Source organism: Rugosimonospora africana (genome assembly GCF_016862975.1).
Taxonomy (GTDB): Bacteria; Actinomycetota; Actinomycetes; order Mycobacteriales; family Micromonosporaceae; genus Rugosimonospora; species Rugosimonospora africana.
Window position 1 is genome coordinate 1 of sequence record NZ_BONZ01000064.1, and the last position, 57,671, is coordinate 57,671.

The following is a 57,671-nucleotide window of genomic DNA, read 5'->3' on the forward strand; positions in this document are numbered from 1 at the left end:
GGGGCGCCGCGGTCAAGCGGCCGGGGAACTTCGCAGGCAGGGCTCGCAGGACTCCTGGATACCGGTGTTGTATCCAGGAGTCCGAGAACGCAGCCGGTCGGCGGCTGGACCCGCCGCAGGCCGGCGAACGATCGGCGGGACAGGGCCGCACCGGGGCGGCCCGAAGATCGGACAGTCGGGCAGGTACCGTCCTTCGCGACGAAAAGCCGGCGCCGACCCCGAACCCCGGCCCGAGCCTCCCGTGGGCCCGGCGGAGACGGGCCCGGCCCGGCTGTGACCAGGACGAGCGAGGGGGCACTTCCGACAATTCCGGATTGATGGCAAGAGTCCGTATTGCGGCGCCAGCCGCACCGACACCTTTCCGAACTCGGAAAATGGCCTCTGACCAGCAGTATTCCGCGCGATAAGGGAGACTGGCCCCGCTCTTCGTAGCTTGTTCGTGAGGTGACACCAACGTACGCTCAGGAATAATCCTGACGATTGCCTGGAGACACAGCGTTACACCTCGGTACCACTCGGTTGACATTTCAGAGCGGCTACAACGCGGATGGTCCTGGTACCGGCCGCGTTTCGGGAAGGACGTAAATGATCTTCATGGAGCTCGGCCAGGTGGTGTTGGACCGAACGACACACGCCGCGGACGTGCTCGCCGTTGTGACGGGCAAGCTCGCACCAACCCCGGGGCCGACCGAAATCAACACCAACGGAGTCGTCTCGTTCTTCGCCAGCAAGATTGCACCGATCCTGCTGGCGGCGCTCGGCATCGTTTTCATCGGTCGGGCCAGCCGGGGAGAGGTGTCCAAGGTACTGACCAGCTCGGCGATCGCGATCATCGGCCTCGCGTTCATCGCGGGCGCGGTGTCGCTCTTCTTCGTCGGGGACTACCTGATCAACCTGGCGTTCAAGTAGGCCACACATGCGCTTGCGCACGGACGACGACATCTATCGGGCCCGTCTGGTCTACCTGGGCCCGCCCGGATACACGTTGCCGTTCCAGCTGCCGTACGCCCAGTACGGGCTGTTCGTGCTCCTGGTTCCCCTGTTCATGTTCGTGCACTATCTGTTCACGCTGCACTTCGACCTGTTTCCGGCCTGGGAGATCGCGCTGGCCATGGTGGCCACGTCGTACATTTTCCGGCATGTGGATCCGGATCGACCGGCGCGAATGGTTATCCGTACCGCGCTGACCGACTGGCGCAGCACTCGTGAGCCGTCCGTGGAAAAGCGCGAGGCCCGGCTCGTCGCGTCCCGGGTACGCATCAGCGAATCCATCATTGGTAGGGACGCGCCATGACCAGCGAAGAGCGGCCGGTTGACCGCGACACCTCGTCCCTCGGCGCCGCCGGTGGCCGCGTGACCCACATCCCGCATGCCCGCCAACCTGAGGACGGCTCGCTTCCGCCCCGGGTCGACGTCGAGGACGAGGCTCCGGACGTACAGATGGTGCGTGGCTCGGTGGCGGTATTCCAGTCGCCCCGGGCCGTCCGGCAACCGTCCCAGCCGCCGGCCCCGGCCGACTCGACCGGCGTCCCGGCTGCCAGCAATGGCAACCGGCCACCGGCCCGGCCGGACATCGAGTCACCGTTCCTCGAACTCTTCGGGGCGAACGCGCGACGGGCCCTCGGGACCACGGTGGACGGCACGGTCGTACCGCCGCAACCGCACCCGGAACCGCAGCCGCACTTTGAGTCACAGCCGCACGTGGAGCCGCAGCCGTACGTGGAACCGCAACCGGCCCCGGTGCGGCCGGACGACCGGACGGCCGACGGCACGGCGGGGCCTGTCTCGGGATACCCCGAGGACCGGCCGCGCCGGCCGACCGTACCCCGGGAGGCCAACGGCCACCCTGCCAATACCCGCCCGGATGCCCGGCAGGCGTTCGGTACGCCACCGGCCGTCCGGCAGCCCGTCGTCACCGAGCCCGCCGTCCGGCAGCCGGCCAGCACAGAGCCGGCCGTACGGCAGCCGAGCACCAACGAACCCGCCGTCCGCCGGCAGCCCACCAAGCAACCCGCCAGGCGCTCCGCCGGCAAGCAGCCCGCCACCCGCAAGCCGGCTCGCCCGGAGAAGCCGGTACGGCGGCCGGCCCAGCCCAAGCAGAAGGACCGCAGCCCGGCTCAGGAACTGGCCATCAGCGAGGTCGCCGGGCACCTGACGTTCACTCCGAACAGCGTCACCGCCTGGTACTCGCTGCCCGAGGTCCGCTGGGCGTTCCGGCCGGACGCCGAGCGCGAGGCGCTGCTCTCGGCGATCGCCGAACAGTTCGCCGGCCTGGCCGGGTTCCGGCTCCACCTGCGCCGGACAACCCGGCCGTTCCCGGCGGACGAGTGGGCACGGACCGTCGACCTGAACACCCCGCAGCCGCTGCCGTCCATCCCCGGCGCACCCTCCTGGTCCGACCATCTCGTGGCCGCGCAGCACCACCTGCTCGCGGTCAACCACGCCGAGGGCCAGACCTTCCTCGGTGTCACGTTCACCAGGCGTTCGCTCGGCGACACGTTCACCGAACGGATCCGCCGGGTGTTCGGCCGTGGTGTGGGCGACGCCGAGCGGCGCCGGATGGCCCGCACGGTCGAGCAGTTCGACGAGGTGCTGGGCGCCTTCGGCATGCGCGGGCGGCGGGTCACCTCCACCGAGTTGGAGTGGTTGCTGTTCCGCTCGGTCGCGCTGTGCATGTCCCCGCCGACCGCGCTCTCGCCGGTGTCCTCCGGCGAATGGCACCAGGGCGACCTGCTCGCCATGACCGAGCAGATCGAGCGGTACCGGACCCCGTACGGCTCGACGGTGAAGCTGGTGAACCGGCTGACCGGCGAGGAGCGGCACGTCGCCGTACTGGCGGTCGGCCGGATGGAGCCGCTGGAGATTCCCGAGCGCCACGAGCCGTGGCTGCACTTCCATGAGCGGCTGCCCTGGCCGATGGAGATTTCGTCCAGAGTGGACGTTCTCGGGCCCAACGACTCGTTCCGCAACCTCGAGCACCGGCTGCGAATGATCCGCTCACAACAGGCGGACTACGCCGAGCACGGCATGGACGCACCGCCCGAACTGGAGCGGCTCGCCCAGCGAGCGCTGCACATCGGCGACGACATGACGACCGGGCTGCCGACCGACGCCTCGCGGGTGCACGGCTGGCACCGGATCGCGGTGTCCGGCCGCACCCGCGACGAGTGCCTGGAGCGGGCACGCCGGCTCATCCAGATGTACGCCCGGGAGCTTCGGGTCGCGCTGCAGCACCCCAAGCAGCAGGAGTGGCTGGCCCGCGAGTTCATTCCCGGCGAGCCGATCGCGAACACCGGGTACCTGCGCCGGATGCCGGTCAAGCTGCTGGCGGCGGCGCTTCCCCAGGCGGCGTCCACTGTGGGCGACCGCCGGGGCGATCTGATCGGCCGTACCGCCGGCACGTCGCGCCGACCGGTCTTCCTGGACCTGCACTTCCCGATGGAGATCCGGGAGCGCTCCGGGCTCGCGGTGTTCGTCGCCGAGCCCGGCGGTGGCAAGTCCACGCTCATGGGTGCGCTCGGCTACCTGGCCGCCCGGCGTGGGGTACGGGTCACGCTGCTCGACCCGTCCGGCCCGCTGGCCAGGCTGGCGGCGATGCCGGAACTGGCGCCGTACTCGCGGGTACTCAACCTGACCGGTTCGGAACAGGGCACCCTCGCCCCGTACGCGCTGATCCCGACGCCGGAACGGGCGCACTTCACCGACGATCCGGCCGGGGAGCGCGAGTACGAGATCGCGGTCTCCAACGCCCGGGCCGAGCGCCGCATGCTGGTACAGGACATCTGCTCGATGCTGGTACCGCCGCAGGTCGCCCGGGAGGCAGCCACCGCGACCCTGCTGCGGCACGCGGTCCGCGAGGTACCGGCCGAGGAATCGTCCACGTTGGACGACGTCGTCGCGTGCCTGGCCGCACTGGGCAATCCCGAGGCCGGCGAACTCGCTCACCTGTTGATGGACACCGCGGAGATGCCGCTGGCGTTGCTGTTCTTTGGTTCACCGCCGCCGTCGCTGCTCGGCGCGGACGCCGCGCTCACCATCATCACGATGGCCGGGCTGCGGTTGCCGGACCTGAAGATCGAGCGGGAGTACTGGTCGGCCGAGGAGGCACTCGCGCTGCCGATGCTGCACACCGCACATCGACTCGCGGTACGGCGCTGCTACGGCGGCTCGATGTCCAGCCGGAAGCTGGTGGGTCTGGACGAGGCGCACTTCATGGAGGGCTGGCGGTCGGGCCGGTCGTTCCTGGTGCGGCTGGCGAGAGACTCCCGGAAGTGGAACATCGCGGGCCTGGTCGCGTCCCAGAACCCCAAGGACATCCTGGGGCTGGACGTGCAGAACCTGGTGTCCACGGTCTTCGTCGGGCGGATCGCGGAGGACCCGGAGGTGGCCGCGGAGGCGCTGCGCCTGTTGCGGGTACCGACCGACGTCGGGTACGAACAGACGCTGGCGACTCTGTCCACTGTGGATACTTCATCGTCGTCGCGGCTCGGGTTCCGTGAGTTCGTGATGCGCGACGTGGATGGGCGGGTGCAGAAGGTGCGGGTGGACGTGTCCTACGTACCGGATCTACTGACGTACCTGGACACGACGCCGGCAGCGGCACCGGTCACTCATGCGGACGTTCCCTCTCCTGACTTCCTTACCGAGTCGGAGGCGTGATGCCCACCCCTCGTACCGGGTCGCCCGTGGCCCGGTCGTACGGCCATCGACTGGTGGCCGCGGTCGCTGCGGTGTTCTTCGCGGCGACCGGAGTGCTGTTCTGGCCGTCCGCACCGGCCTCGGCGGCGCCACCCTCGCTCGGGGATCAGTGTTCGGTTCAGGACTGGCAGAACCCGACGCAGTGGGACACCTGCGTGGGGAAGCTGACGGACCTGACGGCGGACGAGGCGCAGTGCGTGGAGGCGCCGACGCCGGAGGCGCCGGACTCGGGCATGGCTGGCTGGTTCGCCACTCGCCCGAACTCCGCGCCGAGCGACGCCGACGGGATGTTCACCAACTACGGCTACGCGGGCTACGACTACTCGACGTACGACAGCGGCTGCGTCAACATCGTTCGAAATCCGGACAGCGAGTTCGAGAACACCGTCGCCAACGGCGAGTTCATGTTCGCTACCGGGGTTATCGGTGCCTCCGACGCGCTGCGCGACAAGGCGTGGGATCCGCAGAGCCTCTGGGGCTGGGCCGACACCCTCGTGACCAAGGCCACCAAGGCCGTCTACACCAGCGTCTTCACGGTGTTTGGCGGGATCACCCTCGCCGTGGTTGGCCTCTACCTGCTGTGGCGGTCCCGCCAGTCGGACATGAACAACGCGATGACGACGGCGGGCTGGGCCATTCTCGTCATGGTCGCGGTGACCGCGATCGCGCGGTGGCCGGTGAGCTCCGCTCACCTGGCGGATCAGAGCCTGGTCTCCGGCCTCTCGACCGTGCATTCTGCCGTGGGGCCACCGACCCACGACACCCCCTCGTCGATATGCGGGGCGTTGCCGGACACCGAGCAGTGCAAGGACCACCGGCCGCCGTCTCAGCGGGCGAGCGATGTAGCTGTGACGAACCTGCTCTACCGCAACTGGCTGCGCGGGGAACTTGGCTCGGCCGACAGCACGACCGCCAAGAAGTACGGCTTCATCCTGTACGACTCCAAGTCGCTGACCTGGGGCGAGGCTCAGAGCATCAAGAATGACCCGTCCGGCAAGATCCGCCAGCAGATCATCAGCGAAAAACAGGTGCGTTGGGAGAAGGTCGCCAGGCAGATCAAGACTGAAGACCCCGACGCGTACCAGTACCTGCAGGGCAACAAGGGGATGGATCGGGTCGGTGCCGGCTTCATCGCGATCCTCTCGGCAGTCTTCTTCGCGATGTTCGACATCGTCGCGTCGGTCCTCGTGCTGCTCGGTTTCCTCATCTTCCGGTGGGCGGTGATCGCCGCGCCCGTCCTCGGCACGGTCGGCATGCTCCGCCCAGCCAGCACCGGGATACGTCGACTCGCCAATGCCGTGGTGGCCGCGATCTTCAACATCATCATCTTCGGAACCGGCGCCGCGATCTATCTGTTCGCGGTCGACTTGATCATGGGTACCGCCACGCTGCCCGCCTGGCTCCAGGTCGTCCTGGTCTGGCTCTGCGGCATCGTGGGCTGGCTGCTCCTACGCCCGTACCGGCGGATCACCCAACTCGGCGGTGGCCGGGACGCGACGGGGCAGGTCGCCGCGGCGGGCAGCTGGCACCGCACCTTCTTCCGCGATCTTCGCCAGGCCGCGACCCTCGGGATCGCGGCTCCGGCGGTCGAGTCGGCGGTGGAGCGGCGGCGCCGGGACGTCACGGTGGCGACTACGCTCCGGCCGGAGGCCCGGCACGAGGATCCGGTGGAGGCGCGCGGCTCGGGCGGGCGTCCCGACGACCGTCGCTCGCCCGGCAAGGCAGTGCCCAGCCGGTCGCCCCAGTGGAAGGCTCCGGACCGGAACGAGGGCGAGCCGGCATACGCCGTCTACCGGCCGGACAGCGCCGGCCCGCGGACGGCCGACCCCGTACAGCGACCCGAGTCCGCGCCGATCCGGGGGTGAGTCATCGTGCGCCACATCCTGCGGCTTCTCGGCTCCCGGTACGGGGTGGCGTTCTCGCTCGTTGTCCTCATCGCGCTCATCGTCGGTGTCGCCAAGGTGGTCGGAGACGCCCCGCCCACCGTCGGCTCGGGCCGGGTAGGAATCGCCACTCCCACCGCGACAACCTCTGAGCAGGACGATGACGGCATCGGCTCACCGCCGTCGCCGCCGCTCCCGTCCACCAGCCCCGGCGCGGCCGACCCGCAGACCGTCGCGCTGAGCTTCACCCAGGCATGGCTGCACCACACCGGGGTGACCTCGCAGCAGTGGACCGACGGGATCGCACCGTACTCGACCCCGGTACTCAAGGCCGAACTCGACGGCGCCGATCCGGGGACGGTGCAGGCCAGCGCGGTGAAGGGCGACCCGTCCGTCGTCAACCGCTCGGAGTCGTTCGTACAGATCGTCGTCCCACTCGACTCCGGCACCCTGACTCTGGGGCTGTCCGCGACGAACGGCCGCTGGCTGGTGGACGCCGTCGACTGGGCACGACCATGAGGCTGCGGCGGCGTTTCATCGTCCTCATCGCGGTAACCGTGGTCGGCGCGATCGTCTGTTGTGGTGGCAGTGCGGCGGCCTTCTTCCTCGGTGGCTTCGGTGTCATGCAATCGGACACAGCATCGGCCGCGCTCGCCTGCGGTTCGAACACCGCGCTGGATCCGGGTGGCAACCTGCCGTCCATCGAATCGCTCAGCGACGCGCAGATCCACAACGCCGCGGTAATCATCAGCGTCGGCCAGCAGATGAACGTGCCACCGCGAGGCTGGATCATCGCGATCGCGACCGCGTTGCAGGAGTCGGCGCTGAAGAACCTGCCCAATCTGGGCGCCCGCAACGACCACGACTCGCTCGGCCTGTTCCAGCAGCGGCCGAGCACGGGGTGGGGGACCCCGGAACAGATCATGGATCCGGCGTACGCGTCGAAGAAGTTCTACGCCAAGTTGATCGAGATCCCAAACTGGCAACAATTGCCGCTGACCGTGGCCGCGCAGAAGGTGCAGCGCAGTGCCTATCCGGACGCGTACGCCAAACACGAGCCGCTTGCCACTGCGGTGGTCAACAAGCTCGCGAACGACGCCGGGCGAGCGGTCGGCAACCTGACCAGCAGGCGCTGTACCCAGCCGGGCGAAATCGCCGCATCCGGCTGGACGGTACCGGTCAAGGGACACATCACCTCCGGGTTCCGGACACCCAGTCGGCCGACCCACAACGGCGTCGACATCGCCGCCATTCCGGGAACCGACATCCACGCCGCGGCCGACGGCGTCGTCACCGTGGTCCGTTGCCAGGCAACGCTGGCCGACGGCAGCTACTACGGCTGCGCCAAGGACGGCGGGTTGTTCGTGAAGGGCTGCGGCTGGTACGTGGAGATCCTGCACGCCGGGAACATCATCACCCGGTACTGCCATCAGCAGCACAAGCCTTTCGTGGCGGTCGGTCAGCGGGTCAGCGCGGGCGACGTCATCGGCCAGGTGGGCGACACCGGCAACTCCACCGGTCCGCACTGCCACTTCGAAGTTCACATCAACGGCGACAACAGCGCGGCGGGCGCGATCGACCCGGTACCGTTCATGAACGAGCAGGGCGCGCCGCTGGGAGACTAGGCATGACGGACGACTGGATTCCGAAGCAGCCCAGGACCCTCACGCCGGTCCCTGCCGCGGGGCGCACCGACCTGCGCGGCAAGCGGGTCCTGGTCGGTCAGCCGGGCCTGGGCTGGCGTGGCGACCTGCGGGCAGACGCGGCCGTGATCCAGGGCAGTCGCACCTACATACCGGTGCTGACAGAGCAGGAGTGGTACCGCGCCGAGGTGGAACAGGTGGAGACGTTCGCGCCGCTGGTACCGGTCGATCGGGTGTGGGTGGAGGTCCTCGGCGAGAGCGAGCCGGAGGACAGTGCCCGCTGGAAGGACCTGTTCAACCGGCTGGTGTCACTCGACGCGCCGCCTCGGCGGCAGCCGATCTCGGCACGGGTGATGACGTCGGTGACCGGTCGGCGGGTGGTACGCGTCAGCCCGACCGGCGAGCAGCGCGATCTCCGGGCGGTCACCGAGCCGTACCAGAACGCGACCAGCGACATCTGCGTGCGGGTGAGCACGGAGCTGGACTGGTACCGCTGGGGCTGGACGGGCCAGACGCCCAGATCCATGGAGGTGCCGGTCTACCTGCTCTGGATCGAGTAGCCGTCAGCTGACCTGATGGGCACCGCAGGCACGCCACCCGTCCTGCCGCTTCGCGGTGAAGTCCCAGTTCTCGACTCGCCGCAACTGCTCACCGTTCGCGCTGGCCAAGAGCACGATCACGACGGCAACGTGCGCGGTGTCGCCGCTGCGCGACACCTCCCGCACGGTGTCCAGGTTGACGTAGACCGTGAAGTTGTTGGCTTTCGACCGTGCGTCGAGGTCATCCCGGAACTTCTTGACCTCGACGAGGCCACTCTGGTCCGCGCAGGCGAACTTCGCCGCACGTACGTCGTCATGCCGGCCAAGGTAGGCCGACCCATACTGACGAACCGCCAATACCGGGGTGGTGCGGTCCGGGGCAGTCGCCTTGTCGTACCAGACGTACGCCACCAGTGAACCGCTCGCGCACAACGCCGCCAGTACCCCCGCCAGCACCGCGAAGATGAGCCGCCAGTTCCTCTTGCGCCGCGGCTTGCGCCCCCCAGACGGCGACAACGGACCCATCGGAGGGAGAGGGCCCGGCGGGGACGAGCCCGGCGGCACGCCCGGAACCGGCCATCCCGGCGCCGGCTGATCGGGCATCGGCGCCCCGTCCGGACGTGGCGCCTCGACCGGCCGCTGGACCGGTACCACGTGACCGGTCTCTACCGGATTGTCCCGCGGCGGTGGCGAATCCACTCGTCGAGCGTAGCGGATCGTCCGGTTTGCCGGCGCGTTCGTCGGCCCACTTCACTGGCGCCCGTACCCTCGCGGATTTGTCAGGTCGAGCGTATCGACGGGACACGCCGCGGGTACCCGGGCCCTGCACAGCCAAGCTGGGATACCTTCATGCCCGAGGAGGTGAGCACGGTGGCGAGGCTGCGGACAAGCATCGAACGCGCCGCCGCCCTGCACCGTCAGGCCACGGCCGCCGCCGATGCCGCCGAGCGCGACCTCGACCGGCAGTGCCCCGAGAAAGTCGACGCCGACGCGGCGCAGCGCGGCATCGTCGCGGATCTCGCATCCGCGGCCGCCCGACTCGTCCCGGGCTGGCTCGGCGCTCCACTCGACGTGGCACCACCGGCCGTACCCGGTGCCGGCGCGCAGCGGCCGACCCATGTGCGGATTGGCGTCGCCCGGCCGCTCGACGACGCCGAGTTCCCGGTGATCGTGCCGACCGGCGGTCACCTCGCGATCGACGCCGAACCCGCCGACGATCGGGCGATCGGCCTGCTTCGCAGCGTCCTGCTGCGGCTGGTGGCCGCCCATCCGGCCGGGACTGTGCGGGTGCGTGCGATCGACCGGTCAGGTACCGCGCTCGTCGCGTTTCAGGCGCTCATTCCGGCCGGTCTGATGCGCGAACCGGCGATCAACGACGTCGGGCTTCGGGCCGTGCTGAGCGAGGCGGAGCAGTGGGTACGGCAGCCAAGCCGCCGGTACGCGCTGCTCCTGGTCATCGCGTCCCTGCCCGGTTCGGTCGACGATTCCGACCTGGCCCGGATCGCCGCCCTGGCGGAGCAGGCTCCCGGTACCGGTCTGCAGCTGATCGTCGCCGGATGGCCGGCCGGGGCGCCGCCGCTGCCGTACCGCACCCTGGTCTCGCTGCGCCGCCGGTACCCGCTAGTCACCGATCCGCCCGGGGGCAGCTTCGGGGCCAGCGGCTCACTCGACGTGCCGGTCGTACCCGACCCCGACCCGCCAGCGGCGATCGTGCGCTCGGTGTGCGAGCGGATCGCGGCGCACACCGAGTCGGGCGGCCCGGCGCTGACCGAGCTGCTGCCCGATCAGCTCTGGCAGGAAAGTTCCGCCGACGGACTCGCGGTGATCATCGGACGGGCCGGCGGCAACCCGCTCACCCTTCGACTGTCTGACCTCACTCCACATTGGATGGTCGGTGGCCGGGAAAAGTCCGGGAAGACAACGTTCATCGTCAACGTCCTCTACGGACTGTCCACTCGGTACGGCCCCGACCAGCTCACCCTGTACCTGCTTGATTTCTCCGGCGGTGCCGGGTTCGAGGAGTTCGTGCCGACCGGCGGTGAGCCGAGTTGGCTGCCGCATGCGCGGGCGGTCTGCGTCGAGGCCGACCGGGACTACGGCAGGGCGGTGTTGCGTGAACTCGAGACCGAGCTGGCCGACCGGGCCGGCCGCTGCGAGGACGCCGGGGTCGACCGGTTCGCGGACCTGCGCAAGGGGACCGAGCTGCCCCGGATCGTCTGCGTGATCGACGAGTTCCCGGCGCTCCTGCGAGGCAACGACGCGCTCGCCCGGGAGTGTTTCGCGCTGGTGGAGTCGCTGGTGCGCAGGGGGCGCAGCTACGGGATCCATCTGGTCCTGGCCAGTGAGAGCGCCCGGACCGTGGAGTCGCTGTACGCGAAGCGGGACGCCGGCGCCGGCCAGTTCCCGGTGCGGATCGCCCTGCCCGGCGGCTCGGATGCCCTCGACCCGCTCAATCAGGCGGCGGACCAGCTCGGGCTCGGTGAGGCGATCGTCAACACGGCCGGTGGACTCGGCGGGCCGGCCGGCGCGTCGCGGGCGCACGAGCGGCGGGTGGAGTTCCCCGACCCGTACGCGGAGCCCGAGATACCGGCGACCGTGCGCTACAAACTCTGGGAGAAGCGGCCCGACGACCGATCGCCCTGGGTGTTCCGCGCCGGAACCCGCGCGCAGCTGCCGGCCGTACTGCCCGTGACCACGGTCAGAAGCGTGTACCTCGGCCGGCGGATAGACGTCCCGCTGTCCCTGGCGGACTTTCCGCTCGAGGACACGCCGGGCCGGCACCTCGCGGTCCTGGGGCCGAGCGAACTCGGCGCCGACCTGCTCGACGCCGCCGCCCGCTCGCTCGCCGCGCAGCACCGGCCGGGCACCGCGCACTTCGTCATCGCCCCGTTCGTCGCCGCCGTCGAGCCGCTGACCAGCCGACTCACGGCCGACCTCACCGAGGCTGGGCACCAGGTGACTGTCAGCACCTCCCCGCAGTGCCCGGAGCGGGACGGGTACCTGTTCGGATTCGGGCTGGACAGTGCGCCCGGACAGGCCGTGCCGGACCTACCCGACGTCCTGCGGAACGGGCCGAAACGCGGGATTCACGTGTTCGGCTGGTGGCGCGGGCTGCGCCGGTTCGCCGAGGACACCGGCGGGCAGGCAGCCCCCGCGGACGTCGCCGGGCTGGCACTGCTCAACGTGCCGGCCGCGGACGCCGCGGTGCTGCTCGGTGACCCCAACCTCGGCTGGCAGCCCCGGCCGAACCGGGCCTTGCTGCACGACCGGGACACCGGCCGAACCGAGGTCATCATCCCGTTCGCGCAACCGGGGCGGCCGGCATGAGCGACTGGGACGACTACCTGGCCGCGACGCAGCGGTTGGATGCGGTACGCAGAGGGGCCGCGTCAGCGACGGATGCGGGAACCGCGACGGCACAAGCGGCCCGAGAGGACCTGGCGACGGTACGGCAACGTCTCGACCAGCAGCGGGTCCTTCTGCTGGCCCTTGCCGGGACGTCCGGCCTCGCGCTGTCCGCCGATGTCCTGAGCGATCCCGAGGCGGCGCCCGGATCGGGATCCGTGACGGCGGCCGGGCCCGGAGTCAGGGCCGGCTCCGCAGCCGACGGTGGGGTCGGAGCCGTGACGGCGGCCGGCGCGGACACGGTGCCCGACGCGGCGACCACCGGTACCGATGCCGGAGCCGCCGCGAGCGTGCGGGCGCTGCGCGCCGCGAACGCCGACCTCGACGCGGCCGACGCGATCCTGTCCGGGCTCGATCGCCCGGGTCTTGCCGGAAACCGACCCCCGGTACGGCGCAACGCCCTGGTCTACGGCTCCTTCGCGGTGGTGGTACTGGCCGTCCAGCTCACCCTCTTCGGAACCCTCGAAGACACGGTCGTGTCGATGGTCGCGACCGCCGCCGGGGCGGTCCTGCCGCTCGTCGGGTTCGGGCTCTCCTGGCTGCTCATCGGACTGCTCTTCGCCGGCCCTCGGTGGCGGCCCGGTCGGCTTGCCGGCAAGCCCCGGGTGCTGCTCGGCGCCTCTCGGGTGATCCGCCACGTTCCGGTCCGGGCCCTGCGGGAACCCGGCCGGGTTCTGCGCGCCCGGGCCCTGGGCGGTCCTCGCGCCGGGGCCGATCACCAGACCCCAGCCGATCGCCAGGCCCCAGGCGCCGGCACCGACGTTCCCGGCCTCGAACCCGGCGTCTCCAACCTTGCTAACGGCGCCGGCGCCGGCGACCCGGGCGCCGGTGATCCAGGCGCCGTCCGTCCTGGCGTCGCCGATCCCGCGTCGGTCGGTGCCGTCCGTGACCGAGCCGATCCCGGGCCGGTCGCGGGCGCCGTCCCGGACCGGGTCGATCTCGGGCCGGTCGTGGGCGGATCCGCCTCGGGTCGGGTCGACCGAACCCCGCTGCTGGGCGCCGCGATCAGCCTCGCGCCGGTCATCGTGCTCTGCGCCGGGCTCGGCACGGCCGCCCTGCTGCGCTGAGCCGCCCCGGTCTTGCTGAGCCGTCTCGGTATCGCTGCCGTCCCGGTATCGCTGAGCCCTCCCCGGTATCGCTAAGCCGTCCCGGCATTCAGGACGGCGCCGTCCGCTTTGCCGGAAATTATCCACAGCTCTCGATGAGGCGTTGCCGAGCCCGTCCGCACCCGCGTCTCATGGACGCATCCGTCGAACCGAGGGGGCGACCGTGGAGTTCAGCGTCAACAGCACCGCACTGACCGGTCTGGTGGAGATGTTGGACCGTCGTTGGCAGGACTACGAGTCCGGGCGGAGCTACCTCAAGGGCAATGCCCACTTCTCCGTCTTCAACGTCGGGGTTCTCAATGCGATCCACGGCACCCATCAGCGGATCGTGGACGAGATCGACGCGTTCCTGGCGGCGGCGGCCGAGGGTTTCGCCGGTCCCTGCTCGACCGCCGTCGTCGAGGCCAACTCGCTCTACGTGCACAGCGACCGGGCCGCGGCGGCCCGCACCGATGCCGCCATGCCGGCACCGAGCGTCGACCAGCAGTGCCCGACCGCTCCGTTCGGCGCGTCCGGGTCGACGGCCGGCGCGCGGGCCGACTCGACCCTCGGGCCCCAGGTCTTCGCCGACCCGGTGTGCCCCAGCGCGCGGTATCGGCAGCCGCCGGATCACCGGGCCGACCACCCCTACCGGTTCAGTTTCTTCGACACGTTCAGCCCGACGAGCTGGGGTCGGGAGGCGATCTGGAAGGTCACCGGGCTCGCCGCCAAGTTCGGCGTGCTGGATCGTCCCTACGACGTGCTCGCGGAGGCGGTCGAGCCACTGTGCGGCGACTGGGCCGGGTTCCTGACCTGCGCGGACGTATACGACAACATCGCCGGCGCGATCGACGACACCGTCCGTTGCGTCACCACGGGCGGGCACACGATCGATCGGGTATGGACCGGCAACGCCGCGGAGACCTGCGCCCAGAGCTTGGGCAGGTTCACCGTCGAGTTGAACGCCGCGATCGGTCCCCTGCACCAGACCGCCACCACCTACCGCCAGGTCGCCGAGGGCGTATACCTGCAGGCTGAGGCGGTGGCATCGATCCTGACCCTGGTGCTGGACAACATGATCGAGAAGGCGCTCGAGCCGGTGACCGGCGGTGCCATCGAGCCGTTCGAGGTGGTCACGGAGGTCTCAGACCTCGTGCGGGTGGCGGAGAAGATCCGCGAGGTCGTCAGGCTCGTCAGCAAGGCACGGGAGATGGCCACCGCGACGATGGACTCGGCCGACAGCGGGCTCAGCGGGTTCGGGCTGCTGACCAATCGCCACCCGGTGCCTGCTCTCGTGCCCTCGGTGCCGACCCTGCCGTTCCGAAGCTCTGCCCGAGCCGAGTGAGTGCGCGGCATGTGAATGCGCGAAATGCGGCGACGATCGTCGGAGGCGTCCGCTGCGCAGACAGTCCGGGCCGCTACCGGATGATGAGGCTCATCGCCTCGGCGCGAGACTTCGCGTCGTCCTGGAAGAGCCCGCGCACGGCCGAGGTGACCGTTCGAGAGCCGACCTTGTGGATGCCGCGCATCGCCATGCACATGTGCTCACATTCGAGGACCACGATCACGCCGCGCGGCTCCAACCGCTCGCTCAGCAGGTCGGCGATCTGGACCGTGAGCCGTTCCTGCACCTGAGGCCGGCGGGCGAACACGTCGACCAGCCGGCCCAGCTTGGACAGACCGGTGATCCTCCCGTCCACCCCGGGGATGTATCCGATGTGGGCGACGCCGTGGAAGGGCAGCAGATGATGCTCGCACAGGCTGAACACCTCGATGTCCCTGACCAGCACCAGCTCTTCGTGATCCGCCTCGAACGAGGTCGCGAGCACCTGGCCGGGGTCCACCCGGAGTCCGGCGAAAAGTTCGGCGTAGGCGTGCGCCACCCTGGTCGGAGTACGTACGAGGCCGTCGCGATCGGGGTCCTCGCCGATGGCGATCAGGATCTCCCGCACGGCGGCCTCGATGCGCTTGAGGTCGACGGCCTGTTCCAGCGGCCGGCCACCCAGCCGCCCGCTGATCAGGCGGGCGGCCAGGTAGTCCAGTTCGTCGCTGGGGTCGTCCGGTTCGGTTGCCGAATCGACGTCCGGGCCGGTCAGTGGTTGCCGTCCGCGCCCGAGCCGCCGACCCGCGCCTCCGCACCGTCGGCCTCCGCCTGCGCCTTGAGCCGGTCCTTCTCCGACGGCGTGAGCACCGGCGGCAGGTCGGAGGGCTGGCGCTTGCCGAAGCCGTTGTACGGCGCCATCGGCGGCCGCTTGACGACTCGGGCAGCGATCCGGGCCATGTCCGCCTGGGAGATTGTCTCCTTCTCGATCAGCTCCAGCACGAGGTTGTCGAGCACGTCGCGGTACTCGACCAGGATCTCCCACGCCTCGTCGTGAGCCAGCTCGATCAGCGTCCGCACCTCGCCGTCGATCTCGGCGGCGATCGCGTCGGAGTAGTCGCGCTGGTGGCCCATCGTCCGGCCCAGGAACGGCTCGTTGTCGTTCTGGCCGTACTTGACCGCGCCAAGCTTGGAACTCATGCCGTACTCGGTGATCATCGCGCGGGCGATCGCGGTCGCCTTCTCGATGTCGTTGCCGGCACCCGTGGTCGGCTCGTGGAAGACCAGTTCCTCGGCCGCCCGGCCACCCAGCGCGTACGCGAGGGTGTCGACCATCTCGGCGCGGGTCTGGGTGTACTTGTCCTCGGTCGGCAGCACCAGGGTGTGCCCGAGCGAGCGGCCACGCGGAAGGATGGTCACCTTGTGTACCGGCGCCGAGTGGGGCAGCGCCCAGGCGACCAGGGCATGGCCACCCTCGTGGTACGCGGTGATCTTCTTTTCGTTGTCGCTCATCGCGCGGGTACGTCGCTCGGGGCCGGCGATGACCCGGTCAATCGACTCCTCGAGGAAGTCGTTGCTGATCGCCCGTTTGTCGTTGCGTGCGGTCAGCAGCGCCGCCTCATTGATCACGTTGGCCAGGTCGGCACCGGTGAAGCCCGGCGTGCGCCGCGCCACCGCGTCGAGGTCGACGTCGGGCGTGAACGGCTTGCCCTTGGCGTGCACCCGGAGGATCGCCTTGCGGCCCTCCATGTCCGGCGTGTCCACCGCGATCTGCCGGTCGAACCGGCCCGGCCGCAGCAGCGCCGGGTCCAGGATGTCGGGCCGGTTGGTCGCCGCGATCAGGATCACGCCACCCTTGGTGTCGAAGCCGTCCATCTCGACCAGCAACTGGTTGAGCGTCTGCTCGCGCTCGTCGTGCCCGCCGCCCAGGCCGGCGCCACGGTGCCGGCCGACCGCGTCGATCTCGTCGACGAAGACGATCGCCGGCGCGTTCGCCTTGGCCTGCTCGAACAGGTCACGCACCCGGGAGGCACCGACACCGACGAACATCTCGACGAAGTCGGAGCCGGAGATCGAGTAGAACGGCACCCCCGCCTCGCCGGCGACCGCGCGGGCCAACAGCGTCTTACCGGTACCGGGCGGGCCGAACAGCAGGACGCCCTTCGGGATCTTGGCACCGAGAGCCTGGTACTTGCCGGGGTTCTGGAGGAAGTCCTTGATCTCATGCAGCTCTTCGACCGCCTCGTCCGCGCCCGCCACGTCGGCGAACGTGGTCTTCGGGGTGTCCTTGGCGACGAGTTTCGCCTTGGACTTGCCGAAGTTGAGGACTCGCGAGCCACCGCCCTGCATCTGCGACATGAACAGCAGCAGGAGGATCACCAGGACCGCGATCGGAAGCAGGTTGACCAGAACGCTCAGCAGGACGCTGTCCTTGCTGACCTTCGTGTCGAAGCTGTCGATCTTCTTCTGCGACTTCGCCTGATTGACATCGTTGTAGATCTCATTCATGACGAGCGCGGGGAATTGCGCCTGGATCTTGTCCGTGGACGTGTTGTTGAAGTTTTCCTTGTGCCGCAGATCAAGATCGACGGTCTGCTCCTTGTCCTCGATGAGGACCTTGGAGACGTTGCCGCTACCGATCTGGCTGACGACATCCGAAGTGCTGACCTTGGTGTAGGACGCTCCGCCGCTAAAGAGCGTGCTCAGGGCGATCGCACCAATGATCACGAGGACCAGCCAGACCCACGGCCGGCGGAAGAAACGGGTTCTTTCCATGGTGTTGTCGAGCGCTGTGCGCCCAGCCCCTCCAGATCATGAGACCGCTGCCTACCGGGGCTATGGGAGACCGGCCGGACCGTGCCCGGTTTTTCCCGGAACACGCAGCCGATCCGGAACCTTCCGCCTCGGTTATTCGACGGTACACCGTGGCTCGGACCGTTGGGCTACGGCATCCGGCACTGAGCCCGCAATGGCGACAAAACGGAATATCTTATGCGGCGAATCTCAGCCTGATCTCAGGCTCGGGCGTACACCGAGGGCTTCAGCACGCCGACGTAGGGCAGTTCCCGGTACCGCTCGGCGAAGTCCAGCCCATACCCGACCACAAACTCGTTCGGAATGTCGAATCCGACGTACTTGACCGGAATATTCACTTTGATGGCATCCGGCTTGCGCAGCAGCGCCACCACCTCCACCGAGGCGGCCGACCGGCTGGCCAGGTACTTCAGCAGCCAGGAGAGAGTCAGGCCGGAGTCCACGATGTCCTCGACCACGATCACGTGCCGCCCGGCGATGTCCCGGTCCAGGTCCTTGAGGATGCGCACGACACCCGACGAGGTGGACCGCTGCCCGTACGAGGAGACGGCCATGAACTCCATCTCGACCGAGCGGCCGTTGCGCCCCATCGCCCGCGCGAAGTCGGCCATGAACATGACAGCGCCCTTGAGTACGCCCACCAGCAGGACGCCGTCGACCCGCCGGTAGTCCTCGGCGACCTGCTTCGCCAACTCCACCGTCTTGTCGCGGATCTGTTCCTCAGAAACGATCACACGGTCGATGTCCGCGTCGTACGAGCTGCCCTGGTCCATGCCCACAGCCTGCCGCATGACGATCAGCGCGGGACGGCCGGGTACGCCTTTCCACTCCGCGTGTCGGCACGTACTCGGAGATCACCGACTCAAAGATCACGGCCGCGCGGGCCCCGTGCACAGCGGGGCCCGCGCGGCCTCCCCGGCCGAGACCGGGTAGCCCATCCGGGAAGTCGGGTGAGCGGGTGAGCGGGTGTGGACAGTGGCCGGCCGGGGGAAACCGCGACCGGCCGGACTCCCTGAGACCCGGGCGCCCGGCGCCGGGTCAGCCCTCCCGCGGCGAACGGCGGAAGCCGCCATCGGAGGGCCGCCAGTCGGCGTAGTCCCGACTGTCCGCGGTCCACCGTAACGCGCCTGCGATGGCCAGCAAGATGACAAGAGCGAGCAGAAACAGTTCCATGACGGCGGTACACCTCTCCATGAGTGGCGTTGCTTGCTACCGCCGGTGCGCACCGGACTGAGTCGAATCTCCGCCATCGGCACCCCGGTCACGAGAGCCAACCGCGAAGAACTGGTACTAATATGCAGCCCCGCAGCCGGGGCCGTCAGTGGCAGAAAAGCCACTTGGCATCAATTTGCTGCCACCGGCGTGTTATCCTCATGGATATGATCGACAAGGTCGCGATGGTGGCTCTCGACCAGGTTGCGCCGTTCGAGGTGGGCGTGATCTGTGAGGTCTTCGGCACGGACCGGACCGTGGACGGGTTCCCCGGATACAAGTTCGACGTCTGCACCGTCGACGGCGGCCCGGTGACCACCAAGTCGGGTTACCAGATCATGCCGAGCGCGGACCTCACACCGCTCGCCGACGCGGACCTGATCGCGGTTCCCGCGCACTCGCTGAACACCAGGGCCCCGGAGCCGATGATCGAGGCGCTGCGCGCGGCGGCCGACCGGGGCGCCCGGGTGCTGAGCGTGTGCTCCGGCGCGTTCCTGCTCGGCGAGGCAGGGCTGCTCGACGGACACCGGTGCACCACCCACTGGCAGTACGCCGAGGAACTGAGCCGGCGCTTCCCGGCCGCGATCGTCGAACTCAACTCCCTGTACGTCGACGACGGGCAGGTGCTGACGAGCGCGGGCACCGCCGCCGGGATCGACCTCTGCCTGCACCTCGTCCGCAGCGTGCACGGCTCCGAGGTGGCCACCAAGCTAGCCCGGCGGATGGTCGTCCCACCGCACCGCGACGGCGGCCAGGCGCAGTACGTGGAGGCGCCGCTGCCCAAGGCGCCCGACTGCGCCACCCTCCAGCCACTGCTCACCTGGTTGTTGACCCACCTCGACGAGCCGGTCGACGTGGAGTCGCTGGCACGCCGGGCACACATGGCGCCGCGGACCTTCGCCCGCCGTTTCCGCGCGGAGACTGGCACCACGCCGCACGACTGGGTGACCGGTCAGCGCATCCTGCTGGCCCGGCGGCTGCTGGAGGAGACCGATCTCGGGGTCGACGCGGTCGCCACCCGTGCCGGCTTCGGCGACGCGGCGATGCTGCGGCACCACTTCAGCCGTCGGATCGGCGCGACGCCGCACGCCTACCGGTCCACCTTCCGGGACCGGGCCGCAGCCGTTCAGTAGGCCCTGCCCTGCCAATCATCTGCCGGCCTGCGGCGGGTCCAGCCGCCGACCGGCTGCGTTCTCGGATGTCTGGATACAACACCGGTATCCAGACATCCTGCGAGCCCCGCCTGCGAAGTTCCCCGGCCGCTTGACCGCGGCGCCTCGCCAGCCAACCCCGGACCGCTTGACCGCGGCGCCTCGCCAGCCAACCCCGGACCGCTGGCGGTCCGATGTCCCTCGCCGCAGCTGGCGGTCCGATGTCCCTCGCCGCAGCTGGCGGTCCGATGTCCCTCGGCGCCGCTGGCGGCCGGAGGACGGATCGACGTCTGGACCTCGCCTCGGCTCGACAAGATCGACAGGACAGGGCCTGGCCCGATCAGTACCCGACGGCGCAGCCGTCCGCGCGGGGCTCCGAGCCGGCCACGTAACCGCCCCCGGGCATCCGCCAGATCGCCTGCCCGTACCCGTACACGCTCGAATCCTCGACAGTGACCTGGTGCCCGCGCCGGCGCAGCGCGTCCGCGTCGACACCGGGCTCCACCCGGACGTTCCGCCCGGCGTGCCAGTACCAGCGGGGCGCGTCCAGCGCGGCCTGTGGATCCAGCCCATCGTCCACAGTAGACATGATCACCTGAACGTGTCCCTGCGGCTGCATGTGGCCACCCATCACGCCGAACGGGCCGACCGGCTGCCCGTTGCGGGTGAGGAACCCCGGGATGATGGTGTGGAACGGCCGCTTCCCGGGAGCCACCACATTGGGATGCCCCGGCGCCAACGCGAACCCGGCGCCCCGGTTCTGGAGTCCGAACCCGGTGCCCGGCGCGACCACGTACGAGCCGAACCCCATGTAGTTGGACTGGATCAGGCTGACCATCATGCCGTCCGAGTCGGCCGCGCAGAGATACACCGTGCCGCCCTTGGCCGGGTCGCCCGGACCCGGATCGCCGGCCGTGTCGCCGATCAGCTGGCGGCGGGCCCGTGCATACTCCGGGTCGAGCATCCCGTCCAGCGGCACCGGCCCGGCGGCCGGGTCGGCCACGTAGGCGTGCGCGTCGGCGAAGGCCAGCTTCATCGCCTCGATCTGCCAGTGGGTGCGCTGCTCGGCACTCGCCGAGGCCACGTCCAGGCCGTCCAGGATGTTCAGCGCCATCAGCGCGGCCACGCCCTGGCCGTTGGGCGGCAACTCCCAGACGTCGTACCCGCGGTAGCTCGCGCGGATCGGCTCCACCCAGTCCGAGGCGTGCTTCGCCAGGTCATCGGCAGTCAACAGCCCACCGGTCTGAGCCGCGAACCCGGCCAGCTCGCTCGCGATCGAGCCCCGGTAGAAGTCTTCCGACCCGGACTCCGCGATGAGCCGGAGCGTCCGCGCCGCGTCCGGGTTGCGCCACATCTCGCCGGGCTCGGGTGCGCGGCCGTCGATGGTGAACACCCGGCCCCACTCGGCGTACTCCGGCCCGGAGAACGTGCGCCACTGCTGGATCGCGCGAGCCCAGCTCTGCGCCACCGTCCGGGACACCGGGTATCCGCCCGCCGCGTACCCGATCGCGTCCGTGAACAGGTCTTCGAACGGCAGCGCCCCGAACCGGGCGTGCAGGTCCCGCCAGCCGCCCGGCGCGCCGGGTACGGTCACCGGCAGCCACCCGCGCAGCGGCATCGCCCGGTCCACCGTGCCCTGGGCGCCGCCCAATCCGCCGCCGGTCGGCGCCATCGCGGCGTCCCGGGCCCGGTCGAGGGTCAGCGCCGCCGGCGACCGGCCGGAAGCGTTGAGCCCGTGCAGCTGGGAGCCGTCCCAGACGATCGCGAAGAGGTCGCCGCCGATGTCGTTGGAGCCCGGCTGCACGACCGTCAGCGTGATGGCGGTCGCCAGCGCCGCGTCGACCGCGTTTCCGCCGCGACGGAGTGCGGCGAGTCCGGCGGCAGCGGCCAGCGGCTGGCTGGTGGCGACCGCGCCTCGGGGTGCGTACAGGGGCTTGCGGGTAAGGGTCGGTTCCGGCACGGGACCATTTCACTCGCCGACCCTCAAGATCCGCCAGGCGGATGCCGAAATGTTATGGAGGCGACGCCAACCGGCCGGCGCCGCGCCCGACCAGAATCCCCCCGGGCAGCGCCACCGGCCCCTGGCCGTGCCAGTTCATGACCAGGGCATCGAGCGCGTCGATGTGCGCGGCGGACAACGCCGCGCCGGGGACGCCCAGCCGGAGGGCGTACCCGCGCAGTACCCGGGTACGCACGGCCGACGGCAGCCCGGCCAGCGAGGGTACGTCCAGCGAACCGTCCGGATTGGCGGCGGCGGTGCCGGCCGAGGCGGCGAGCGCGTCCAGTGCCTCGACGTCGGCGGCGACCAACCGGGCGGTACGGGCGAGGTTGTCCACGATGTCCGGGCCGAGCGTGTCGACCAGTACCGGCATGGCCGCGCGTAGCCGCGAACGGGTGTACGCCGGGTCGGCGTTGTGCGGGTCCTCCCACGGCTTGAGTCCGAGATCGGCACAGGCTGCCCGGGTCTGCGCCCGGGACACGTCGAGGAACGGCCGGACGAAGGTCACGCCGTGCATGATCCGCCGCTGCGGCATGCCCGCGATCCCCCGTGGGCCGCCGCCCCTGGTCAGTGCCAGCAGTACCGTCTCCGCCTGGTCGTCCCGGGTGTGCCCGAGCAGGACGGCGGTCGCCGACACCCGGGCCGCCACCTCGGCCAGCGCCTGGTACCGGGCCGTCCGGGCGGCCGCCTCGGGACCGCCGGCTCGGCGCACCGTCACCTGCGCCACCACGGCCGGCGTCAGCCCGGCCCGGTCGCCCCACTCAGCGACCTCGGCCGCCCGCTCCGCCGAGCCGGGCTGTAGCCCATGATCGACGGTGACCAGACCGGCCCGCAGGCCGGCCCGTGGCGCGACGAACGCCAGCGCGGCGGCCAGCGCGAGCGAGTCCGAGCCACCCGAGCAGGCGGCAAGCACCAGGCCACCGGCTTCCCATCCGGCAAGCGATTCCCGGACGGCCAGCCGGCAGGCGGCCACCGCGGGCGGCAACGGGGCCATCAGCGAAAAACCGTCACGCGGTCGGGCCGCCGGACCAACGAAGCTCAGCCGTGCACCCGGGCGACCCAGGCGTCCGGGTCGCTCAACTCGCTCAGGTACGGCAGCGTGAGCGGCGAGTCCCACACCCGGTTGAAGCCGTCCATGCCGACTCGCTCCACCACGGCGTGCACGAACTTGCGTCCCTCGGCGTACTGCCGCAGCTTCACGTCGATGCCGAGCAGCCGGCGCATCGCCCGCTCGATCGGGTTGCCGCCCTCGCGGCGCTGGTTGAACCGCGCCCGGATGTCCTCGACGGTCGGCACCACCTCCGGGCCCACGCCGTCCATCACGAACTCGGCGTGCCCCTCCAGCAGCGTCATCACCGCGGTCAGCCGGTCCAGCACGGCCGCCTGGGCCGGTGTCTGCACCAGATCCAGGACCGAGGCCCGACTGTCCGGGTTGCGTACGGCGTCGGCCAGCGCGGCCACGCCGTGACGCAGCCGGTCGATGATCTGCTCGCCACCGGACTGCGAGGCGTCGACGAACGACCGCACCTCACCCAGAAAGTGCCCGCGCAGCCAGGGAACGGCGGTGAACTGGGTGCGGTGGGTCACCTCGTGCAGGCAGACCCAGAGCCGGAAGTCGTGCGGCTGCGCCTCGAGACGGCGCTCGGTCTCGACGATGTTCGGGGCGACCAGCAGGAGCGTGCCCGGATCGGAGGCGAAGACCTCATACTGCCCGAGGACCTTTCCGGACAGGTACGCCAGCACGGTCCCGGCCTGCACTCCGGTCACCCGGGAGCCGACCACACTGGTGAAGGAGCCCGGCTCGCGGTCGCCGGACAACTTGGCGACCAACGGGTTGATCACCTGGCGGAGCCCGGCGATGTTGACCGATGCCCAGTCCTTGCGGTCGACGACCCGGACCGGGGCGTGCGCGACCGCCGGACGCATGCCGGTGAATTCGAGCACGTGGTTGGCGGCTTCGTCGGTGACCCGGCGCAGGTCGGCGACGACTTCGGCGGCTTCGGAATAGGACACGGTGGGCCCGGCCTTGCCGAGGGCGCCAGCGGTGGCGGCGGCCAGATCCCAATCGACGAACTGAGCCATGACCCCACCGTACCCGGGCCGAGCCAGGTCGTACCGGCCCGAACAGATCGCGAACCAGGCGTACGCGCTGGTCAGGACACCCTTGCCAGGGCGATTCCGATCTGGTCCAGCGCCTCCTCGGCGGCGAAGGTACCCGCGACCACATGATCCGCCATGGCCGCGAAGACGAGCAGGTGTCCCTGCGCGTCCGTGACGTACCCGGCCAGCGCACTCACCCCGGTCAGCGTGCCGGTCTTGGCCCGGACGTCGCCGTCCGCCGGGTTGATCGACGGTGTGGCGAACCGCTCCAGCAGGGTCCCCGAGTAGCCGGCCACCGGCAACCCGGTGAACAGGCTGTGCAGCCGCGGCTGGTCGGGCCGGGCGGCCAGGGCGAGGATCCCGGTCAGCAGCGCCGGGGTGAGCTGGTTCTGGTGGGACAGGCCGCTGCCGTCGACGATGTGGACACCGCCCATCGGCAGCCCGAGGGCACCCAACTCCTGCATGACTGCCGCGGCTCCGCCCGCGAAGCTGACCGGCTTGTCGAGCACCAACGCGACCTGCCGCGCCATCATCTCGGCGATCGTGTTGTCGCTGTTGGACAGCATCTGTTCGAGGAGACTCACCAGCGGCGGCGACTTGACGACGCCGAGCTGCGTAGCGGGGGCCGGCGAGGCGTCCGCCGCGGCCGCGTCCGCCGTCCCCTGGCTCGGTCCGGCACCGGTGTCCGGCGGGGCGGTACCCGCGACGACCGCGCTGTTCGGCACGCCGAGCAGCTTCGCGAACTGCTGCGCGGCGGCCAGGTCCGGCTTCGGGTACCGCGGCGACGTCCCGACCTCCGACGGGTCGATCCGGCCGCCGTCGGTCATCAAGGCGGTGATCCGGGCGGACTGGCCGCCGTCGTCGACGTCGCTCGCTTCCCACCCGGGGCCGAAGTTGGAACCGGAGAAGAGGGACGAGTCATAGATGACCTTGGTCGGCCTCGCGTCGCCGAGAGCACGCTTGACCTGAGCCGCCAGGTCGTCCAGCCGGGCCGCACCGGGGTAGGTGCCGTTCGGCCCGCTGGCCAGGGTCGGATCTCCGCCCCCGATGATCACCACCGTTCCGGGCTCGGTGCCCACGACGACGCGCGTCGGCAGCTGGTACTCGGGCCCACGAAGGGCCAGCAGCGCCACGGTGGTGGCGAGCTTCATGGTCGAGGCGGGCGTGGTGGGGTCGGTGGCGTGCTGCGCGAACAGCTGCGCTCCGGTCGAGGCGTCGGCGACCCGTACCGCCACGTGACTACCCAGGCGGCTGTCGGCCAGCGGGCCGCGCAGGGCCGCCGACACCGCGCCCGCGGTGGGAACCGGGCCGTCGGCACCCTCGGTCGCGAGTACCGGAGAGGGTGCCGCGGGGGGCGTGGCGGAGGGCTGGTCGGCCGTGGGCGCCGATCGGGCTCCCAGGAACCCGCCCGGGTGCGTCGTGATCAGCCCGGTGGCGACCACGACAAGTACGAGGAGTGCCGCCGCCAGGCCGATCCAGAGCCGGCGCCGGTTGGCCGGCGGTACCGGTTGGTCGAGGCCAGGCTCCGGAGGCTGGACGGGGCCGCCAGCCCTGGCCGGGCCGGCCGCGACCGATCCGGTCGGCGCTGCCGGGCCCGGCGGCTGGCTCCGCGCGGCCGAGAGCGGCTCTCGCGGCTCGGTCTCCGAGCCCGGCCAACGCGGAGCCATCGGTTGGGTAGAGCGGGCGGTGCCCGGGCCCCTCACCGGGTTCAGCGCCTCGGTGGGTGACTCCGCGAGCCTGGATCCGCGCAGCTCGGGTGTCGCCGGCCCCTCGCTACGGGGAACCGACCGGGTGGGCGGCGGAGCCATCGGTGCTGCGTGAGTTTGCGCCCAGGTGTCCGGTGGCGGGAGCGGTGCGGTCCGGTCGGGCGGGGCCTGCTGATCGAACCGCGGCCGGGTGAACGGTGGTGGCTCGGGCGTGGCCGCCCAGGGTGTGTCCTGGCTGGGCCGCACCGCTGGGCCCGGCCCTTTGGCCTGGCTGGATCCCGCGGCCTGGCCGGACTGTGTGGCCTGGCCGGACTGCGCGCTCCGGCCGAAGGCCCCGGGCCGGCGGGGTAGGTCGGACCTGCCCGGAGGCGCGGCGGGTGGCACGGTCGGCGGCACGGCGGCCGACGGTGGAGTTGCCGCGCGTCCGGCGGGTGGTGCGGCCGGAGGAAGCACGGTCGACTGCGAGGCCGGCGGGGCCGGGGCCGGTCTCGTGATCGACGGGATCGGGCGGCTCGACTCCTTGGTCGACGCGATCGGGGACGACTGGGACGGGGACGACTCGGCCGGACGGCTGGCGGACGCCGGGGGCGGCGGCGGGTCACCCGGGGTTACCGCAACGACTCTGGCCCGCGCGGATGCCGGCGGCAGCTTGTCGATGGGCGTGAGCGTGCCCGCCGGCTCGGCCGACCGGGGCTGATCGACGGGCGGCGCCACAGGCGGTTTCGCGGACGGGCCAGCCGATTTGACCGGCGGTGCCGGCCGGGCCGGGGCCGACGGCTGGACCGAAGTCGGCGGCTGGGCCAGAGTCGGCGGCTGAGCCGAAACCGGCGGTCGGGCCGGGGCCGGCGGCGGGGCCGGCAGCTGGGCCGGGGCCGGGGCCGGGGACTGGACCGAGATCGGCGGCTGCGCCGAAACCGGGGGCTGGGCCGGTGAGGCCGGCACGGGTGGCGTCGCGGACACCGGTGGCTTGGGGGTCGGCGCCGGAGACGGCCTCGGGGAGGAGACCGGAGCCGGTACCCGTGCGCGCCCGGGAGCCGTGGATGGCGACGAAGTGGGCGGCGCAGGCGGTGTGGACGGAGACGGCTCCGCCGGTGCCGGGGCCGGAGTCGAGGGCTTGGGCGGCTGCCGCTCGTACCGGTGGGGTGCCGCGGGTACGCTCGCCCGCCCGCTCCCGGTCGCCGGTGCCACCGGTCGCAGCCGGGAACCGTCCGGTCGCTGTGCCGTCTCCCGGCCGGTCGACTCGCCGGCCGATTCGCCGGTTGCCTGCTCGCCCGCCGGCTGGGGCTGCCGCGACTCGGCATCCGGGTCGGCACCGGGGTGCGAATCCTGCCCGCCCAAGCCGCCTCCTCATGCAGATCCCCGGCTGCCCGGATCGCGTCCGCGGCCCCGCCCCGTTGCCCTGGGAGCCTAGCCCCAGCGGAGACGAATCGAGGACATTCCTCATCACCGACCACCGTGACCGACTGGCGCTCAATCGACCGTCACGGCACCGCGCTGCCTCGGTGACGGCCAGCGGGCTGGCGGGCGCAACCGGCGGGAACGAAATGGCGAACCGGCGAGCACAAAACGGAGAGGCTCCACGCTAACGGATCCGCCGCCTGCGACGGGACGTTTACCCCGTCGGGCCACCACTCGGCCACCCGATCCCACCAGTCGGAGGCGATATCCGCCACTCTCGGCACGCCCCCTGCCACGCTGGTACGCGGGGCTAGGCGACACTAGTCGAGTCGGTCGCGGCGTGGCGAACCTGAGCATAGGAGCGGTGAGATGGATTTCGACGTAACGGTTGAGATCCCCAAGGGGCAGCGCAACAAGTACGAGGTTGACCATGCCACCGGACGGATCCGGCTCGACCGCACCCTGTTCACCTCGACCCAGTACCCGGCCGACTACGGCTTCATCGAAGGAACCCTCGGCGAGGACGGCGACCCGCTCGACGCACTCGTCCTCGTGCAGGAGCCTACGTTCCCGGGCTGCCTGATCCGGTGCCGCGCGATCGGCATGTTCCGGATGACCGACGAGAAGGGCGGCGACGACAAGGTGCTGTGCGTCCCGGCCTACGACCCCCGCCTGGAGCACCTGCGTGACATTCACCACGTCGCGGAGTTCGACCGCCTGGAGATCCAGCACTTCTTCGAGGTCTACAAGGATCTTGAGCCGGGCAAGAGCGTCGAGGGCGCGTGCTGGGTGGGCCGCTCGGATGCCGAGGCGGAGATCGTGAACTCGCGGGAGCGGCACCGGGTGGCGGTCGCTGACGGCACCTACGTCGACCCGGGTGTGGCGCCGACCGCGCGACCGCTCGACGACTGACCCGGCTCAGCCGGCCAGCCCGCGTACCGCGCCGTAGAGGCCGAGCACCGCACAGGCGATCGGGATCACCGAGATCACGCACAGCGCGTCGAGCAGGTCCGCCGCCCGGCCGAGGTACGGTCCCGGCGGCCGGGTCCGGTACCGGAGTCCGGCCGCCAGGCACACCACCGCCACGGCGAGCGCCCCGGCCACCACCGGCAGCGTCGCGGGTACCCGGGTCAGCAGCGCCCCGGCCGTACCCGCGCCGGCCAGGAGCAACGGCAACCGGTGCCGTACCGCCGGAAACAGCCGGGCCCGTACCAGGAATCCCGCCGCCGCCACCGCGACCAGCAGGCGACCGGCGTCGCCGGCGGAACCGGCGAGCGACACGGCCGCCACGGTGGCCGCGACCGCCAGCCCGGACAGCAGGCCGGCCAGAATCTCGTCGGCGCGTACCGCGGCGGCGTGCACCCGCGCCCGGTCCAGCCGTTCGGGCTGATCCGGCGCCAGCACCGGTACCGGTAGGTTGCCCAGCCGCATCGCCAGCAGCGGTACCGCCGCGGCGCCGATCACCAGCACGGCGAGCACGACGGCGGCGGCCAGGCCGGCGCTCAGCCGGTATCCGAGCCCGGCCCCGAGCACGCCGAGACAGCCGGCGGCCAGGCCGGCCACGAAGATCCGCAGCCGGTCACCGATCCCGACCGCGGCCACGGCGGCGACCACCACCACGGCGACCGAGGCGACCAGCAGCCGCGGGGCGAAGTCCGGGCCGAAGGCGACCGTGAGCGTGCCCCGGTCGGCGGGCACGCCGGGGGCGAGGACGAGCAGGCCGCCGGCGAACGCGTACGGCAGGGCGAGCGCCGCCAGCACCGAGCCGGCGGCCGAGTCGGCGTACGCCCGGGACGCCACGATGCCACCCAGCGTGAGCAGGAGCGCGGCTCCGAGCCCGACCAGCCCGGGCAGCGCACCGTGACCCGGGGCGCCCAGCAGGGCACCGGCACCGAGGAGCAGCACCAGCGCGGCGGCGGTCAGGCCGGTGGTCCGGGTCGCGGCGCCATCCCAGACCTGTCCGTGCCCGCGGGCACCGGCCGCGATCGCGTCGACCACGTCGTCGTACTCCAGTTCGGGCCACGGAGCCTGCCCCGGGCCGAGGTAGAGCACGTCACCGTCGCGTACCCCCTGAGCAGCGAGGCCGGCCCCCACGGCCAGCGCCGTCCCGTCGGCCCGGCGCAGCGCCCAGCCGCCGTGTGCCTGGCCCTCGTCGGCCAGCCCGATGCCGGCGTGGCGCAACAGATCCGGAAGCAGTTCGCCGAGCGGCGCCTGTTCGGGCAGCGCGACGTCGATGCGGCGCTGCGGTGTGTTGACGGTCAGCTTCGCGAGTCCGGTCGCGGTCGTCACCGGCATTGCGTACCACAATCACGCGCGGTGCGCGGGGCACCCCTGGTCGCAGAGTTATCCACAGGCCGTGGCCGAGGGGTTAACGCTGGGTGGGTCGCCCGCCTACCATGAGGCGTCGCTGACCCCGGTTGCCGGGGTGGGCGGGTGGACGGGCGTCGACTGGGGAGGTTGCCTGTGGCCACGGTCGTGGTGACGCGCGGGCCACGCCGGCCGGCACCCGCGCTGCCCACCGGGAAGCTGGCGATCCAGGCACCGCCGGAGGTTCGGCGCCTGAGCGGGTCGCGCTGGGGGCAGTTGCTGGCGGTGCTGCCGATGCTCACCGGCACGGTCGCGACCGCGATGATGTTCGCCGGCCGCCAGGGCGGCGCGTATTCCTATGTGGTCGGTGCGGTGTTCGGCGTTTCGTCGCTGGGCATGCTGGCCACCGGTTTCGGTTCGCTCGGCGGAGCACCGAAGAAGGCCGAGATGATGGCCGCCCGCCGCGAATATCTGCGCCACCTGGCCGGGCTGCGCCGGCGGGTGCGGGAGACCGCGACGCGTCAGCGCGACGCGCTGCACTACCGGCATCCCGGACCAGCGACGCTGTGGTCCGTTGTGGACAGTTATCGGTTGTGGGAGCGGCGGCCCGGCGACGGAGACTTCGGTGTCGCGCGGGTGGGCACCGGCCCGCAGACGTTGGCCACTCCCCTCGTCGCACCGGAGACCGGTCCGCTCGACGAACTGGAGCCGATGACGGCCGGGGCGCTGCGCCGCTTCCTGGACGCCCACGCGGTGGTGCCGGAGCTGCCGGTCGCCGTGGCGGTGTCCGGCTTCGCGCGGCTCTACCTGCGGGGTGGGGACGACCCATCCGGGGACACCGGCGACAGCGGCGGCCTCGGGCCCGACTCCCGCGCGGGGCGGTCCGGGGCCGGCGAGCGGGTCGCGCCGGAGGAGCGGGTGCGCGGGCTGATCCGCGCACTGCTGGCCCAGCTCGCCGCGTTCCACGCGCCCGCCGACCTGCTGATCGCGGTGTGTGCCAGCCACGATCGCCGGCCCCAGTGGGAATACCTGAAGTGGTTGCCGCACGCGCTGCACCCGACCCGCACCGACCGGCTCGGGCCGGTGCGGCTGATCGCCGGCTCGGGGCCGGAGCTGGAGAGACTGCTCGGCGACGTGATCGCCAACCGGCCGCGCTTCGGCCCGGGCAACCACCCGAGTGGGCCGCAGGTCGTGGTCGTGGCGGACGGCGGCGACCTGACCCGCTGCGAGCACCTGACGACCGAGGGCGGGGTCGCCGGGGTGACCCTCATCGACCTGGACCGCACGCCGCCCCGGCTGCTGGACCGGGCGACGATCAGCCTGACCGTGCGGGCAGACGGCACGCTGCACAGCGACACGCTCGACGAACGCGGCGAGGTCGGTCTCGCCGATTCGCTGGAGCTGCCGGCCGCCGAGGCGTTCGCCCGGCAGCTCGCCCCGCTGCGTCTCGCACCGCCGGCCCGCGCCGGGGACGGCACCGGCCAGTCCGACCTCGGCCTGGCGGAACTGCTCGGCGTCGGCGATCCCGACGACTTCACCGCCGCCACCGGCTGGGCTCCCCGGCCCGGTCGTGACCGGCTGCGGGTCCCGATCGGGGTCGGCGAGGCCGGGCACCCGGTGGAGTTGGACCTCAAGGAGTCGGCTCAGGACGGCATGGGTCCGCACGGGCTGCTGATCGGCGCGACCGGCTCGGGCAAGTCGGAGCTGCTGCGGACGCTGGTGCTCGGGTTGGCGGCCACGCACGACTCGGAGTCGCTCAACTTCGTCCTCATCGACTTCAAGGGTGGCGCCACGTTCGCCTCGCTGGACCGGTTGCCACACACCGCCGCCGTCATCACCAACCTGCGCGATCAGCTGCCACTGGTCGATCGGATGACCGACGCCCTCAACGGCGAGCTGCAACGCCGCCAGGAACTGCTCAAGCGGGCCGGCAACTTCGCGAGCCTGCGCGACTACGAGCGGGCCCGCGCCGGCACCGGGCTGGCACCCCTGCCGGTGCTGCTCGTGGTCTGCGACGAGTTCTCCGAGCTGCTGTTCGCCAAGCCGGACTTCATCGAGACGTTCGTCCAGATCGGACGGTTGGGCCGGTCGCTGGGCGTGCACCTGCTGCTGGCCAGCCAGCGACTGGAGGAGGGCAGGCTGCGCGGGCTGGAGACTCATTTGTCGTACCGGATCGGACTGCGCACGTTCTCCGCGATGGAGTCCCGCTCGGTGCTCGGCGTACCGGACGCCTACGAACTGCCCCGCAGTCCGGGGCACGGCTTCCTGCGCTACGCGACCGAGCCGCTGCAACGGTTCCGGGCGGCGTACGTCTCCGGACCGTACCTGCGCCCGGGCCCCGCGCCGGCCGCCGCCGGGATCCTCGACTACACCTCACATCTGGTGTCCGCGCCGGTCCCGTCGCCCGATCCGGCGCCGGCCGCCCCGGAGCCAGCGGCCCCGAGCCTGCTCGACATCCTGGTCGACCGGCTGGCCGGCGGCGGGCCGGCGGCGCATCAGGTGTGGCTGCCGCCGCTGGATCGGCCGGCCCCGCTGGAGGAGCTGATCGGGCCGCTGGTCACCGAGCCGTCGCTCGGCCTGACCACCGCCAACCCGCAGCTGCGCGGTGCCCTGCAGGTTCCGGTCGCGTTGGTGGACAAGCCGTTCGACCAGCTCCGCGAACTGCTCTGGCTCTCGCTCGACGGCTCGGGCGGGCACCTCGCGATCGTCGGTGGGCCGCGCAGCGGCAAGTCCACCCTGCTGTTGACCGTCCTCTGTGGACTCGCGCTGAGTCACACGCCGCGACAGGTTCAGGTCTACTGCCTCGATTTCGGCGGCGGTTCGCTCGCCGGCACCCGGGATCTGCCACAGGTGGGCGGCGTCGCCGGGCGCCTGGAAACCGATGCCGTGCGGCGCACCGTGGGCGAGGTGACCGGCCTGCTCACTACGCGCGAGCGCGAGGGCCTCACGAGCCGCGATGGGCGGGCCGACGTCTTCCTGGTCGTCGACGGCTGGGCGACGATCCGGAGTGAGTACGACGACCTCGAACCCACCATCACCGACCTGGCCACCCGCGGCCTGGCGTACGGCATCCACGTGCTCGTCACCGCGACCCGGTGGATGGATCTCCGACCGGCCATCCGGGACCTCTTCGGTTCCCGGCTGGAACTGCGGCTGGGCGATCCGGCCGACTCGCTGATCTCGCGCAAGGCCGCCGGCAACGTGCCGGAGAACAGCCCCGGCCGGGGGCTGACCACGGACGCCTTCCACTTCCTGGCCGCCGCCCCGCCGCCGGATGCTCTGATCGCCGCGGTGGCCGCCGGCTGGTCCGGGCCGAAGGCGCCACGCGTGCGGCTGCTGCCGACCCTGATCGGGTACGACGAGGTCGACCTGCCGGGCGAGACAGCCATCGGCATCGCGGAGTCCGACCTGCTGCCGGTGGCCCTGGATTTCGCCGCCGAGCCACACTTCCTGCTGTTCGGCGACTCGGAGAGCGGGAAGTCATCGTTCCTGCGCGCGCTGGCCACCTCCATCACTCGCCGGTACCCGCCGGAAGCCGCTCGGGTGGTCATCGTCGACTACCGGCGCAGCCTGCTCGGCGCGGTCGAATCCGATCACCTCATCGGCTACGCCACGGGTGCCGCCCAGACTGCCGAACTGGTCGAGGCGGTCGCCGGGTACATGAAGGGCAGGCTGCCCGGCCCCGACCTGACCCCGCAACAGTTGCGCGACCGTTCGTGGTGGAGCGGCCCAGACTGCTACCTGCTCGTCGACGACTACGACCTGGTCGCGGCCGGCCCGAGCAATCCGCTGCACCCGCTGCTGGAATACCTCGCCCAGGCCCGGGACATCGGCCTGCACCTGGTGCTGACCCGGCGGACCGGCGGCGCGGGCCGGTCGATGTACGAGCCGGTGATCCAGCGACTGCGGGAGCTGTCGACGCCGGGCCTGGTGCTGTCCGGCGACCGGGACGAGGGCGCGCTGCTCGGCACGGTACGGCCGGGGCCGCTGCCGCCGGGACGCGGGTGGCTGGTCACCCGGCGGGAGGGGGTCCGGCTGATTCAGCTCGCGTACCTGCCCCCGGCCTGACGAGTCACACGGTTCTTCAGGGGTGGACCGCTCATCCGTCGGTGCAGGCGCCGGTGTCGGTCTCCTGGGTGGCCGTGCGACCGGCCGAGGCGACCGGAGCGACCTCGGCTGCGCTCAGCGCGAACCCGGTCTGCTGATCGTCGGCCGCCGCCGCGAAGACCACCCCGAGCACCGCACCGTTCGGTTCGACGAGCGGGCCGCCGGAGTTTCCGCTGCGTACCAGGCCACGGATGGTGTAAATGTCGCGAGTGACGGTCGCGGAGTTGTAGATGTTCGGGCCCCGGATCGGGCCGTCATCCCGGATGCGTGCGGCCTGGGCGTCGTACGGGCCGTCCAGCGGGTACCCGAGCACGATCGCGTCCGCCCCGGTCTGGGCGGGTGTCGGGGCGAAGTTCATCACCGGAGCGGACAGGCCCGGCACGTAGAGCACGGCGAGATCGCGCTCCGGGTCATACTCGACCACCCGGGCGGCGTGCAGGTCGCCGTTCTGATCAACGGACACCGACCGGGTACCCGCCACCACATGCGCATTCGTCATTATGTGCTGTGGCGCGTATACGAACCCGGAACCCTCGATACGCCGGGAGCACGACGGCGCGGCCCCGAGCACCTTGATCACCGAGTCCTCGGAGCGGGTCACCACGGTCGAGTTGTCCAGCCCCGAGTCCGGTGCCGGGACCTCCCGGACTCGGGTCGGGTCCAGTTCGCCGAAGACGTCCGGGAAGTCATTGGTGTCGACCGTGCTGCGCAAACCCTCCGAGAGCGTCTGGGCACTGTCCGGCATGACCTCGTTGATCCCGTGCAGGATCGCGCTGTTGCGTACCGACCGGGCCAGCCCCGGCAGCGCCGAGGATCCCAGCGGCGCGGCGACCAGCCAGGCCACCAGCAGCACCGCGATCACCGACACCACGGAGCCGCCCAGGTCGTCGAGGGTCTGGCCGGTACGGTTGTGGATCGACGCGCGCAGCCGGCTGCCTATCCAGCCGGCGAGCCCCTGGCCGGCGATGGCGATGCCGAAGATGGTCAGCAGGGAGATGAACACCCGAGCGAGGTCGGCCTGCACGAAGCTGGCGAACCACGGGCCAAGCTGGAGGCCCAGCGCCGCTCCCCCGAAGAAGCCGACAAAGGACAGCAGGCCGACGAAGAACCCCTGGCGGTAGCCGTTCACGGCGAAGACGATCACCAGAATGACCAGGATGAGGTCGACCAGGCTGCCCTGCACGGACCTAGGGTACGGGCCGATCACCAGTGACGGGTAACTCCACCGTCTCGGCGCGCCCCAGCCAGGGCCGCGACCAGCCGCCCAACTCCAGCAAGGTGGAGAGCACACCGGCGGTGAATCCCCAGACGAGCATGCCCCGGACCCGGAACGCGGGGCCGACCCGGCCGGTGGAGTGCCGTACCCGCAGCCGGTTGGCGGGCTCGACCAGTTCGGCGACCGGTACCCGGTCCACCCGGGCCACCTCGGCGGCCTGCCGGGCGTGTACCGGATGGGGCTCGCGCCACCAGGCCAGCACCGGTGTGACCACGAACCGGCTCACCGGTATCCAGAGCGGCGGCAGCGTGGCGAGCACCTCCACCGTCTCCGGGTCGAGCCCGACCTCTTCCCTCGCCTCGCGCAGTGCGGTCGCGGTCGGATCGGAGTCGCCGGGGTCGGCCGCACCGCCGGGGAAGGCCGGCTGCCCGGCGTGATGGCGCATGTCGGCCGCCCGCTCCATGAGCAGCACGTCCGGGCCGTGTGGGGCGTCCTCGCCGAACAGCACGAGCACGGCGCTCGGACGCCCGCCGGTGGCCGGCACCGGCATGGGCCGGAACGCCTCCTCGTCAGCGTCGTTCACGCGGCGCAGCAGCGGCTGCCACCACGCCGGCAACGAGTCGCTCATCCGGCCCGACCACCTCCACGGGCGACCACCCGGAGGCGACGACCACCGCCGGACCACCGATCGCTCGCGTCGGGCCGGCCGGTGCCCGGGTGGGACCACGCGCCGAGCCACCGGTCACAGACCGTCGGGGAAGTGCCGGAAGTGCCGGTTGGCGGAGCCGAGCAGCAGTCCCCCACCTTCACCGCCGCTCCCGCCTCACGGCGTGTCGTCCTTGCCGACCGCCGCCTTGTGCCTGGCCTCGGCCGTGTTCGCCGCCGGCGCCGGCACCTCGGCCAGCGCGGCGAGCTCCGCGGCGCGGGGCCCCTTGAGCAGCTTCGCCGCCTCGACCGGATCGGTCGGCCCGGTGCCGTAGGACGGGCACAGGTGGGCCAGGGTGCAGGCGCCGCAGGCCGGCTTGCGGGCGTGGCACACCCGGCGGCCGTGGAAGATGATCCGGTGTGACGCCATGGTCCAGTCGCGGCGTTCGAGGAGCTTGCCGACCGCCGTCTCGATCTTGACGGGATCGGTCTCCTCGGTCCACTTCCACCGGTGGACCAGCCGCTGGAAGTGGGTGTCGACGGTCAGACCGGGCACGTCGAACGCGTTGCCGAGGATCACGTTGGCCGTCTTGCGACCGATGCCGGGCAGCGTCACCAGGTCGGTCATCCGGCCCGGGATCTCCCCGCCATAGCGCTCGACCAGCGCCTGGCCCAGCTTCATCAGGGCATCCGCCTTGTTGCGGTAGAACCCGGTCGGCCGGACGATCTCCTCCATCTCGGTGCGGTCGGCCGCCGCGTAGTCGGCCGCCGTCGGATACCGCGCGAACAGCTTCGGGGTCACCTGGTTGACGCCCTTGTCGGTGGACTGGGCGGAGAGGATCGTGGCCACGGCCAACTCCAACGCATTGCCGTGGTCGAGCTCACAGTGCGCGTCGGGGTGAGTCTCGGCCAGCAGCCTGGCCATCCGGCGGGCTCGTCGCTTACGGGCTAGGTCGGTCTCTGGCGCGGTCACGCTGGGAAGCCTACGTCGGCCGACCGACAATCACGGGCTTCCTGCCCGCTCAGGACGGGGTGATCGCGCCGTTGGCGGCTATGTGCGCGCCGGTCCGCGGGAAGTCCGACTTGGACAGTCCGTTGACCAGCGTGATCGCCTGCTTCTTCGGGTCCATCCGGGGCAGGCCCGGCGAGACCATGCGGGTGGGTACCAGCGAGCCGCTGACGAACGTGCCGTCCTTGCGGAGGGTGACCCGCAGGACCCCGCTGACACCGAGCACCCCGCCGGAGTTCAGCGCGTGATACCCGGCGAAGTTGCCCATGCTGTACGCGATCAGGTGTCCCTTGTAGAACTCCATCGCCCGCAGGACGTGGGGGCTGTGCCCGATCACGATGTCGGCCCCGGCGTCGATCATCGCGTGGCTGAACCCGATCGGGTCGCCCCGGTTTTCCCCGAGGTACAGCTCGGTGCCCGGCTTGACGTGCGTGTGATCGGCGCCTTCGCCACCCATGTGCACCTGGATCACCACCAGGTCGGCCTGCTGCTTGGCCTGGCGTACCAGGTCCTCGGCCTTGGAGATGTTCGTGACGTCATTCGCCCACGAGTATGGAGCGAAACCCAGTACGGCGACCTTGATGCCCTTGACGTCGACCGTCGTGATCATGCCGGGCGGCCCGGTGTACTTGACGCCCGCGTCGGTCAGCGCCTCCTCGGTCTGCTCGTGGCCCTTCGCCCCGAAGTCCAGCGCGTGGTTGTTCGCGATGGTCACCAGCGAGAACCCGGCCTGCTTGAGGATGTTCGCGTAGCTCGGCGGCGACCGGAACTGGAAGCAGGTCTTGCCCAGGGAGGCCGCGGAGCACTTGCTGACCCCGGTGTCGTTGGTCAGCGGCTGCTCCAGATTCGCCATCTGCAGATCGGAATGCAGCGCGGAGGCGACACTGTCGAAGAAGCCCTTGCCGTTGTTGGGCGGCAGGAAGTTCGGTGCGGCGCTCATGATCGTGTCACCGACCGCCGACATCGTGATCTCCTGCTGATCGGCTGCCGGGGCGACGCTGGCTCCATCGCCCACCGGAGCCACCGGCGGCATCGACGCACCGGCCGACGCGCCAGTCGCGAACCACTGCGCGGTGGCACCGCCGGAGCCGCTGCGTACCAGGGCGACGCCCATCGCCGCGGCCCCGAGGACCAGCACGGCGATCGCGGCTGTGAGCGGTGCCGTCCGGCCGTTCTGGCGGGTCGCCGAGTGGGGCCGGTCGCGTGGCGCCGGCTCGCGGTGGGGTGGCATGTCTATGTTCTCCGCGGCGGTAAAGGGATTCGCGTTCGACCGGACGATACCGGAGCGGGATGCCCGAGCTAGGTCCTGTCCTGCCGATCATTCGCCGGCCTGCGGCGAGCCCAGCCGCCGCCCGGCTGCGTTCTCGGACTCCTGGATACAACACCGGTATCCAGGAGTCCTGCGGCCTTGCCGGATCGACGCCTGGACCTCGCCTCGGCTCGACAAGATCGGCAGGACAGGCCCTAATCCGCCGAACGTCCAGGGGAATGTGCGCTCCCCGACCACGCCGAGGGATCCGCCTGCCAGGCGCGGGCTCCGTCGAGGATCGCCGCGTGCGCCGCGCGGGCCAGCCGGGAGCCCCAGGCCGAGCGGGGGCCGCAGTACTGCTCGACCGGCCCCTCGGCCGGGCAGACCACGCAGACCGCGTCGGTGCAGGTACCCGTTGCCTCGATGCCCGTCTGCCAGATGGCCTGAGCCTTGCCCTCGGTGACCGTGGTCACGGCGTTCACCAGCGCCGCGGCGGACAGCCGCACCGGTACCCGCGCCACGATGTTGATCGTGCCCACCGGCTGCCGGGGAACCCGCCGGCCGGCCGTGCCCGGGTTGTCGCCCGAGGCGGGACCGTGGTCCCCGGCCGCCGCCCAGCAGGGCAGGCCCAGACCGACGGTGGCGGTCACCGACACCCCACCGTCCGAGCCGCTGACCCTCCTGGCCACGTCGAGTCCGGTCAGCAGGCCGATGCCGGGTCCGTCGCCCAGGCCGAGACCGGCGGCCAGCTCCGTGAGGTGTACGTCCGGGTCGTCACGGTCGTACCACATCGGCACCGTCGCGTTCAGTGCCCAGTTCCGGATCCCGATCCCGCCGCCGAGGGGTCCCGACGAGATCGCGAGTAACGGCCGGTCAAAGCGCCACACCAGTACCGGGACCTCGGCCCCGGCCTCGACCCGGCTGGCCAGGATGGGTTGCACGCCAGACATCGTCCCGCCAGCCACCGCTGCCGATCTTCCCGGGGTGGACGCCCTGTTCGGCGTGGCGTGTGCCTAGACTGGCCTGGCGCGGTCACGCGCGAGCGGAGGTGTGCGGGATGGACGAGGTACTGGCTCGGAGCGGGATTTTCCAGGGCGTGGACCCCGAAGCCGCGGAATCACTCGCCAAGGAGATGGACACCATCGAGGCCCGCAAGGGTGAGGTGATCTTCAACGAGGGCGAGCCCGGCGACAGTCTGTACATCGTGCTGTCCGGAAAGATCAAGCTGGGCCGGCGCGCCGCGGACGGCCGGCAGAACCTGGTCGCCATCATGGGACCGTCGGACATGATGGGCGAATTGTCCCTGTTCGACCCCGGCCCGCGTACCGCTACTGCCACTGCCGTCACCGATGCCCGAGTCGCCCGGCTGCGCAAGCAGGCGCTGCGCCCGTGGCTCACCAACCGGCCGGAGATCGCCGAGCAGTTGCTGCGGGTGCTGGCCCGCCGGCTGCGCCGGACCAACGACTCGCTGGCCGATCTGATCTTCACCGACGTGCCCGGCCGGGTCGCGAAGAACCTGCTCCAGATGGCCGGCCGGTTCGGCACCAGGGACGGCGGAGTCCTCCGGGTCACCCACGACCTCACTCAGGAGGAGTTGGCCCAGCTCGTCGGCGCGTCCCGGGAGACGGTCAACAAGGCGCTGGCCGACTTCGCCTCGCGCGGCTGGCTGCGGCTCGACGGCAAGAGCGTGATCATCCTCGACCCCGAGCGACTGGCCCGGCGGGCCCGCGTTTGATCGCGCGCCACTGAGGCGATCGCTTTCCCTTGACACAGACCGGAGTGCACCTGGCGGGCCAAAAACATGCAGGCTTGACTGTTTGTTTGTGCCCGGGCACCCTGACGGCATGCTGACCCGGACCCCACAGCGGGAACGCAGCCGGGCGACCCAGTTGCGGCTGCTTGAAGCGACGGTCGACTGCCTGGTCGAGCACGGCTGGTCGGGTACCACGACGACGCTCATCGCCCAGAAGGCCGGCGTGTCGCGGGGCGCACAGCTGCACCACTACCCGACCAAGGCCGCCCTGGTTCTGGCCGCCGTCGAGCACCTCGCCCAGCGCCGGGCCGAAGAGATCCGCGCCGAGGCCCTCCGGCTGCCGCCCGGCCGCATCGATCAGGTCATCGACCTGCTGGCCAGCGCGTTCACCGGCCCGCTGTACGTCGCCGCGTTGGAGGTGTGGGTCGCCGGGCGCACGGAGCCGGAGCTGCGCCAGGCGCTCGAACCGCTCGAGGCCCGGGTCGGCCGGGACCTGTACCGGCTGACCGTGGACCTGCTCGGCGCGGACGACAGCAGGCCACCGGTGCGCGAGGCAGTGCAGGCCACCCTCGACCTGCTGCGTGGCCTGGGCGTCGCCAACCTGCTCAGCGACGACTCCGCCCGCCGCCAGACCATCATCGCCGGATGGACCCGCCAGCTCGCCGCCGTACTCGATCCGAGGCCCTGAACGCCCATGCCGTCCCCCACTCCGACCCAGAGGAGTACCCGTGGTTGATCTTGCCGAAATCCTCGTCGACCTGCGCGACGAGTCCGAGGACCTGGACAGGATCGTGGCCGGCCTGCCCGACGGCGACTGGCAACGGCAGACTCCCGCGGAAGGTTGGACGATCGCCCACCAGATCTCGCATCTGACCTGGACCGACCGGGCCGCCCTCCGGTCGGTGACCGATCCCGGGCGTTTCGCCGAGCTGGTCGCGGAGGCGCTGACCGATCCGACCGGGTACATGGACCGGGCCGCCGAGGACGGTCTCGCCGAGCCGGCCGAGTTGCTGCGCCGGTGGCGGGACAGCCGGGCCGAACTGGCCGCCGCGCTCGCCGCCGCTCCGCCGCGGGACCGGCTGCCCTGGTTCAGCGTGGACATGACTCCGGCGTCGATGGCCACCGCGCGCCTGATGGAGACCTGGGCGCACGGCGAGGACGTCTCGCTGGCGCTGCACGAGGCCCGGTTGCCGGCCAGGCGCCTGCGGCACGTCGCTTGGCTGGGCTGGCGGACGCTGCCGTACGGGTTCCTCACCCACGGCCGCCCGGTGCCGACCTCTCCGGTGTACGTCGAGTTGCAGGCCGCGGACGGCGGCGTCTGGGCGTTCGGGCCGCCGGACGCGGCCGACCGGGTGACCGGACCCGCGCTCGACTTCTGCCTCCTCGTCACGCAGCGCCGGCACCGCGACGACCTGGCTCTGGACGCGACCGGGCAGACCGCCGACGAGTGGCTGGATGTGGCGCAGGCATTCGCCGGTCCACCGGGGGCGGGCCGGCGCCCGAAACCGGCCCACAACCTAGAAGACGCTGAGGCGGTGACCCGCCCATGATCCGGATCGGCAACGCGTCCGGCTTCTACGGCGACCGGTTCGACGCGTTCCAGGAGATGCTGACCGGCGGCGACCTGGACGTGCTGACCGGCGACTACCTGGCCGAGCTGACCATGCTGATCCTCGGCCGGGATCGGGCCCGGGACCCGTCCCTCGGGTACGCCCGCACGTTCCTGCGCCAGCTGCGCTCCTGTCTCGGCGAGGCGCTCGACCGGGGGGTGAAGATCGTGGTGAACGCGGGCGGCCTGAATCCCGCCGGGCTCGCCGACGCGCTGACCGAGCTGGCCGATTCCGCCGGCCGGCCCGCCGCCATCGGATACGTGACCGGGGACGCGATCGAGCGGCCGGACGCCCTGGCCGCGAACGCGTACCTGGGTGCCTTCGGTATCGCCGAGTGCCTGCGCGGCGGCGCGGACATCGTGGTGACCGGCCGGGTGACCGACGCCTCGCTGGTAGTCGGTCCGGCCATCGCCCGGTACGGCTGGGAACGCACCGACTTCGACCGGCTGGCCGGCGCGACCGTCGCCGGACACATCCTGGAGTGCGGCACCCAGGCCACCGGCGGCAACTTCGCGTTCTTCACCGAGCTGGCCGACATGCGGCGCCCGGGCTTCCCGATCGCCGAGATCGAGCCGGACGGTTCCTGCGTCATCACCAAGCATCCGGGTACCGGGGGCGCGGTCACCGCCGAGACGGTGACCGCTCAGCTGCTGTACGAGATCGACGCGCCGGACTATCTCGGACCCGACGTGGTGTCCCGCTTCGACACGATCCAGCTCACCGAGATCGGGCCGGACCGCATCGGAGTCAGCGGGGTACGCGGCACGCCGCCACCGGAGACGCTCAAGGTCGGGGTGACCAGCCTGGGCGGGTTCCGCAACTCGATGACGTTCGTGCTCACCGGACTGGACATCGAGGCGAAGGCGGCGCTGGTGCGGGACCAGCTGACCGATGCGGTGGGCTGGGACGGGTTGGAGTTCGACCTCGCCCGTACCGACCATGCCGATCCGGAGACCACCGAGACGGCCAGCGCGCTGCTGCACGTACACCTGCGTGACGCCGACCCGAAGCGGGCCGGGCGGGCCTTCTCGCAGGCGGCGGTGGAGCTGGCACTCGGCTCGTACCCGGGCTGCACCCTCACGACGCTGCCCGGCGACGCCACCCCGTACGGCACGTTCACCGCCGACTTCGTACCGCAGGACGCGGTACCGCACACCGCCGTTCTGCCGGACGGGACCCGGGTGGCGATCGCCCCGCCCCCGGTCACCGCGCCGGTGCCGGCGAGGCCCTCGGACCACGGCGCACCGGAGGAACCGCGTGGTGGAAACACTCTGCGGGTCCCGTTCGGCACCATGTTCGGGGCGCGCTCCGGCGACAAGGGAGGCGACGCCAACCTCGGTGTGTGGGCACGCAATGACCGCCGGTACGAGTGGCTGCGCTGGTTCCTGACCGCCGACCGGGTGCGGGAACTGCTGCCGGAGACCGCGTCGCTTCCCATCGATCGGTACGAGCTGCCCAACCTGCGGGCGGTCAACCTCGTCATCCGCGGCCTCCTCGGACCCGGTGTGGCCGGCTCGACCCGGTTCGATCCTCAGGCCAAGGCGCTCGGTGAGTGGCTGCGCGCCAAGCTCGTCGACATCCCAGAGAGCCATCGGTGAGGTTCGCATGCCGGTTCTGAGCAGTGCCGTCGATCCCGCGTCGGCGTCCTATCTGGACAATCGAAACGCCATGCTGAAACGGCTGGCCGAGCTGGACAGTGCGCTGGCCGCCGCCCGGGACGGGGGCGGGGAACGGTACGTGCGCCGGCACCGTTCCCGCGGCAAGCTGCTGCCCCGGGAGCGCATCGAGCTGTTGCTCGACCGGGACGCCCCGTTTCTCGAACTGTGCCCGGTGGCCGCATGGGGCTCGGACTATCCGGTCGGTGCGAGCACGGTCGGTGGGATCGGCACCGTCGAGGGCGTCGATTGCATGATCGTCGCGACCGATCCGACGGTACGCGGCGGCGCCGTCAACCCGTACGCGCTGAAGAAATCCCAGCGGCTGGGCCGGATCGCGGCCGAGAACCGGCTGCCCCTGATCAACCTGGTCGAGTCCGGCGGGGCAGACCTGCCGTCCCAGTCGGAGATCTTCATCCCGGGCGGCGCCGTGTTCCGCGACCTGACTCAGGCGAGCGCGGACCGCCGGCCGACGATCGCGGTGGTGTTCGGCAACGCGACGGCCGGTGGCGCATACATCCCCGGCATGTCCGACTACACGATCCTGGTGCGCGAGCAGGCGAAGGTGTTCCTGGCCGGGCCGCCGCTGGTACAGATGGCCACCGGTGAACGTACCGACGACGAGTCGCTGGGCGGTGCGCAGATGCACGCGACCCGTTCGGGGCTCGCGGACTTCCTGGCGGAAGACGAGCGGGACGCGATCCGGTTGGCCCGGCTCGTGGTGCGGCGGCTCAATTGGCGGCGCCGGGGCAACCAGCCGCGGCCGGTGGCGGCACCGCCCCGGTACGACCAAGAAGACCTGCTCGGTGTCGCCAGCGCGGACCAGCGCATCCCGTACGACCCCCGGGAGATTCTGGCCCGGATCCTGGACGGTTCCGAGTTCGACGAGTTCAAACCCCTGTACGGCACCGCCCTGGTGACCGGCTGGGGAGAACTGTGCGGGTACCCGATCGGGGTGCTGGCCAACGCGCGTGGCGTGCTGTTCTCCGAGGAGTCGCAGAAGGCCGCGCAGTTCATCCAGCTGGCCAACACGAGCGACACCCCGCTGTTGTTCCTGCAGAACACCACCGGGTACATGGTCGGGGAAAGTTACGAGCAGGGCGGCATCATCAAGCATGGCGCCCTGATGATCAACGCGGTGGCCAATTCGGGGGTGCCACACCTGACCGTCAACGTCGGTGCCAGCTACGGCGCCGGCAACTACGGGATGTGCGGGCGCGCCTTCGATCCCCGGTTCCTGTTCAGCTGGCCCCACGCGCGCTCGGCCGTGATGGGCGCCGCTCAGCTTGCCGGCACTCTGGAGATCGTGGCTCGGCAGGCCGCGGCGGCACGCGGGCAGGAGTTCGACGAGGACGCGGCGACCGTGATCCGCCTCGGGGTGGAGCAGCAGATCGACCGGGAGTCGGTGGCGCTGTTCCTGTCCGGCAAGCTCTACGACGACGGCGTCATCGACCCGCGTGATACCCGTACCGTGCTCGGCCTCGCGCTCTCCGCCGTCCACAGTGGACCGGTCAGGGGCGCCGCCGGCTTCGGCGTGTTCCGGATGTAGTGGAGGCTGTGTTGATCCGTCGACTGCTGGTGGCCAACCGGGGCGAGATCGCCCGCCGGGTGTTCGCCACCTGCCGGGCCATGGGTATCGAGACCGTCGCCGTGTACTCCGATCCCGATGCCGGCGCATCGCACACACAGGAGGCAGACCGCGCGGTACGCCTGCCCGGCGACGCCGCCGCGGCCACGTACCTGCGGGCCGACCTGCTCGTCGAGGCCGCGCTACGGGCCGGCGCCGACGCGGTGCACCCCGGCTACGGGTTCCTGTCGGAGAATGCGGGCTTCGCCGAGACGGTACTCGACGCGGGACTGACCTGGGTCGGGCCGCCGGCGAAGGCGATCGCCGCGATGGGGTCGAAGCTGGAGGCCAAGCGACTGCTCGCGGACGCCGGGGTGCCGATGCTGCCGTCCACTGTGGACCCGGCACACGTCACCTCGTTTCCGGTGCTGGTGAAGGCGTCCTCGGGTGGCGGAGGGCGGGGCATGCGGATCGTCCGCGACCCGGGCGAACTGGCCGCCGCCGTGGACGCGGCACGGCGCGAGGCGGCTGCCGCTTTCGGCGACGGTACGGTCTTCTGCGAGCGGTACGTGGAGCGCGGCCGGCACATCGAGGTCCAGGTCTTCGCCGACTCGCAGGGCAACACCGTCGCGCTCGGCGAGCGCGAATGCTCCATCCAGCGGCGGCACCAGAAGATCATCGAGGAGGCCCCGTCGCCGGCCGTCACGCCGGAACTGCGCCGGGCGCTGTACGAGGCGGCCACCGGCGCCGCCCAGGCGGTCGGGTACGTCGGCGCCGGTACCGTGGAATTCCTGCTCGACCCCTCGGGAGAGTTCTACTTCCTCGAGATGAACACCCGGCTGCAGGTGGAGCACCCGGTCACCGAGGGCGTGCTGGGCATCGACCTGGTGCGGTTGCAGCTCCTGGTCGCCGAGGGCGCACCGCTGCCGTTCACCGAACCGCCGCCGGTACGCGGCCACGCGATCGAAGCCCGGCTCTACGCGGAGGATCCCGCGCACGACTGGCGGCCGTCCACCGGGACTCTGCACCGCTTCGAGATACCCGGCGTGGTGGAGTCGTTCCGGCCGGCGGACCGGGCCGGGCTGCGGCTGGACTCCGGGGTGGCCGGTGGCTCGGTGATACCGGTGCACTACGACCCGATGCTGGCGAAGCTCATCGCCTGGGCGCCGTCCCGGGCGGAGGCCGCCCGGCTGCTCGCCGCCGCGCTCGCGTCGGCCCGGGTGCACGGTGTCGTGACGAACCGGGACCTGCTGGTCCGGGTGCTGCGCGAGGCGGAGTTCGGCGAGGGAGGTACGGACACCGGGTTCCTCGACCGGCATCCGGAGACCCTGACTCCGCTGGTGTCCACTGTGGATCATCTGCGCCTGCCGTGTCTCGCGGCCGCGCTGGCTTCGGCGGCCGGCCGCGCCTCGGCCCGCTCCGTCGCCGTACCGTCGGGGTGGCGCAACGTACCGTCCGCGCCGCAGGTGGTCGGGTACGACGGGCCGGCCGGCCCGGTCCAGGTGAGCTACCGGCTGGACCGTACCGGCGCGCTCGCGGCATGGTCGGTGCTCCCGGTCGCGCGCGGTCGCGCGGGTATCCCGGACGCGCTGTCGCCGCCGTCAGCCGGAGAGGTCGCTCCGGACGCGGGGAGCTTCGCCGAGGCGGCCGGCGACCCGGTGACCCTGGTGCGGGCCACACCCGACTCGGTCGTCCTGGAGGCCGGCGGCGTGCGTACCGAGTTCGCGGTGCACCGGGTCGGCGATGTGTCCTACGTGGACGGTGTGGACGGTTGCGTCACGCTCGTCGAGTTGCCCCGGTACCCGCTGCCGGAGCCCGCCCTGGCCGAGGGCTCGCTCGTCGCGCCGCTGCCCGGAGCCGTCGGGAAGGTACTCGTCGAGCCCGGCCAGAAAGTCGACGCCGGCGCCCTGCTGCTCACCCTCGAAGCGATGAAGCTGGAACACCAGGTCTGCGCGCCCGGTCCCGGCGTGGTCACCGAGCTGCTGGTCCAGGCCGGCAGCCAGGTGGACACCGGCACCGTGCTCGCCGTCATCACCCCCGAATAGGCGGCTCTAGCGGAAGGTCCGTCGATGGACTTCACGTACACACCAGAACAGCGGCAACTCCGCGACGCGGTCTCGGCACTCGGCCGCAAGTACGGCCACGGCTACTTCGTCGAGAAAGCCAAGGCCGGCCAGCACACGACCGAGCTGTGGGCCGAGGCCGGCAAGCTCGGCTATCTCGGGGTCAACGTCCCGGCCGAGTACGGCGGCGGTGGCGGCGGCATCACCGAGCTGGCCATCGTCTGCGAGGAACTGGCCGCGGCCGGCTGCCCGCTGCTCCTGCTGGTCGTCTCGCCGGCCATCGCGGCCACGGTCATCGCCCGGCACGGCAGCGCCGAACAGCGGACGGAGTTGCTGCCCGGCTTCGCCGACGGTTCGCTCACCGTGGCCTTCGCGATCACCGAACCGGAAGCCGGCTCCAACGCGCACCGGCTGGCCACGGTGGCCCGGCGAGACGGCGACGACTGGCTGCTGAGCGGCCGGAAGTGCTTCATCTCCGGAGTGGACCAGGCCGACCGGATCCTGGTGGTCGCGCGGACCACGGACGCGGCGACCGGGAGGCTCAAGCCGGCACTGTTCCTGGTGCCGACCGACGCGCCCGGCCTGACGAAGTCCAAGCTGGACATGGAGATCGTGTCGCCGGAGAACCAGTGGCTGTTGTACCTCGACGACGTCCGGGTGCCGGCCGGCGCTTTGATCGGTGACGAGGACGCCGGACTGCCCGCGCTGTTCTCCGGGCTGAATCCGGAACGCATCACGGTCGCCGCGATGAGTGCCGGCACCGCCCGGTACGCGCTGTCCCGGGCGGCCGACTACGCCGCCAAGCGCGCGGTCTGGGGTAAGCCGATCGGTACCCACCAGGGAGTCGCGCACCCGCTGGCGCACGCGCAGATCCAGGTCGAGCTGGCCCGGCTGATGATTGCCAAGGCAGCCTCGCTCTACGACGCCGGATCCGATCTGGAGGCCGGAGTGGCGGCGAACATGGCCAAGTACGCCAGTGCCGAGGCGGCCGCGCTCGCCGTGGACACCGCGATCCAGGTGCACGGCGGGAACGGGATGACCACGGAGTACGGGGTGGCGACGCTGCTCGGCGCGGTCCGCGCGGGGCGCATCGCACCGGTGTCGCGGGAGATGATTCTCAACTTCGTCGCCCAGCACGTACTCGGGCAGGACAAGTCCTATTAGGAAAGCGAGACCAGCCGTCCTCAGTGGACCGAGGGGCGTTGCCTCGCCAGCGGTACGGTCGGGTCCGGCGGCAGTGCCGGGGCCCCGACCGGCCCGCGTGCTGTGGGCTGCCGGCTGACCGTCGGCTCAGTGCCCACGGCCCCGGGCGGGTACAGCGACAGCGCGGCTAGCTGGTCACACAACTCCGCGGCGCTGGGTCGGGCCCTCGGATCGTTCGCCAGCCCGCCGCGCAGCACGTCGATCAGCTCGACCGGGACGCCGGGCAGGTTCGGAACCGGTCGCTCGAACAGCTCCATCAGGGTCAGCAGGCTCGGGTCGCGCTCCTGCGACCAGCGCGGCGGCCGGCCGGACAGCAGCGTGTACAGCGTGGCGCACAGCGAATAGATGTCCGCGGCCGGCGACGGGTCGCAGGGCTGCCGGAACATCTCGCGTGGCGCGTACGCCGGGGTGAGCACGTCCAGCGTCGTCGACACGTCGCGCGCCTCGGTCAGCACGGCGAGCCCGAAGTCCGCCAGCGTCGGCTCGCCGAACTCGGTGATGAGGATGTTGGCCGGCTTGACGTCGCGGTGCAGCACGCCGACCTTGTGCGCGTCGGCCAGCGCGTCGGCGATCTTCACGCCGACATCGCGCGCCTCCTGGGCGGTCAGCGGCCGCTCCCGGAGCAGGTCCGCGTACGACCCGGCGCACAGCTCCATCACCAGGTACGGGTGCCCGTCCTCGGTGACGCCGGCATCGAACAGGTCGACCACGAACAGGTGGCTGGACATGCGCCCGGCCGCCCGGGCCTCGCGCAGGAACCGGCTGCGGTCGTGCTCGGTGGCCAGTGCCCGGTTCTCAATCTTGACGGCGACGTCCCGGCCGACCGACACCTGCACGGCCCGGTACACGGTCGAGTAGCCACCCCGCGCGAGCACCGCCAACCCCGTGAGCCCGGGAACGGTCGGAGCGGCCGGCGAGGCGGGATCATCCACAGGTACAAAAATAACCCGCCGGCTCACGCCGCCAACGGCGCAGTCTGATCAACTAGCCAAAGGGACGGCCCATGCGATCCGCACGGCCCTACGGCGCCGTCGGGGACGGCGCGGGCGCCGCGGTACTCGCCGGGCGAACTCCACCGGACGCCCGCGGCGCTTGACCGGCTCCGTCGGTGCTCGCCGGGCGGTCCCCGTCCGACGCGCGCGGCACCTGACCTGCCGAATCCCCGGTCAACGACGCCAGCAACTCCTCGCTGGCGGCTCGCTCACCGGTCTGCGACGACGAGTACGCCACGGCGACCGCCTCGCTCGCCGCCTGCCGCGCCTCTTCGCAGGCGCCGGTCGCGGCCAGCGTCCTGGCCAATTCACGCAACGCGATCACGTGGCTACGAATGTCCTCACCCGGCATCGACGCCGCCCGCCGGGCCTGCTTCAGAGCGGCCGGCAGGTCACCGACGGCACGCAGCGCCGCCGCGTGCAGCGCGACGCCCTGGCGCCGGGAAAACAGCAGCGCGGGCTCGTCGGGAAGGCTGGCCACCGGTTCGAGCTGGCGCAGCGCGGCCCGCGCGTCACCGGCCGCGAGCCGGGCGGCACCGAGCAGCACCCGCGGCCCGACCTGAGCCGGTTCGAACACGTCGTGCGGCTCGACCACGGCCAGCACCGCGAGCGCGTCGGCCTCGGCACCCGCCGGGTCGTCGCGCTCCAGGCTGACGAAGCCGCGGATAGTGCGAGCCATGCCGATGAGCAGCGGGTGCGCGGTCCGCTCGCCGTACGCGAGGGCATCGGTGAGCAGGTCGTACGCGTGGTCCAGCGAGCCCAGCCCGCGAGCGATCACACCGCGTACCACCAGTGCCAGGCCGCGCCCCCAGTCGTCCGAGGCGGCGGCGAAGTCCCGGTACGCGTGGCGTGCCCCGCGGTCCGCCTCGGCCAGGTCGCCCAACTCCGCCGCGGCGAACGCCTCGACCGCGCGCAGCGTGCCGACCGCCCACTGTTCGCCGACCCGCTCACCGAACGGTAGGAACGCCCGGGCCAGCCGGCGCGCCTCGGTCAGGCGACCGGCGAGCATCCGGGTGAACGCCGTGGTACCCCGCAGCCACGCCCGACCGACCGGGTCGCCCTGCTCAGCGAACAACCGTACGGCGCGCCCGAGGGCGGCATTGGCCGCGGCGAAGTCGCCACGGGTGGTGGTGACCCAGGCCAGGTTCTGCAGCGACCACGCCTGGCTGCGCCGGTCCTGCGCGCCGAGCGCGATCTCGTACGCGCCACCGAACCGGTCGCCGGCCTCGGCCAGCCGCCCGCCGAGGAAGTCCGCCATGCCCAGCCGGCGCAGCGCCTCGGCTGCCGCCGGTGCGAGCCCGGCCCCGGTGGCCGCCGCGAGCGCTTCCTGAAGCGTCGCGTAGGAACGGTCGCCGTCACCGAGCAGCCGGTACGCGCGGCCCGCCAGCAACAGGGCGCCGGCCCGGGTGGTCACGTCGTCCCCGGCGTTCGCGCTGATCTTCTCGGCGTACCCGAGCGCCTCCGCCGCGCGGCCGAGCTGCAACAGCGCCCGGGCGTGCACCAGCCGGTCGGCCGGCGGCAGCGCCTCTCCGGCCAGCGCGCTGGCCCGCTCCGCGTACTTCACGGCCTGTGCCGGCTCGCTGGCCGCCACCGCTCGCCGGATGGACCGGCCGAGCGCGGCCACTCCGAGTGGCGCGACCGTCCGGGCGTCCGCCTCGGGCCGCAGCCCGACCGCGTCGGCCAGCGTGGTCGCCCGTTCGACGTGCTCGGCGACGAAGGCATCGCGCGTCTCGGCGGACATGCCGGCCGGCCCGTCTCCGGACGCCGCCCACCGGGCGAGATTCGCGTGCCGGTCGGCGAGGTCGGCCTTGCCGATGCCGGCGTACGCGGCCTCCCGCATCAGCGGCGTGGCGAACGCGTACCCGGTGCGCAGGCGGCGCAGCATCCGGCGCTGGAGAAGTTCCTCGATCGCCCGTTCCAGCTCCACGGCCGAGACCTCGGCCGGCCGCACGTCCCGTCCGGTACGGGTCTCCCGCAGCGCGCCGAGGGCACCCGCCGGTACCGCGTCGCCGACCACCGCCGCGTCGCGCAGCACCGAACGGGCGTCCGGCGGCAGCGCGTCGATCCGGGCCGCGAGCACCGCGGCCAGGTCGCGGGACAGCAACCGGCCGCCCAGCGAACCGGGCGCCAGCCGCCAGCCGGTCGGCGAGCCGCCGGTACCGGCCGCGTCCGCGGCAGCGGCGGGACTCGGTTCCACCGTGAAGCGCTGTGCCAGCGGCCGGGCCGGGGTCAGCCCGCCACGTTCCAGCAGCAGCGTGACCAGTTCGGCGAGGTAGAACGGGTTGCCCTGGGCGGTCGCCAGCAGGCGGTCCTCGTCCTGCTGCGGCAGGCGGCCACTCTCCAGGTAGGACCCGAGCAGCCGGCTGGCGTCGGCACCGCGCAGCGGCGGCAGCGTGCTCACCTCGGCGTCGGCGAGCCGGGTCAGCACACCCGCCGGGCGTACCAGCTCGGGCCGGCCGAGCAGCAGCACCAGCACCGGGCCGGTCAGCCGGGACAGCGTCGCGCCCAGTGCGTCGACAGTCTCCGGGGTCGCGTCGTGCAGATCGTCGACGACCATGACCAGCGGAGTCTCCCTGGCCAGCGCGCTGAACAGGTCGGCGACCGTCGCCGGGATCGCCTCCACGTCGGGGCGCTCGCGTCCGGAACCAGCAGGCCCCTCGATGGCGGTCAGCTCGCCGTACCCGAGCAGGGTCAGCAGCAGTTCGCTCGACGGGCTCTGCACGTCCGGAGCGATCTTGGCCAGGCGGGCACCGAGCCGGCGAAGTCGCTCCTCGACCACCGCCCGGGTGGCGTCCGCCGACATCTCGGGGGGCAGGCCGATCGCGATCCGTACCAGGTCAGCCAGCGGCGCCAGCCGGCGCACCTCACCGAACGCGGCGCAGTGCACGCTCAGTACCCGCGGCGGCCCGACCTCGTACCGCGCGACCAGCCGCTCCACCTCGGCCGCGAACCGGCTCTTGCCCAGCCCGGCCTCACCGGTGAAGACCAGCAGCCGCGGCTCTTCCCGGTCCACCACCTCGGCGAGCCGGCTGGCGACCCGGGCCAGTTCGGTCTCCCGGCCCACGAACGGCGCCTCGTCCCCGATGCCTGACCGGGTGCCGGGCGCGTCCAGCAGGCCCAGCAGTTCGTACGCCTCGACCGGCTGCCGCTTGCCCTTGAGCCGCAGCGGGCGCAGGTGCCGCCAGGACGCCACGTGCCGGCTGCTCGTGGTGGTGCGCTCACCCGCGTAGATCGCGCCGATCGCGGCCGCGTCGGCCAGCCGCGCCGCGGTGTTGACCGTGTCGCCGATGACCGTGTATTCCAGGGCGGCCTGCACACCGGCCACCACCTGGCCGGTGTTGAGCCCCACCCGCAGCCCGAGCGGCGCGCCACCGCCCCGCTCGTCGTCGAGTACCCGCCGGACGGCGCGCTGCATGGACAGGGCCGCCCGTACCGCCCGCTCGGCGTCGTCCTCGTGCGCGACCGGCGCTCCGAAGACCGCCATGATCCCGTCGCCGGTCAGCTTGTCCACGTGGCCGCCGAACGTCTTGACCGCCCCGGCCAGCGCCGCCAGCACCCGGTCGGTCACCGCGCCGACCCGCTCCGGATCAAGATCTTCCGCCCACGCGGTGAAATCCGAGAGGTCGCCGAAGAGCACAGTGACGATCCGCCGCTCGGTCGCCGGCAGCGTCGCGGCAGCCGGCAGCGCGGCGCCGCAGTTGTGGCAGAACCGGGCGCCGGGCACGGCGACAGTTCCACACACCGGGCAGGTCACGATGTGTCCCAACGCACATGCGCGTCCGGAGATTCCGCCGCGAGGTAGGCGAGTTGCGCGCGGACCGACCACTCCGCGGCCGTCCACAGCGACCGGTCCACGTCCGCGTAGACGATCTCCACGACCTCGCCGGCGGTCGTCGCCCCCGCATCGAGCGCACGCCTGACCTGGTCCAACCGGACCTTGCGGTGCTCCAGGTAGTGCCGGGCCACGGCCGCACAGTCGGGCAGCGGCGGCCCGTGCCCGGGGAGCACCGGGATCGGACCCAGTCCTTCCAGCAGCTCCAGGCTGCGCAGATAGTCGCCGAGGTCGCCGTCCGGGTAGGCCACGACGGTGGTACCGCGACCGAGAATCGTGTCCCCGGTCAAGACCGCCCGCTCGCCGTCCAGTTCGACCAGAAAGCACACCGAGTCACCGGTGTGCCCGGGCGTCACGATCCGCTGCACGCCGGGCGATTCGTTCATCACCACGGCGCCGGTCAGCTCGATCAGCCGATCCACCCCGTCGGTGTGGTCGTGATGACCGTGGGTGAGCAGGATGCCCGCGACCGGCCCCTGATCGGCGAGTGTCCGGAGATGCCCCTCGTCCAGCGGCCCGGGATCCACGACCACGCAGCTGCTTACGCCGGCCGGGCGCAGCACCCAGGTGTTCGTTCCGGCGAGGGTCATCGGTCCCGGATTGGGGGCGCGGACCAGCGTCGCCCACGACGGCAGCTGGTCCGCCACCCCGACCACGGGTTCGCCTGCCATGGCTGTGATCGTACGGCGCTGTGCCGGCCATGCCATCCGGGCTCAGGCCGGGCTCAGGCCCTGTCCTGTCGATCTTGTCGCCGAGGCGAAATCCAGGCGTCGAGCCGCCTAGGCCACCTCGACGATCGCCTCGACCTCGACCGGCGTGTTCAGCGGCAGCTCGGCCACCCCGACCGCGCTGCGCGCGTGGTGACCCGCCTCGCCGAACACGGCGCCGAACAGCTCAGACGCGCCGTTGATCACCTGCGGCTGGCCGACGAAACCCTCGGCGGACGCGACGAATCCGACCACCTTGACCACCTTGACCACGTTCTCCAGCCCGACCAGGGCGTCGACCGCCGCGAGGATGTTCAGCGCACACCGCTCGGCCAGGTCTTTCGCCTGATCGGGAGACACTCCGGCGCCCACTTTGCCGGTCGCGAGCAGTTTGCCGTTGACTGTCGGAAGTTGGCCGGAGACGTAAACGTGCTTGCCGGTCTGTACCGCCGGAACGTACGCGGCGGCGGGCGGGGCAACCGGAGGCAGCTCCAGGCCGAGTTCAGCGAGCTTCGCGTACGGGTCCACTCACGCCTCCTTCGGGCGCTTCAGGTAGGCGACCAACTGCTCCGGGTTCGGTCCCGGAATCACGGCCACCAGCTCCCAGCCGTCGGAGCCCCAGTTGTCGAGAATCTGCTTCGTCGCGTGCACCAGCAACGGCACGGTCGCGTACTCCCACTTCTGCATGGAGTCATCTTGCAGCAGGCACGGGACTGACCGGCGTGGGCATCGGTGGTTAGGCTCGTGCCGCCCTTCCCGGTTCTCGCGCTCCGGATTCGACCGGTTCCACCCGGTTCGGTGACACGACAAGGTGACGACATGACTCAGCCGCCCCCGCAGGACCCGACCGAACCGACCGCTGAGGGCCCGACGGACGGCCAAGGTTCGGCGCCGGCCGGTGAGTCTGGGCCAGCCGAAGCGGCGGTACCGGGGCCCACCGAACCGGTGTCGTTGAACCCGTCGCCCGCGCCCGGATCGGCCGAGGCGCCGGTACCGGCCCAACGCCCGGCGCCCGCCGAGGCCCCGGCTCCGGCTCCGGTCGGCCCACCAGCGGCCGAGGCACCAGCGCCGGCCGGCCCACCAGCGACCGGGGCAGCAGCGCCAGTGGGCGAGGCACCGGCTCCCTCAGGCCCACCAGCGGGCGAGGCACCGGCACCGGCCGGTCCGCCAGCGGGAGCCGACCCGGCGACCCTGACGGCGATGACCCAGCCCGCCGGTGGATACCCGCCCGCAGGTGGATACCCGCAAGCCGCCGGCGCGCCTCCCGCCACCTGGGCCACCCCCGGCGCCCCCGGCACCGGGTACCCGCCGCCCGCCCCGACCCAGTACGCGACGCCCGGGTACGCGGCCACCGGGTACCCCGCTCCGTACCCACCCGCGTTCCCGCCGGCCGAGCAGCCGCCCGCGAGGAAGCGCCGCGGCCTGGTGATCGGGATCGTGGTCGCCGCGGTGGTCGTGGTGCTCGGTGGCGGAGGCACCGCCGCCTACCTCGGCACCCGCGACACGGTCAAGGGGCAGTCCAGCCCGTCCGCCGCGATCGACGGCTTCCTCACCGCCGTCTACACCGACCACAACGTGACCAAGGCGAGCAACTACGTGTGCTCCCAGACACGTGACCGGGCGAAGTTGACCGCGAAGATCAACCAGATCAAGCAGCAGGACTCCGGGTACCAGGACGTCAAGTACAGCTGGAGCACGCCCAAGACCGAGCAGACCCGCAAGGACGAGACGATCCTGACCGCCACCGTGACGCTGCGCACGTCCGAGGAGCAGAAAGCGACCCAGAACCTCCGCTTCGTGACCACGCGGAGCAACGGCTGGTTCGTATGCGAGATCCAACAGACCGGGTGACGCTCGGCAGACCGGTTGCCCCGTCGGAGGTACCGTCGGCAGTGTGCGATCAGGCCGTTCCGATGACTCCGCCGCAGCGATCTCGCTGAGGAACCGGTCGTGGCCTGCCCGGCTGCACGTCGTGACGGGCAAGGGCGGCACCGGCAAGACGACGGTGGCTGCCGCCCTCGCCCTGGCGCTGGCCGGCAACGGCCGGCGCACGCTGCTGGTCGAGGTCGAGGGGCGGCAAGGGATCGCCCAGCTGTTCGACACCGAACCGCTGCCGTACGCGGAGCGGCGCATCGCCACCACCGCCGACGGCAGTGAGGTCCGGGCGCTGGCCGTCGACCCGGAAGAGGCGCTGCTCGAGTACCTCGACATGTTCTACAAGCTCGGCATGGCCGGCCGTGCCCTGCGCAAGCTCGGCGCGATCGACTTCGCCACCACGATCGCGCCCGGCCTGCGCGACATCCTGCTCACCGGCAAGGTCAAGGAAGCCACCACCCGCACCGAGGGCGGTCGCCGGGTATACGAGGCGGTGATCCTGGACGCACCGCCCACCGGTCGGATCGGCCGGTTCCTCAACGTCACGGCGGAGGCCGCGCGGCTGGCTCGGGTCGGACCGATCAAGAACCAGAGCGAGGGCGTGGCGGCCATCCTGCGGTCCCCGATGACCGCGGTGCACGTGGTCACGCTGCTGGAGGAGATGCCGGTCCAGGAGACCGCGGACGCGATCGCCGAGCTGTCCGCCCTGAAGATCTCCGTCGGCAACATCATCATCAACGGGAGCCAGCCGCCGTTGCTCACCGAGGGCCGGGTGACCCAGGCCGAGCTGAAGCGCGGGCTGGTCGCCGCCGGCCTGCCGGCCGATCGGGAGACGGTCGCCGGCCTGCGTACCGAGGCCGAGGCGCACCTGACCCGGCGGGCGGTCGAGGAGGGGCTGCGGGACGAGCTGAAGGCGCTGGGCCGGCCGGTCGTCGAGCTTCCGTCGCTGGCCGGCGGCGTGGACCGGGCCGGCCTGAGCACTCTCGCCGACACCCTGCGGCAGCGGGGGCCGGGCGCGGATACGCTCGGGTAAATGGGTCGCCAGCGGCGGCGGGAAACGTACCGTCGCGGTCGGGCGACCACTACGGGGAAGACAAGTGGACGTCAGCGGCGGCGAGGAACGAGCCGCCAGCGGAGGGAACGTGCCGGAAGATCAGCAGCAGCCCGAGCGGCTGGACGTGGACGCGATCCTCGCCGAACCCGGCACCCGGATCGTGGTCTGCTGCGGGTCGGGCGGAGTGGGCAAGACCACCACCGCCGCCGCCCTGGCGCTGCGGGCCGCCGAGGTACACGGTCGTCGTACCGTCGTGTTGACCATCGACCCGGCCCGCCGGCTCGCCCAGGCGCTCGGCCTCTCCGCCCTGGACAACAACCCGAAGCAGGTCAAGCTGGAAGGCACCGCGGCCGCCGGCGGTGAGCTGCACGCGATGATGCTGGACATGAAGCGCACCTTCGACGAGGTGGTGCTCACGCACACCGATCCGAAGCGCGCCGAGGAGATCTTCGCGAACCCCTTCTACCAGGCCATGAGCTCTACCTTCTCCGGTACCCAGGAGTACATGGCCATGGAGAAGCTGGGCCAGCTGCGCTCCCGCGACGAGTGGGACCTGATCGTGGTCGACACTCCGCCGTCGCGCTCCGCGCTGGACTTCCTGGACGCTCCGCAGCGCCTGGCCCGATTCCTGGACGGACGCATGCTCCGGCTGCTGATGGCTCCCGCCCGGGCCGGCGGGCGCAGCATGTTCAACCTGGTCACCGCATCGTTCGGGGTGTTCTCCCGGGCGGTTCAGAAGATTCTCGGCGCGCAGCTACTGACTGATCTGTCCGGCTTTGTCGCCGCGCTCGACAGCACCTTCGGCGGGTTCCGCGAGCGTGCCGAGCAGACGTACCGCATCCTCCAGGACCGCGAGACGGCCTTCCTGGTCGTGGCGGCGCCGGAGCCGGATGCCATCCGGGAGGCCGGATACTTCGCCGGGCGGCTGGCCGAGCAGCGCATGCCGCTGCACGGACTGATTCTCAACCGGGTGCACCGGATCGCCGCGCCCGAGCTCTCGCCGGAACAGAGCTTGGCCGCGGCTGCCGAGCTGGACGTCGAGGGGGGCAGCCCGCTGACCGCGGACGCCCTGCGGGTCCACGCGGCGCTGGCCGAACAGGTGGTACGGGAGGCGGAGGTGTCGGCACGCTTCACCGTCCACCACCCGGGGGTACCGGTGGTACCCGTCGCGGCACAGCCCGCCGATGTCCATGACCTCGACGGGCTGCGCGCTATAGGCACTTCTCTAGCTGGCTGACACCAGTTCCTTGTCCCGGTCCTTGGAGAGCGCGGCCTCGAACATCTTGCGCCAGCTGGCAACCTGCGGGTGACGGCGCAGCAGCGCGCGGCGCTCCCGCTCGGTCATGCCACCCCACACCCCGAACTCGATGCGGTTGTCGAGCGCGTCTGCGAGGCACTCGTACCGCACCGGGCAGCTGCGGCAGATGCGCTTAGCCACATTCTGCTCGGCCCCCTGGACGAACAACGCGTCCGGATTTCCATTCCGGCACGCCGCCTGGCTGGGCCAGTCAGCAATCATCCCCATCTGTGCACGTCCCCCCTTGTGCTCCCCCCGATCCGCCAGGTCGTCCCCGTCCGCGCTCCCCCGGGCCGCAGTGGAGTACCCCCAGACACTCACCGACGGACCTGGACCGGAAACGCGGAGAGCGTCCACCAGGCGGCGTGCCCTCAACTCCGAGGGCAGCGTTCTTGCGTTGCCGAATCATCATGCTCCGTAGTCACACGATTACGCAACGTCGTCGGCGAAATTCGCCAACCGGGACACAGGCCCCATAGCCCATGGCCCAGAGCTGTTGGTCTTGGTACATCCACGTGCCATACCCGGGAACTGTCCCCATCCACCCACCCGAAGGTGGACAATCTCCGTAGCGAT

General features: G+C 71.5%; 43 protein-coding genes and 1 pseudogene. 24 read left to right on the forward strand and 20 right to left on the reverse strand.

Going from position 1 to position 57,671, the window contains the following annotated elements:
- The first annotated feature begins 585 nt into the window (after positions 1–585).
- Genes Raf01_RS31470 through Raf01_RS31500 form a run of 7 tightly spaced genes read left to right on the forward strand, consistent with a single transcriptional unit; the run spans position 586 to position 8,784 of the window.
- Positions 586–909 (forward strand): hypothetical protein, encoded by a 324-nt coding sequence (locus Raf01_RS31470; RefSeq protein WP_308442676.1) that lies wholly within the window; start codon positions 586–588, stop codon positions 907–909.
- Between the two features lie 7 nt (positions 910–916).
- A complete protein-coding gene (locus tag Raf01_RS31475; protein WP_203921703.1) occupies positions 917–1,294 on the forward strand; it encodes a hypothetical protein in 378 nt (125 codons plus the stop codon).
- The gene (locus tag Raf01_RS31480; RefSeq protein ID WP_203921704.1) at positions 1,291–4,659 is read left to right on the forward strand and encodes an ATP-binding protein; all 3,369 of its coding nucleotides are present in this window, start codon (positions 1,291–1,293) and stop codon (positions 4,657–4,659) included. Before Raf01_RS31475 ends, Raf01_RS31480 begins: the two co-directional genes overlap by 4 nt.
- Complete coding sequence (locus tag Raf01_RS31485) at positions 4,659–6,563, forward strand: DMT family transporter (protein WP_239134083.1); 1,905 nt, start codon at positions 4,659–4,661, stop codon at positions 6,561–6,563. The genes Raf01_RS31480 and Raf01_RS31485 overlap by 1 nt, the downstream gene beginning before the upstream one ends.
- Positions 6,564–6,569: 6 nt before the next feature.
- Positions 6,570–7,100, forward strand: coding sequence for a hypothetical protein (locus Raf01_RS31490; RefSeq protein ID WP_203921705.1), 531 nt, complete (start codon positions 6,570–6,572; stop codon positions 7,098–7,100).
- A complete protein-coding gene (locus Raf01_RS31495; protein ID WP_203921706.1) occupies positions 7,097–8,206 on the forward strand; it encodes a M23 family metallopeptidase in 1,110 nt (369 codons plus the stop codon). The genes Raf01_RS31490 and Raf01_RS31495 overlap by 4 nt, the downstream gene beginning before the upstream one ends.
- A gap of 2 nt (positions 8,207–8,208) precedes the next feature.
- Positions 8,209–8,784 (forward strand): hypothetical protein, encoded by a 576-nt coding sequence (locus tag Raf01_RS31500; RefSeq protein WP_203921707.1) that lies wholly within the window; start codon positions 8,209–8,211, stop codon positions 8,782–8,784.
- Positions 8,785–8,787: 3 nt separating this feature from the next.
- On the opposite strand, the gene Raf01_RS31505 is transcribed toward Raf01_RS31500, so the two are convergent.
- Positions 8,788–9,279 carry a hypothetical protein gene (locus tag Raf01_RS31505; protein ID WP_203921708.1) on the reverse strand — a complete coding sequence of 164 codons (492 nt, stop codon included), beginning with the start codon at positions 9,277–9,279 and terminating at the stop codon, positions 8,788–8,790.
- Between the two features lie 333 nt (positions 9,280–9,612).
- On the opposite strand from Raf01_RS31505, the gene Raf01_RS31510 reads away from it, so the two are divergent.
- The 3 genes from Raf01_RS31510 (at position 9,613) to Raf01_RS31520 (ending at position 14,598) form a co-directional block, all read left to right on the forward strand.
- A complete protein-coding gene (locus Raf01_RS31510; RefSeq protein ID WP_203921709.1) occupies positions 9,613–12,090 on the forward strand; it encodes an FtsK/SpoIIIE domain-containing protein in 2,478 nt (825 codons plus the stop codon).
- A complete protein-coding gene (locus Raf01_RS31515; RefSeq protein WP_203921710.1) occupies positions 12,087–13,235 on the forward strand; it encodes a hypothetical protein in 1,149 nt (382 codons plus the stop codon). The genes Raf01_RS31510 and Raf01_RS31515 overlap by 4 nt, the downstream gene beginning before the upstream one ends.
- A gap of 202 nt (positions 13,236–13,437) precedes the next feature.
- Positions 13,438–14,598 (forward strand): hypothetical protein, encoded by a 1,161-nt coding sequence (locus Raf01_RS31520; RefSeq protein ID WP_203921711.1) that lies wholly within the window; start codon positions 13,438–13,440, stop codon positions 14,596–14,598.
- Between the two features lie 73 nt (positions 14,599–14,671).
- Here Raf01_RS31520 and folE read toward each other — a convergent pair whose 3' ends face one another.
- From folE to hpt, 3 genes are all read right to left on the reverse strand, one after another.
- Positions 14,672–15,286 (reverse strand): GTP cyclohydrolase I FolE, encoded by a 615-nt coding sequence (gene folE, locus Raf01_RS31525; RefSeq protein ID WP_203921789.1) that lies wholly within the window; start codon positions 15,284–15,286, stop codon positions 14,672–14,674.
- A gap of 59 nt (positions 15,287–15,345) precedes the next feature.
- A complete protein-coding gene (gene ftsH, locus Raf01_RS31530) occupies positions 15,346–17,349 on the reverse strand; it encodes an ATP-dependent zinc metalloprotease FtsH (protein ID WP_203921712.1) in 2,004 nt (667 codons plus the stop codon).
- Positions 17,350–17,588: 239 nt separating this feature from the next.
- The gene (hpt, locus tag Raf01_RS31535) at positions 17,589–18,161 is read right to left on the reverse strand and encodes a hypoxanthine phosphoribosyltransferase (RefSeq protein WP_203921790.1); all 573 of its coding nucleotides are present in this window, start codon (positions 18,159–18,161) and stop codon (positions 17,589–17,591) included.
- 606 nt (positions 18,162–18,767) lie between these two features.
- Here hpt and Raf01_RS31540 point away from each other — a divergent pair.
- Positions 18,768–19,733: a GlxA family transcriptional regulator gene (locus Raf01_RS31540; RefSeq protein ID WP_203921713.1), complete on the forward strand. Its 966-nt coding sequence runs from the start codon at positions 18,768–18,770 to the stop codon at positions 19,731–19,733.
- A 358-nt stretch (positions 19,734–20,091) separates the two neighbouring features.
- Here the strand turns inward: Raf01_RS31540 and Raf01_RS31545 are convergent, their stop codons facing one another.
- The 4 genes from Raf01_RS31545 to dacB all read right to left on the reverse strand — a co-directional run bounded on the left by Raf01_RS31545 (position 20,092) and on the right by dacB (position 25,658).
- Positions 20,092–21,711 (reverse strand): gamma-glutamyltransferase family protein, encoded by a 1,620-nt coding sequence (locus Raf01_RS31545; protein WP_203921714.1) that lies wholly within the window; start codon positions 21,709–21,711, stop codon positions 20,092–20,094.
- Positions 21,712–21,763: 52 nt separating this feature from the next.
- Positions 21,764–22,744 carry a tRNA lysidine(34) synthetase TilS gene (gene tilS / locus Raf01_RS31550; RefSeq protein ID WP_203921715.1) on the reverse strand — a complete coding sequence of 327 codons (981 nt, stop codon included), beginning with the start codon at positions 22,742–22,744 and terminating at the stop codon, positions 21,764–21,766.
- 44 nt (positions 22,745–22,788) lie between these two features.
- Positions 22,789–23,832 (reverse strand): Rv3626c family coenzyme F420 biosynthesis-associated protein, encoded by a 1,044-nt coding sequence (locus Raf01_RS31555; protein WP_203921716.1) that lies wholly within the window; start codon positions 23,830–23,832, stop codon positions 22,789–22,791.
- 71 nt (positions 23,833–23,903) lie between these two features.
- Positions 23,904–25,658, reverse strand: coding sequence for a D-alanyl-D-alanine carboxypeptidase/D-alanyl-D-alanine endopeptidase (dacB, locus tag Raf01_RS31560; RefSeq protein ID WP_239134084.1), 1,755 nt, complete (start codon positions 25,656–25,658; stop codon positions 23,904–23,906).
- Positions 25,659–25,767: 109 nt separating this feature from the next.
- Between dacB and Raf01_RS50635 the strand changes: the two genes are divergently transcribed.
- Both Raf01_RS50635 and Raf01_RS31570 read left to right on the forward strand, forming a co-directional pair.
- Positions 25,768–26,253, forward strand: coding sequence for a hypothetical protein (locus tag Raf01_RS50635; protein ID WP_203921717.1), 486 nt, complete (start codon positions 25,768–25,770; stop codon positions 26,251–26,253).
- Positions 26,254–27,323: 1,070 nt separating this feature from the next.
- On the forward strand, positions 27,324–27,866 hold the full coding sequence (locus tag Raf01_RS31570; RefSeq protein WP_203921718.1) for an inorganic diphosphatase: 543 nt from the start codon (positions 27,324–27,326) through the stop codon (positions 27,864–27,866).
- A 6-nt stretch (positions 27,867–27,872) separates the two neighbouring features.
- On the opposite strand, the gene eccD is transcribed toward Raf01_RS31570, so the two are convergent.
- Positions 27,873–29,243, reverse strand: a complete 1,371-nt coding sequence (gene eccD, locus Raf01_RS31575; protein ID WP_239134085.1) for a type VII secretion integral membrane protein EccD — start codon at positions 29,241–29,243, stop codon at positions 27,873–27,875.
- A 174-nt stretch (positions 29,244–29,417) separates the two neighbouring features.
- Here eccD and eccCa point away from each other — a divergent pair, with 174 nt between their 5' ends.
- Positions 29,418–33,329: a type VII secretion protein EccCa gene (gene eccCa / locus Raf01_RS31580; RefSeq protein WP_203921720.1), complete on the forward strand. Its 3,912-nt coding sequence runs from the start codon at positions 29,418–29,420 to the stop codon at positions 33,327–33,329.
- Between the two features lie 31 nt (positions 33,330–33,360).
- Here eccCa and Raf01_RS31585 read toward each other — a convergent pair whose 3' ends face one another.
- From Raf01_RS31585 to Raf01_RS31605, 5 genes are all read right to left on the reverse strand, one after another.
- The gene (locus tag Raf01_RS31585; protein ID WP_239134086.1) at positions 33,361–34,551 is read right to left on the reverse strand and encodes a MarP family serine protease; all 1,191 of its coding nucleotides are present in this window, start codon (positions 34,549–34,551) and stop codon (positions 33,361–33,363) included.
- A gap of 4 nt (positions 34,552–34,555) precedes the next feature.
- Entirely contained in the window at positions 34,556–35,212 is a 657-nt protein-coding gene (locus Raf01_RS31590; protein ID WP_203921721.1) for an NUDIX hydrolase, read from the reverse strand.
- A 195-nt stretch (positions 35,213–35,407) separates the two neighbouring features.
- On the reverse strand, positions 35,408–36,232 hold the full coding sequence (nth, locus tag Raf01_RS31595) for an endonuclease III (protein WP_203921722.1): 825 nt from the start codon (positions 36,230–36,232) through the stop codon (positions 35,408–35,410).
- Positions 36,233–36,251: 19 nt separating this feature from the next.
- Positions 36,252–37,352, reverse strand: coding sequence for a CapA family protein (locus tag Raf01_RS31600; RefSeq protein WP_373319632.1), 1,101 nt, complete (start codon positions 37,350–37,352; stop codon positions 36,252–36,254).
- 350 nt (positions 37,353–37,702) lie between these two features.
- Positions 37,703–38,437, reverse strand: a complete 735-nt coding sequence (locus Raf01_RS31605; protein ID WP_203921724.1) for an adenosylcobinamide amidohydrolase — start codon at positions 38,435–38,437, stop codon at positions 37,703–37,705.
- A 107-nt stretch (positions 38,438–38,544) separates the two neighbouring features.
- Here Raf01_RS31605 and Raf01_RS31610 point away from each other — a divergent pair, with 107 nt between their 5' ends.
- The 7 genes from Raf01_RS31610 to Raf01_RS31640 all read left to right on the forward strand — a co-directional run bounded on the left by Raf01_RS31610 (position 38,545) and on the right by Raf01_RS31640 (position 47,299).
- Positions 38,545–39,222: a Crp/Fnr family transcriptional regulator gene (locus tag Raf01_RS31610; protein ID WP_203921725.1), complete on the forward strand. Its 678-nt coding sequence runs from the start codon at positions 38,545–38,547 to the stop codon at positions 39,220–39,222.
- A 109-nt stretch (positions 39,223–39,331) separates the two neighbouring features.
- Entirely contained in the window at positions 39,332–39,928 is a 597-nt protein-coding gene (locus Raf01_RS31615; RefSeq protein ID WP_203921726.1) for a TetR/AcrR family transcriptional regulator, read from the forward strand.
- Between the two features lie 40 nt (positions 39,929–39,968).
- On the forward strand, positions 39,969–40,790 hold the full coding sequence (locus Raf01_RS31620; RefSeq protein WP_203921727.1) for a TIGR03084 family metal-binding protein: 822 nt from the start codon (positions 39,969–39,971) through the stop codon (positions 40,788–40,790).
- A complete protein-coding gene (locus Raf01_RS31625; protein ID WP_203921728.1) occupies positions 40,787–42,448 on the forward strand; it encodes an acyclic terpene utilization AtuA family protein in 1,662 nt (553 codons plus the stop codon). Before Raf01_RS31620 ends, Raf01_RS31625 begins: the two co-directional genes overlap by 4 nt.
- A gap of 7 nt (positions 42,449–42,455) precedes the next feature.
- Positions 42,456–44,054, forward strand: coding sequence for an acyl-CoA carboxylase subunit beta (locus tag Raf01_RS31630; protein ID WP_203921729.1), 1,599 nt, complete (start codon positions 42,456–42,458; stop codon positions 44,052–44,054).
- A gap of 11 nt (positions 44,055–44,065) precedes the next feature.
- A complete protein-coding gene (locus Raf01_RS31635; protein ID WP_203921730.1) occupies positions 44,066–46,117 on the forward strand; it encodes an ATP-binding protein in 2,052 nt (683 codons plus the stop codon).
- 24 nt (positions 46,118–46,141) lie between these two features.
- Positions 46,142–47,299, forward strand: coding sequence for an acyl-CoA dehydrogenase family protein (locus tag Raf01_RS31640; RefSeq protein ID WP_203921731.1), 1,158 nt, complete (start codon positions 46,142–46,144; stop codon positions 47,297–47,299).
- A 20-nt stretch (positions 47,300–47,319) separates the two neighbouring features.
- On the opposite strand, the gene Raf01_RS31645 is transcribed toward Raf01_RS31640, so the two are convergent.
- The 5 genes and pseudogenes from Raf01_RS31645 to sp36 form a co-directional block, all read right to left on the reverse strand.
- Positions 47,320–48,270 carry a serine/threonine-protein kinase gene (locus tag Raf01_RS31645; protein ID WP_203921732.1) on the reverse strand — a complete coding sequence of 317 codons (951 nt, stop codon included), beginning with the start codon at positions 48,268–48,270 and terminating at the stop codon, positions 47,320–47,322.
- A gap of 226 nt (positions 48,271–48,496) precedes the next feature.
- Positions 48,497–52,084 (reverse strand): annotated as a pseudogene (locus Raf01_RS31650) (adenylate/guanylate cyclase domain-containing protein); the annotation flags it as partial.
- Complete coding sequence (locus Raf01_RS31655) at positions 52,081–52,833, reverse strand: MBL fold metallo-hydrolase (protein ID WP_203921734.1); 753 nt, start codon at positions 52,831–52,833, stop codon at positions 52,081–52,083. The gene Raf01_RS31655 and the pseudogene Raf01_RS31650, both read right to left, overlap by 4 nt.
- 108 nt (positions 52,834–52,941) lie before the next feature.
- A complete protein-coding gene (locus tag Raf01_RS31660) occupies positions 52,942–53,397 on the reverse strand; it encodes a RidA family protein (protein WP_203921735.1) in 456 nt (151 codons plus the stop codon).
- Positions 53,398–53,556: a Sp36 family protein gene (gene sp36 / locus Raf01_RS31665; protein WP_203921736.1), complete on the reverse strand. Its 159-nt coding sequence runs from the start codon at positions 53,554–53,556 to the stop codon at positions 53,398–53,400.
- 513 nt (positions 53,557–54,069) lie between these two features.
- On the opposite strand from sp36, the gene Raf01_RS31670 reads away from it, so the two are divergent.
- From Raf01_RS31670 to bagB, 3 genes are all read left to right on the forward strand, one after another.
- A complete protein-coding gene (locus Raf01_RS31670) occupies positions 54,070–54,720 on the forward strand; it encodes an Rv0361 family membrane protein (protein WP_203921737.1) in 651 nt (216 codons plus the stop codon).
- Between the two features lie 79 nt (positions 54,721–54,799).
- Positions 54,800–55,777 carry an ATPase BagA gene (gene bagA, locus Raf01_RS31675; RefSeq protein ID WP_203921793.1) on the forward strand — a complete coding sequence of 326 codons (978 nt, stop codon included), beginning with the start codon at positions 54,800–54,802 and terminating at the stop codon, positions 55,775–55,777.
- A 109-nt stretch (positions 55,778–55,886) separates the two neighbouring features.
- Positions 55,887–57,035, forward strand: coding sequence for an ArsA family ATPase (bagB, locus tag Raf01_RS31680; RefSeq protein WP_203921738.1), 1,149 nt, complete (start codon positions 55,887–55,889; stop codon positions 57,033–57,035).
- Here bagB and Raf01_RS31685 read toward each other — a convergent pair.
- Positions 57,024–57,323, reverse strand: coding sequence for a WhiB family transcriptional regulator (locus tag Raf01_RS31685; RefSeq protein ID WP_203921739.1), 300 nt, complete (start codon positions 57,321–57,323; stop codon positions 57,024–57,026). The genes bagB and Raf01_RS31685 overlap by 12 nt on opposite strands.
- Positions 57,324–57,671: the final 348 nt, after the last annotated feature.

Coding starts and splice junctions, on each gene's coding strand:
- Raf01_RS31485 (WP_239134083.1), top strand. CDS start 4,659: ATGCCCACCCCTCGTACCGGGTCGCCCGTGGCCCGGTCGTACGGCCAT.
- ftsH (WP_203921712.1), bottom strand. CDS start 17,349: ATGGAAAGAACCCGTTTCTTCCGCCGGCCGTGGGTCTGGCTGGTCCTC.
- Raf01_RS31685 (WP_203921739.1), bottom strand. CDS start 57,323: ATGGGGATGATTGCTGACTGGCCCAGCCAGGCGGCGTGCCGGAATGGA.
- Raf01_RS31500 (WP_203921707.1), top strand. CDS start 8,209: ATGACGGACGACTGGATTCCGAAGCAGCCCAGGACCCTCACGCCGGTC.
- Raf01_RS31515 (WP_203921710.1), top strand. CDS start 12,087: ATGAGCGACTGGGACGACTACCTGGCCGCGACGCAGCGGTTGGATGCG.
- Raf01_RS31570 (WP_203921718.1), top strand. CDS start 27,324: ATGGATTTCGACGTAACGGTTGAGATCCCCAAGGGGCAGCGCAACAAG.
- tilS (WP_203921715.1), bottom strand. CDS start 22,744: ATGGCCCCGTTGCCGCCCGCGGTGGCCGCCTGCCGGCTGGCCGTCCGG.
- Raf01_RS31640 (WP_203921731.1), top strand. CDS start 46,142: ATGGACTTCACGTACACACCAGAACAGCGGCAACTCCGCGACGCGGTC.
- Raf01_RS31475 (WP_203921703.1), top strand. CDS start 917: ATGCGCTTGCGCACGGACGACGACATCTATCGGGCCCGTCTGGTCTAC.
- Raf01_RS31555 (WP_203921716.1), bottom strand. CDS start 23,832: ATGGCTCAGTTCGTCGATTGGGATCTGGCCGCCGCCACCGCTGGCGCC.
- Raf01_RS31655 (WP_203921734.1), bottom strand. CDS start 52,833: ATGGCAGGCGAACCCGTGGTCGGGGTGGCGGACCAGCTGCCGTCGTGG.
- Raf01_RS31625 (WP_203921728.1), top strand. CDS start 40,787: ATGATCCGGATCGGCAACGCGTCCGGCTTCTACGGCGACCGGTTCGAC.
- Raf01_RS31605 (WP_203921724.1), bottom strand. CDS start 38,437: ATGTCTGGCGTGCAACCCATCCTGGCCAGCCGGGTCGAGGCCGGGGCC.
- Raf01_RS31615 (WP_203921726.1), top strand. CDS start 39,332: ATGCTGACCCGGACCCCACAGCGGGAACGCAGCCGGGCGACCCAGTTG.
- Raf01_RS31540 (WP_203921713.1), top strand. CDS start 18,768: ATGATCGACAAGGTCGCGATGGTGGCTCTCGACCAGGTTGCGCCGTTC.
- Raf01_RS31610 (WP_203921725.1), top strand. CDS start 38,545: ATGGACGAGGTACTGGCTCGGAGCGGGATTTTCCAGGGCGTGGACCCC.
- hpt (WP_203921790.1), bottom strand. CDS start 18,161: ATGGACCAGGGCAGCTCGTACGACGCGGACATCGACCGTGTGATCGTT.
- Raf01_RS31495 (WP_203921706.1), top strand. CDS start 7,097: ATGAGGCTGCGGCGGCGTTTCATCGTCCTCATCGCGGTAACCGTGGTC.
- Raf01_RS31510 (WP_203921709.1), top strand. CDS start 9,613: ATGCCCGAGGAGGTGAGCACGGTGGCGAGGCTGCGGACAAGCATCGAA.
- Raf01_RS31600 (WP_373319632.1), bottom strand. CDS start 37,352: ATGGGCGTCGCCCTGGTACGCAGCGGCTCCGGCGGTGCCACCGCGCAG.
- Raf01_RS31590 (WP_203921721.1), bottom strand. CDS start 35,212: ATGAGCGACTCGTTGCCGGCGTGGTGGCAGCCGCTGCTGCGCCGCGTG.
- sp36 (WP_203921736.1), bottom strand. CDS start 53,556: ATGCAGAAGTGGGAGTACGCGACCGTGCCGTTGCTGGTGCACGCGACG.
- dacB (WP_239134084.1), bottom strand. CDS start 25,658: ATGGCTCCGCCGCCCACCCGGTCGGTTCCCCGTAGCGAGGGGCCGGCG.
- Raf01_RS31630 (WP_203921729.1), top strand. CDS start 42,456: ATGCCGGTTCTGAGCAGTGCCGTCGATCCCGCGTCGGCGTCCTATCTG.
- Raf01_RS31670 (WP_203921737.1), top strand. CDS start 54,070: ATGACCCAGCCCGCCGGTGGATACCCGCCCGCAGGTGGATACCCGCAA.
- Raf01_RS31480 (WP_203921704.1), top strand. CDS start 1,291: ATGACCAGCGAAGAGCGGCCGGTTGACCGCGACACCTCGTCCCTCGGC.
- Raf01_RS31470 (WP_308442676.1), top strand. CDS start 586: ATGATCTTCATGGAGCTCGGCCAGGTGGTGTTGGACCGAACGACACAC.